General features: G+C 70.5%; 49 protein-coding genes and 2 riboswitches. Of the genes, 34 read left to right on the forward strand and 15 right to left on the reverse strand.

Annotated elements, in window-relative coordinates:
• Positions 1-59: 59 nt before the first annotated feature.
• Entirely contained in the window at positions 60-851 is a 792-nt protein-coding gene (locus tag HZZ10_RS11935) for an exodeoxyribonuclease III (protein ID WP_179913686.1), read from the reverse strand.
• A gap of 106 nt (positions 852-957) precedes the next feature.
• Here HZZ10_RS11935 and HZZ10_RS11940 point away from each other — a divergent pair, with 106 nt between their 5' ends.
• The 3 genes from HZZ10_RS11940 (at position 958) to HZZ10_RS11950 (ending at position 6426) form a co-directional block, all read left to right on the forward strand.
• On the forward strand, positions 958-1707 hold the full coding sequence (locus tag HZZ10_RS11940) for an SDR family NAD(P)-dependent oxidoreductase (RefSeq protein WP_056127252.1): 750 nt from the start codon (positions 958-960) through the stop codon (positions 1705-1707).
• Positions 1708-1948: 241 nt separating this feature from the next.
• A complete protein-coding gene (gene pyrE / locus HZZ10_RS11945; RefSeq protein ID WP_056127256.1) occupies positions 1949-2542 on the forward strand; it encodes an orotate phosphoribosyltransferase in 594 nt (197 codons plus the stop codon).
• Positions 2543-3039: 497 nt separating this feature from the next.
• Positions 3040-6426 (forward strand): HtaA domain-containing protein, encoded by a 3387-nt coding sequence (locus HZZ10_RS11950; RefSeq protein ID WP_179913687.1) that lies wholly within the window; start codon positions 3040-3042, stop codon positions 6424-6426.
• Between the two features lie 215 nt (positions 6427-6641).
• Here HZZ10_RS11950 and HZZ10_RS11955 read toward each other — a convergent pair whose 3' ends face one another.
• Together HZZ10_RS11955 and HZZ10_RS11960 are read right to left on the reverse strand one after the other, a co-directional pair.
• On the reverse strand, positions 6642-7415 hold the full coding sequence (locus tag HZZ10_RS11955) for an HAD-IIA family hydrolase (protein ID WP_056127267.1): 774 nt from the start codon (positions 7413-7415) through the stop codon (positions 6642-6644).
• Positions 7415-8323: a VTT domain-containing protein gene (locus HZZ10_RS11960; protein ID WP_179913688.1), complete on the reverse strand. Its 909-nt coding sequence runs from the start codon at positions 8321-8323 to the stop codon at positions 7415-7417. The genes HZZ10_RS11955 and HZZ10_RS11960 overlap by 1 nt, the downstream gene beginning before the upstream one ends.
• A gap of 170 nt (positions 8324-8493) precedes the next feature.
• Here HZZ10_RS11960 and purT point away from each other — a divergent pair, with 170 nt between their 5' ends.
• From purT to fbaA, 3 genes are all read left to right on the forward strand, one after another.
• Positions 8494-9822 (forward strand): formate-dependent phosphoribosylglycinamide formyltransferase, encoded by a 1329-nt coding sequence (gene purT / locus HZZ10_RS11965; RefSeq protein WP_082543692.1) that lies wholly within the window; start codon positions 8494-8496, stop codon positions 9820-9822.
• Positions 9819-10496 (forward strand): TrmH family RNA methyltransferase, encoded by a 678-nt coding sequence (locus HZZ10_RS11970; RefSeq protein WP_056127272.1) that lies wholly within the window; start codon positions 9819-9821, stop codon positions 10494-10496. The genes purT and HZZ10_RS11970 overlap by 4 nt, the downstream gene beginning before the upstream one ends.
• A 133-nt stretch (positions 10497-10629) precedes the next feature.
• On the forward strand, positions 10630-11652 hold the full coding sequence (gene fbaA, locus HZZ10_RS11975; RefSeq protein WP_056127275.1) for a class II fructose-bisphosphate aldolase: 1023 nt from the start codon (positions 10630-10632) through the stop codon (positions 11650-11652).
• 126 nt (positions 11653-11778) lie between these two features.
• On the opposite strand, the gene HZZ10_RS11980 is transcribed toward fbaA, so the two are convergent.
• Positions 11779-12207 (reverse strand): STAS domain-containing protein, encoded by a 429-nt coding sequence (locus HZZ10_RS11980; protein ID WP_308507567.1) that lies wholly within the window; start codon positions 12205-12207, stop codon positions 11779-11781.
• A 187-nt stretch (positions 12208-12394) separates the two neighbouring features.
• On the opposite strand from HZZ10_RS11980, the gene HZZ10_RS11985 reads away from it, so the two are divergent.
• Entirely contained in the window at positions 12395-14674 is a 2280-nt protein-coding gene (locus tag HZZ10_RS11985; protein WP_308507568.1) for a SpoIIE family protein phosphatase, read from the forward strand.
• A gap of 166 nt (positions 14675-14840) precedes the next feature.
• Here the strand turns inward: HZZ10_RS11985 and HZZ10_RS11990 are convergent, their stop codons facing one another.
• The 4 genes from HZZ10_RS11990 to HZZ10_RS12005 form a co-directional block, all read right to left on the reverse strand.
• Positions 14841-15584: an AIM24 family protein gene (locus HZZ10_RS11990; RefSeq protein WP_056127279.1), complete on the reverse strand. Its 744-nt coding sequence runs from the start codon at positions 15582-15584 to the stop codon at positions 14841-14843.
• Between the two features lie 14 nt (positions 15585-15598).
• Entirely contained in the window at positions 15599-16273 is a 675-nt protein-coding gene (locus HZZ10_RS11995; protein WP_056127282.1) for an AIM24 family protein, read from the reverse strand.
• Positions 16274-16275: 2 nt separating this feature from the next.
• Positions 16276-16899 (reverse strand): AIM24 family protein, encoded by a 624-nt coding sequence (locus HZZ10_RS12000; RefSeq protein WP_235533785.1) that lies wholly within the window; start codon positions 16897-16899, stop codon positions 16276-16278.
• A gap of 232 nt (positions 16900-17131) precedes the next feature.
• Positions 17132-17491, reverse strand: coding sequence for an STAS domain-containing protein (locus tag HZZ10_RS12005; RefSeq protein WP_056127286.1), 360 nt, complete (start codon positions 17489-17491; stop codon positions 17132-17134).
• A gap of 148 nt (positions 17492-17639) precedes the next feature.
• On the opposite strand from HZZ10_RS12005, the gene HZZ10_RS12010 reads away from it, so the two are divergent.
• The 12 genes from HZZ10_RS12010 to purQ all read left to right on the forward strand — a co-directional run bounded on the left by HZZ10_RS12010 (position 17640) and on the right by purQ (position 27633).
• Positions 17640-18080, forward strand: a complete 441-nt coding sequence (locus HZZ10_RS12010) for a DUF3151 domain-containing protein (RefSeq protein WP_056127289.1) — start codon at positions 17640-17642, stop codon at positions 18078-18080.
• A gap of 324 nt (positions 18081-18404) precedes the next feature.
• Complete coding sequence (locus HZZ10_RS12015) at positions 18405-19694, forward strand: adenylosuccinate synthase (protein ID WP_179913690.1); 1290 nt, start codon at positions 18405-18407, stop codon at positions 19692-19694.
• A 213-nt stretch (positions 19695-19907) separates the two neighbouring features.
• Positions 19908-21197: a phosphoribosylamine--glycine ligase gene (gene purD / locus HZZ10_RS12020; protein ID WP_179913691.1), complete on the forward strand. Its 1290-nt coding sequence runs from the start codon at positions 19908-19910 to the stop codon at positions 21195-21197.
• A complete protein-coding gene (locus HZZ10_RS12025) occupies positions 21194-22141 on the forward strand; it encodes a phosphoribosylaminoimidazolesuccinocarboxamide synthase (protein WP_179913692.1) in 948 nt (315 codons plus the stop codon). Before purD ends, HZZ10_RS12025 begins: the two co-directional genes overlap by 4 nt.
• Before the next feature lie 195 nt (positions 22142-22336).
• Positions 22337-23107 carry a DUF1206 domain-containing protein gene (locus HZZ10_RS12030; RefSeq protein WP_179913693.1) on the forward strand — a complete coding sequence of 257 codons (771 nt, stop codon included), beginning with the start codon at positions 22337-22339 and terminating at the stop codon, positions 23105-23107.
• Positions 23108-23164: 57 nt separating this feature from the next.
• Positions 23165-23518, forward strand: a complete 354-nt coding sequence (locus HZZ10_RS12035) for a PadR family transcriptional regulator (protein ID WP_228087506.1) — start codon at positions 23165-23167, stop codon at positions 23516-23518.
• Positions 23519-23545: 27 nt separating this feature from the next.
• Positions 23546-24157 (forward strand): hypothetical protein, encoded by a 612-nt coding sequence (locus tag HZZ10_RS12040; protein ID WP_179913694.1) that lies wholly within the window; start codon positions 23546-23548, stop codon positions 24155-24157.
• Entirely contained in the window at positions 24150-24767 is a 618-nt protein-coding gene (locus HZZ10_RS12045; protein WP_179913695.1) for a hypothetical protein, read from the forward strand. The genes HZZ10_RS12040 and HZZ10_RS12045 overlap by 8 nt, the downstream gene beginning before the upstream one ends.
• Positions 24768-24853: 86 nt before the next feature.
• Positions 24854-25891: a siderophore-interacting protein gene (locus tag HZZ10_RS12050; protein WP_179913696.1), complete on the forward strand. Its 1038-nt coding sequence runs from the start codon at positions 24854-24856 to the stop codon at positions 25889-25891.
• A gap of 11 nt (positions 25892-25902) precedes the next feature.
• Positions 25903-26433, forward strand: a complete 531-nt coding sequence (locus HZZ10_RS12055; RefSeq protein ID WP_179913697.1) for a DUF4303 domain-containing protein — start codon at positions 25903-25905, stop codon at positions 26431-26433.
• A gap of 208 nt (positions 26434-26641) precedes the next feature.
• Positions 26642-26920, forward strand: a complete 279-nt coding sequence (gene purS / locus HZZ10_RS12060) for a phosphoribosylformylglycinamidine synthase subunit PurS (RefSeq protein ID WP_179913698.1) — start codon at positions 26642-26644, stop codon at positions 26918-26920.
• A complete protein-coding gene (gene purQ, locus HZZ10_RS12065) occupies positions 26917-27633 on the forward strand; it encodes a phosphoribosylformylglycinamidine synthase subunit PurQ (RefSeq protein ID WP_056127322.1) in 717 nt (238 codons plus the stop codon). Before purS ends, purQ begins: the two co-directional genes overlap by 4 nt.
• A gap of 126 nt (positions 27634-27759) precedes the next feature.
• Here purQ and HZZ10_RS12070 read toward each other — a convergent pair whose 3' ends face one another.
• Together HZZ10_RS12070 and HZZ10_RS12075 are read right to left on the reverse strand one after the other, a co-directional pair.
• On the reverse strand, positions 27760-29037 hold the full coding sequence (locus HZZ10_RS12070; RefSeq protein WP_179913699.1) for an O-succinylhomoserine sulfhydrylase: 1278 nt from the start codon (positions 29035-29037) through the stop codon (positions 27760-27762).
• Between the two features lie 6 nt (positions 29038-29043).
• Positions 29044-29475 carry a rhodanese-like domain-containing protein gene (locus HZZ10_RS12075; protein WP_179913700.1) on the reverse strand — a complete coding sequence of 144 codons (432 nt, stop codon included), beginning with the start codon at positions 29473-29475 and terminating at the stop codon, positions 29044-29046.
• Positions 29476-29481: 6 nt separating this feature from the next.
• Positions 29482-29586: riboswitch (SAM riboswitch) on the reverse strand.
• 110 nt (positions 29587-29696) lie between these two features.
• A riboswitch (SAM riboswitch) is annotated at positions 29697-29810 on the forward strand.
• 47 nt (positions 29811-29857) lie between these two features.
• Between HZZ10_RS12075 and HZZ10_RS12080 the strand changes: the two genes are divergently transcribed.
• From HZZ10_RS12080 to HZZ10_RS12090, 3 genes are all read left to right on the forward strand, one after another.
• Positions 29858-31288: an aminotransferase class V-fold PLP-dependent enzyme gene (locus HZZ10_RS12080; protein WP_179913701.1), complete on the forward strand. Its 1431-nt coding sequence runs from the start codon at positions 29858-29860 to the stop codon at positions 31286-31288.
• Positions 31289-31637: 349 nt separating this feature from the next.
• A complete protein-coding gene (locus tag HZZ10_RS12085; RefSeq protein ID WP_056127341.1) occupies positions 31638-32033 on the forward strand; it encodes a hypothetical protein in 396 nt (131 codons plus the stop codon).
• Positions 32021-32242, forward strand: a complete 222-nt coding sequence (locus HZZ10_RS12090; RefSeq protein ID WP_179913702.1) for a hypothetical protein — start codon at positions 32021-32023, stop codon at positions 32240-32242. The genes HZZ10_RS12085 and HZZ10_RS12090 overlap by 13 nt, the downstream gene beginning before the upstream one ends.
• Positions 32243-32372: 130 nt before the next feature.
• On the opposite strand, the gene HZZ10_RS12095 is transcribed toward HZZ10_RS12090, so the two are convergent.
• Complete coding sequence (locus tag HZZ10_RS12095) at positions 32373-32987, reverse strand: pentapeptide repeat-containing protein (RefSeq protein WP_179913703.1); 615 nt, start codon at positions 32985-32987, stop codon at positions 32373-32375.
• Between the two features lie 99 nt (positions 32988-33086).
• Positions 33087-33971 carry a hypothetical protein gene (locus tag HZZ10_RS12100; RefSeq protein ID WP_179913704.1) on the reverse strand — a complete coding sequence of 295 codons (885 nt, stop codon included), beginning with the start codon at positions 33969-33971 and terminating at the stop codon, positions 33087-33089.
• A gap of 513 nt (positions 33972-34484) precedes the next feature.
• On the opposite strand from HZZ10_RS12100, the gene HZZ10_RS12105 reads away from it, so the two are divergent.
• The 5 genes from HZZ10_RS12105 (at position 34485) to HZZ10_RS20065 (ending at position 39302) form a co-directional block, all read left to right on the forward strand.
• Positions 34485-35594, forward strand: a complete 1110-nt coding sequence (locus HZZ10_RS12105) for an FAD-dependent oxidoreductase (protein ID WP_179913705.1) — start codon at positions 34485-34487, stop codon at positions 35592-35594.
• Between the two features lie 276 nt (positions 35595-35870).
• On the forward strand, positions 35871-36407 hold the full coding sequence (locus HZZ10_RS12110) for a hypothetical protein (protein WP_179913706.1): 537 nt from the start codon (positions 35871-35873) through the stop codon (positions 36405-36407).
• Positions 36404-37495, forward strand: a complete 1092-nt coding sequence (locus tag HZZ10_RS20060; RefSeq protein ID WP_179913707.1) for a peptidoglycan-binding protein — start codon at positions 36404-36406, stop codon at positions 37493-37495. Before HZZ10_RS12110 ends, HZZ10_RS20060 begins: the two co-directional genes overlap by 4 nt.
• Entirely contained in the window at positions 37492-38133 is a 642-nt protein-coding gene (locus tag HZZ10_RS12120; protein ID WP_179913708.1) for an ABC transporter ATP-binding protein, read from the forward strand. The genes HZZ10_RS20060 and HZZ10_RS12120 overlap by 4 nt, the downstream gene beginning before the upstream one ends.
• On the forward strand, positions 38130-39302 hold the full coding sequence (locus HZZ10_RS20065) for an FtsX-like permease family protein (RefSeq protein WP_179913709.1): 1173 nt from the start codon (positions 38130-38132) through the stop codon (positions 39300-39302). Before HZZ10_RS12120 ends, HZZ10_RS20065 begins: the two co-directional genes overlap by 4 nt.
• Positions 39303-39523: 221 nt before the next feature.
• Here the strand turns inward: HZZ10_RS20065 and HZZ10_RS12130 are convergent, their stop codons facing one another.
• The 3 genes from HZZ10_RS12130 to HZZ10_RS12140 are packed head-to-tail and all read right to left on the reverse strand — an operon-like array spanning position 39524 to position 43349.
• Positions 39524-40585, reverse strand: a complete 1062-nt coding sequence (locus HZZ10_RS12130; protein ID WP_179913710.1) for a MaoC/PaaZ C-terminal domain-containing protein — start codon at positions 40583-40585, stop codon at positions 39524-39526.
• Positions 40582-41952: a 3-oxoacyl-ACP reductase gene (locus HZZ10_RS12135; protein WP_179913711.1), complete on the reverse strand. Its 1371-nt coding sequence runs from the start codon at positions 41950-41952 to the stop codon at positions 40582-40584. The genes HZZ10_RS12130 and HZZ10_RS12135 overlap by 4 nt, the downstream gene beginning before the upstream one ends.
• Positions 41949-43349 (reverse strand): acetyl-CoA C-acetyltransferase, encoded by a 1401-nt coding sequence (locus HZZ10_RS12140; RefSeq protein WP_179913712.1) that lies wholly within the window; start codon positions 43347-43349, stop codon positions 41949-41951. The genes HZZ10_RS12135 and HZZ10_RS12140 overlap by 4 nt, the downstream gene beginning before the upstream one ends.
• Positions 43350-43702: 353 nt before the next feature.
• On the opposite strand from HZZ10_RS12140, the gene HZZ10_RS12145 reads away from it, so the two are divergent.
• The 7 genes from HZZ10_RS12145 to HZZ10_RS12175 all read left to right on the forward strand — a co-directional run bounded on the left by HZZ10_RS12145 (position 43703) and on the right by HZZ10_RS12175 (position 51244).
• Entirely contained in the window at positions 43703-44464 is a 762-nt protein-coding gene (locus HZZ10_RS12145) for a copper homeostasis protein CutC (protein WP_179913713.1), read from the forward strand.
• A 207-nt stretch (positions 44465-44671) separates the two neighbouring features.
• On the forward strand, positions 44672-46357 hold the full coding sequence (locus HZZ10_RS12150; RefSeq protein WP_179913714.1) for an ABC transporter substrate-binding protein: 1686 nt from the start codon (positions 44672-44674) through the stop codon (positions 46355-46357).
• A 47-nt stretch (positions 46358-46404) separates the two neighbouring features.
• On the forward strand, positions 46405-47400 hold the full coding sequence (locus HZZ10_RS12155; RefSeq protein WP_056127394.1) for an ABC transporter permease: 996 nt from the start codon (positions 46405-46407) through the stop codon (positions 47398-47400).
• Positions 47393-48457: an ABC transporter permease gene (locus tag HZZ10_RS12160; RefSeq protein WP_179913715.1), complete on the forward strand. Its 1065-nt coding sequence runs from the start codon at positions 47393-47395 to the stop codon at positions 48455-48457. Before HZZ10_RS12155 ends, HZZ10_RS12160 begins: the two co-directional genes overlap by 8 nt.
• On the forward strand, positions 48454-49347 hold the full coding sequence (locus HZZ10_RS12165; protein ID WP_179913716.1) for an ABC transporter ATP-binding protein: 894 nt from the start codon (positions 48454-48456) through the stop codon (positions 49345-49347). The genes HZZ10_RS12160 and HZZ10_RS12165 overlap by 4 nt, the downstream gene beginning before the upstream one ends.
• Before the next feature lie 2 nt (positions 49348-49349).
• Positions 49350-50219 carry an ABC transporter ATP-binding protein gene (locus HZZ10_RS12170; protein ID WP_056127402.1) on the forward strand — a complete coding sequence of 290 codons (870 nt, stop codon included), beginning with the start codon at positions 49350-49352 and terminating at the stop codon, positions 50217-50219.
• Between the two features lie 308 nt (positions 50220-50527).
• The gene (locus tag HZZ10_RS12175; RefSeq protein ID WP_308507569.1) at positions 50528-51244 is read left to right on the forward strand and encodes a TetR/AcrR family transcriptional regulator; all 717 of its coding nucleotides are present in this window, start codon (positions 50528-50530) and stop codon (positions 51242-51244) included.
• Positions 51245-51332 lie beyond the last annotated feature (88 nt).

Consider the following 51332-nt stretch of genomic DNA (forward strand, 5'->3'; position numbering starts at 1 on the left):
CGGACGAGACGACGAGGGGCGGGGTGCGCGCTCGCACCCCGCCCCTCGTCCCGGTCGCGCTAGTCCGCGATGTCGACGATCACCGGGACGTGGTCGGACGCGCCCTTGCCCTTGCGCTCGTCACGGTCGATCTCGACAGCGGTGACCGCAGAGGTCAGCGCGGGGGAGGTGTAGGCGAAGTCGATCCGCAGGCCCTGGTTCTTGGGGAACCGCAGCTGCTGGTAGTCCCAGTACGTGTACTTGCGGTCTTCGGGGACGAACTCGCGGCTCACCTCGGTGAAGCCCGCGGTCTCGAAGGCCCCGAAGGCGTCGCGCTCGGGCTGGCTCACGTGGGTCTGACCCTCGAAGACCGCCATGTCCCACACGTCGGTGTCGCGCGGGGCGACGTTCCAGTCGCCCACGAGCGCGATCTTCGCCGCAGGGTCTGCCTCGACCCAGCCCGCAGCGTGCGATCGCAGCGTCGACAACCAGTCGAGCTTGTAGGCGTAGTGCGGGTTGTCGAGCGCCCGACCGTGCGGCACGTACAGGCTCCACACGCGGACGCCGCCGCAGGTCGCGCCGATCGCACGGGCCTCGACCACGGGCTCCTCGCCGAACTGCGGCTGGTCCGGGAAGCCGAGCGAGACGTCCTCGAGCCCCACCCGGCTGATGATCGCGACGCCGTTCCACTGCGAGAGGCCGAAGTGCGCCACCTCGTAGCCGGCGGCCTCGAAGGCCGCGAAGGGGAACTGCGTGTCCTTGCACTTGGTCTCCTGGAGCGCGAGCACGTCGGTGCCGCTGCGCTCCAAGAAGGCGACCGCACGGTCGACGCGGGCGCGGATCGAGTTGATGTTCCAGGTGGCGAGGCGCATGAGGTCCAGGCTAGCCGTCTGGGCCGACACAGGGGCAAGGGGCGAGCTGCTCGAGCGGGGTCGGCGGTCGCGACGCCCTCGGGGCACCCTCGGTAGGCTGGCGCTCATGGCTACTGCACTCATCACCGGCGCGAGCGCCGGTCTCGGCGTCGAGTTCGCCTGGCAGCTCGCGACAGGGCACCACGACCTCGTCCTCGTCGCCCGCGACACCGACCGCCTCGAGACGCTCGCGCACCAGATCCGGTCGGCTGCCGGGGTGAGTGTCGAGGTCCTCGGGGCCGACCTCTCCGACCGGGACCAGACCGAGGTGGTCGCCGAGCGGCTGCGCAGCACCACCAGCCCGGTCAGCCTGCTCGTCAACAACGCGGGGTACGCGGTCCACGACTCCTTCGTCGGCGGGGACGTCGCTGCCCAGGAGGCGTCGCTCGACGTCATGGTCCGTGCTGTGCTCGTCCTGTCGCAGGCCGCGGCAGGGTCCATGCGCTCGCGCGGCCGCGGGGCCATCCTCAACGTCTCGTCCGTCGCGGCGCTCACGGCCTCCGGCACCTACTCGGCGCACAAGGCGTGGGTGCGGACCTTCACCGAGGGGCTCGCGGTCGACCTGCGCGGGACCGGCGTCACGGCGACGGCGCTGTGCCCTGGGCTCACGCGGACCGAGTTCCACGAGCGCGCCCAGCTCGACTACTCGGCCTTCCCGGAGGTCGCCTGGCTCGACGCCGGCGCCGTGGTGAGCGCCGCGCTGCGCGACGTGCGGCGCGGGGCCGTGATCTCGACGCCGTCGATCAGGTACCGGGTGGCTGCGGGCCTGCTCCGCCTCGCACCACGGTCGGTCGTCCGAGCCGCCGAGGGCCGCTGAGCGGACCCGGGAGCCCCAGCTGACGCTGCGGCAGCCCGACCCGGCCCGGCCCGGCGTCCGTCGACCACCTAGGCACCCCAGCCGTCGAGATCGATCCTTCGGAGCGAGATCGACCCTCCTGCGGCACGATCTCGCTCCGAAGGATCGATCTCGCCTCCTTGGTGCCCTGATCACCGGCCCCCGGCCCCCGGAGGTGCTCGGCTGCACGGGCTGAGCGACCGGGTCTGGGGCTGGCGATAGGGTGGCGGGCGTGACGACCACCGACTCTTTCAGCGCCCCCACCCCCCGCGAGCAGCTCCGCGACCTCATCACGTCCCTCGCGGTCGTGCACGGCAAGGTCACGCTGTCCTCAGGCAAGGAGGCTGACTACTACGTCGACCTCCGCCGGGTGACGCTGCACCACCGCGCCGCGCCGCTCATCGGGCACGTGATGCTCGACGCCCTCGAAGAGGCCGGGCTCGGCACGTCCGAGGTCGACGCCGTCGGCGGGCTCACGCTCGGGGCCGACCCGATCGCGACAGCCCTGCTGCACGCCGCGGCGTCGCGCGGGCTCGACCTCGACGCCTTCGTCGTCCGCAAGGCCGCGAAGGCCCACGGCATGCAGCGCCAGATCGAGGGACCGGACATCAGCGGCCGTCGTGTGGTCGTCGTCGAGGACACGACCACGACGGGCGGCTCGCCCATCGCCGCGATCGAGGCGGCTCGTGCAGCGGGGGCCGAGGTCGTCGGCGTGGCGACGATCGTCGACCGCGCGACGGGCGCCCGCGAGAAGATCGAGGCGCTCGGGGTGCCCTACCACTCGCTCTTCGGTCTGGCTGACCTCGGTCTCGCCTAGGGCGGACGCGACCGCGGGCCGCGCCGTGCGCTGAGGGGCGCAGCCTGGCCTAGCCGATCACACTCACCGAGCCGAGCCGAGCCGAGCCGAGCCGAGCCGAGCCGAGCCGAGCCGAGCCGAGCCGAGCCGAGCCGAGCCGAGCCGAGCCGAGCCGACCCCGGCCGCTCGTGGACCTGGACCATCTGCCCCGCGCCGCGACGGGTCAAATGATGACGTTTCGTCATCTTCAAGGTATCTGACAGTGCTTGAGAGTTTTTCATATCTCTGCGAGGGTCGTGCTGTCCGGTACCGCTCTCTCTTGCGACCGCACTTGTCGGCACTCGTCGGCGTCGCCCCTGGTGAGGGGTGGCGTCCGGGACCTTTGACTTAGGCATGCCTCTGCTTGCTTTGGTAAGGCTCTCCTTATAAGGTGCGGACCACACGGGTGCACACGTCGCTGTCGAGCGACCTTGCCGGTACCCCCGCGCCGCGAGGCGCCGACCCCAGGAGGCTCCACGGTGCCCACCGTCCTCGAGCAGCGCGTCAGACGCGTACTCGCCACCCTGACAGCGCTCGCGCTCACCGCCGGGCTGTCTCTCGTCGGCGTCCTCGCGCCGGCCCAGGCAGATCCCGCCGCCGGCACCCTCTCGTGGGGGGTCAAGGAGAGCTTCCGCTCGTACATCGCCAGTCCCATCGCCAAGGGCTCCGTGACTGTGGGCGGAGGGGCGACGAACAACGGCACCAGCTACGGCTTCGCCCAGACGGCGACGACCTTCGACGGCTCGACAGGACTGACCACCTTCGCCGGATCGGTGAACTTCACAGGGCACGACGGAGCCCTCGACACGACCTTCGAGAACCTCCGGGTCCGGGTCGACTCCCCGACCGCCGGTGTCCTCGTCGCTGACGCCCGGGGCAAGAGCTTCGACACAGGTGGGGCCTATGAGCTGCTGGATGTCGAGCTGGCCACGCTCGCACTCCCTGCTCCGCAGGTCGACGGTGACGTCTCGACGTGGGTTTCCGCACCGGCGGCCCTGACCGCGGCTGGCGCGCAGGCCTTCGCCGGGTTCTATGCTGCCGGCAGCGCGCTCGACCCCGTGACCTTCTCGGTCGTCACGGAGGCTCCGGCCGAGCCGGAGCCCGAGCCGACGACGCCAGACCCTGAGCCGACGACGCCTGAGCCCTCGCCCGAGCCCACCGAAGAGCCGAGCCCGGAGCCGACCACCGAGCCCACGCCCGAGCCGACCGACCCTCCGGTCGCGACCTTCGAGCCTGCGGTGAGCCTGTTCGCTGCTGACGGCACGACGCCGCTCGCGTCGTCGTCGGTCAAGCTCGGTGACACGATCGTGGTGAAGGGTTCGGGCTTCGACCCGGCTGGGAACCTCGCTCCTGCGGGTGCGCGTCCGCCGATCTCGGCGGGCAACCCCGCGGGGACCTACGTGGTGTTCGGCAAGTTCGCCGACACGTGGAAGCCCTCTGCTGGTGCTGCGTCGAGCACGCGTGTCGCGGGTGACCAGAAGTGGGCGCTGAGCGATGCTGCCTTCGCGCTGGTCAACCCGGCCTACCAGCCGGCCATCGCCGGTCAGCGTGCGGTGATCGCGCCGGACGGGACGTTCACCACGACGCTGACGGTCAAGGAGAAGGCGACCGGGTGGCCCGAGTCGGGCAACCTCGGTGTCTACACCTACGCAGCCGGTGGCACGACCAACGCTGAGCAGGAGCTCTACGCACCCGTCACCCTCGCCCCTCCTGCTCCGGTCTTCGAGCCTGCTGTGAGCCTGTTCGCTGCTGACGGCACGACGCCGCTCGCGTCGTCGTCGGTGAAGCTGGGCGACACGATCGTGGTCAAGGGTTCGGGCTTCGACCCGGCTGGGAACCTGGCTCCTGCGGGTGCGCGTCCGCCGATCTCGGCGGGCAACCCTGCGGGGACCTACGTGGTGTTCGGCAAGTTCGCCGACACGTGGAAGCCCTCTGCTGGTGCTGCGTCGAGCACGCGGGTGGCTGGCGACCAGAAGTGGGCGCTGAGCGATGCTGCTTTCGCGCTGGTCAACCCGGCCTACCAGCCGGCCATCGCCGGGCAGCGTGCGGTGATCGCCCCGGACGGGACCTTCACCACGACGCTGACGGTCAAGGAGAAGGCGACCGGGTGGCCCGAGTCGGGCAACCTCGGTGTCTACACCTACGCGGCCGGTGGCACGACCAACGCCGACCAGGAGCTCTACGCACCCGTCACCCTCGCGACCGCTCCGACGGACCCTGAGGTGCCGACCGACCCCGAGGTCCCCACAGACCCGACGGACCCTGAGGTCCCCACGGTGCCGACCGACCCCGAGGTGCCGACCACGCCGGAGACCCCGGTCGTCCTGGGCTCGCTCAGCTGGGGCGTCAAGGAGTCCTTCCGCAGCTACATCACCGGCCCGATCGCCAAGGGCGGCATCTCGGTCCTCGCGCCGGCCACGGCTGACGGCTCGCGCTACGTCTTCCCGCAGTCGTCGTCGGCACTCGCCGGGACGACAGGGTCCGCGAGCTACGCGGGTGCTGTGCTCTTCACGGGCCACGCTGGTGCGCTCGAGCTCACGCTGAGCAACCCCACGGTCCGGGTCACCGGCCCGACGTCGGGTGTCCTGGTCGTCGACGCGAAGGGCAAGAAGATCAGCGGCGAGGTCCTCGACCTCCAGGCCGTCGACTTCGCGACCCTCACGCTCCCGACGCCCACCACTGCGGGCGGAGCGACCACCTGGACCGACGCCCAGGCGACACTGACCGCAGCCGGCGCCACGGCCTTCTCCGACTTCTACCCGGCCGGTGCCGCCATCGACCCGGTGACCTTCACCGTCGGCTCGGACGTCGGCAGCACCCCCGGTGGGCAGAACCCTGGTACCGGGCCCGGCACCGACCCCGGCACTCCCGTGGTCGTCACCCCGCTCGCTCCCGGCACCTACGCCAACGCGATCGCCAGCGTCACGACCGTCGTCCCCGGCGGCGAGGTCACCTTCACGGGTCAGGGCTTCGGCTCCGGCACCGAGAACATCGAGGCCGCGGTCTACTCCGAGCGCCAGCTGCTCGCGTCGGGCATCACGGCCGACGCCTCGGGTGCCGCCACGGCGACCGTCACCCTCCCGAAGAACCTCGCACCGGGCGTCCACACGCTCTCGCTCGAGTCGCCCTCGGGTGTGAGGTCGCAGGTGCAGATCACCGTCGAGGCGCCTGTCGTCCCGACGGCCGCGCAGCAGTGCGTCGCCCGCTCGGTCTCGGGCGCGACGCTCAGCTGGGGCGTCAAGGAGTCCTTCCGCACCTACATCACCGGTCCGATCGCCAAGGGCTCCATCACGCCCTCCGGCGTGACCAGCAGCGGCAGCAGCTTCGGCTGGGGCGGCGGCAGCGGCAAGTTCAACACCGAGGTGAACCAGGGACGCGTCGCCTTCCCCGGGTCGGTGAACTTCTCCGGTCACGGCGGGATCCTCGACCTGACCATCTCCAACGTCCGCGTCCAGGTGAGCAGCGCCTCGACGGGCTCGCTCGTCGCCGATGTCTCGTCGACGGACATGAACGGCACCGCCTCCGAGCAGAAGGGCGTGACCATCGCGTCCCTCGGCCTCGCGGGGAAGAAGTCGACCACCGGCAGCACGGTCTCGTGGTCTGGCGTGAGCGCGACGCTCACCTCGGCCGGTGCGAGCGCCTTCGGCGGCTTCTACGTCGCCGGTGACGCCATGGACCCCGTGAGCTTCAGCTTCCCGCTGGGCTCCGAGGTCGACTGCGACGCCTCGTCCGGCGCCAACGGTGCCGGGTCGCTCGCCACCACCGGAGCCGACGGGTCGGTCTCGGCCGCCCTCGCCGCGCTCCTCGCCCTCACCGTGGGTGTCGGGGCCGTCGGCCTCGCACGCCGCCGACGGACGGTCGGCTGAGCCGAGGCCTGAGCGGCCGAGCACTCACCATGAGCAGGACCTGTCGTCGCTGACGACCAGGGGCCCGGGACGCGCAGCAGCGCGGACCGGGCCCCTCTGGCGTCCAGGGCAGTGCCGCCCAGGGCTCACCACCAGCCGGGGCAGGCCCGTCACGAGGCAGGCCCGCCACCGACGGTCGTCGGTGGCGGGTCTTCGTCGTTCTGGACTCTGGGCGGTCAGACCCTCTCGATGAGGTTCGCGACGGAGTCCACGACTGTGCTCGGGCGGAACGGGTACCTGTCGACGTCCTTGACCGAGGTCGACCCCGTCAGCACGAGGAAGGTGTGCAGGCCGGCCTCGATCCCGGCGACGACGTCCGTGTCCATGCGGTCGCCGACCATCGCTGTCGACTCCGAGTGCGCGTCGATCCGGTTGAGGGCCGAGCGGAACATCATCGGGTTCGGCTTGCCGACGAAGTACGGCTCGCGCCCCGTGGCGCGGGTGATCATCGCGGCGACAGCACCTGTCGCAGGCAGCGGACCCTCGGCACTCGGGCCCGTCGCGTCGGGGTTCGTGCAGATGAAGCGCGCCCCGCCGAGGATCAGCCTGACGGCCTTGGTGATCGCCTCGAAGGAGTACGTGCGGGTCTCGCCGAGGACCACGTAGTCGGGGTCGGACTCGGTGAGCGTGTAGCCGGCCTCGTAGAGGGCCGTCGTCAGCCCGGCCTCGCCGATCGCGTACGCGCTGCCGCCAGGGATCTGGTCGGACAAGAACTGCGCCGTCGCGAGCGCAGAGGTCCAGATCGCCGTCTCGGGCACGTCGATGCCCGACGCGTACAGACGTGCACGGAGGTCGCGCGCCGTGAAGATCGAGTTGTTGGTGAGGATGAGGAACGGACGTTCTTTGTCGCGCAGGGTCTTGATGAACTCCGCGGCGCCGGGGATCGCGTGGCCCTCGTGGACCAGGACCCCGTCCATGTCGGTCAGCCAGGACTCGATGGTGCGGGTCATCAGCGGTCCTTGTCGTCGTGGGGTGCGCCCTCGACGACGTCGGAGGCTGCTGCCTCAGATCGTACGACCCCGCTGCTGGGACCTGCTGCTGCGTCTGCGGCGGGGTCGGTGACAGAGCCTGCGACGGGGTCGATCACCGGGCTGGCGAAGGGCCGCGCAGCGGGGTCTGCGGTCGGCTCGGCGGCCGCAGCGGTGAGGCCGTCAGGAGCCGTCGCCGGGCCCGTCGCCGCAGCAGCCGCGGCGGCCTTGCGGTTGCCCAGCCACCCACGGCCGAGCTCGACGACTATCGGCAGGACCGACACGAAGACGATGGCCACGAGGATGAGCTCGATGTTGTCGTGCACAAAGCTGATCTGCCCGAGGAAGTACCCGAGGACCGTGATCCCGACGCCCCACAGGAAGGCGCCGATGACGTTGTAGCTGACGAAGTGGCGGTACGGCATCCGGCCGACGCCTGCGGCGACGGGGGCGTAGGTGCGCACGAAGGGCGCGAAGCGCGCGAGGATCAGCGCGCGGCCGCCGTACTTGTCGAAGAACGCGTTCGTCTGCTCGATGTACGACTGCTTGAAGAACCTCGAGTCGGGCTTGTTGAAGATCTTCGGCCCGACCTTCCGGCCGATGAGGTACGAGCACTGGTCACCGGCGAAGGCAGCGAGGAACAGCATGATGCAGAGCAGCCACAGCGGGAAGTCGAGCTGCTCCTGCGCCACGAGCATGCCTGCCGTGAACAGCAGAGAGTCGCCGGGGAGGAACGGGAACAAGAGCCCGGTCTCGACGAAGATCACCAGGCAGATCCCGACGAGGGCATAGCCCCCGAAGGAGGCGATGAGGCTGTCGGCGTTGAGCCAGTCGGGGCCGAGGGCCACGACCTGCTCGCCGGCGGACGCGAGGATGTCTGCTGAGATCACGGGAACCAGAGTACGGGGTGGACCTCTCGAGAGGTCTGGCTGCCGCAGACCCGCACGCGATGGTCACATCGTGCTGCTGGGTGGCAGGCGCGCAGAGGTGTCGTCGTCAGGGTGTCGTCGTCACCGGTGCGGGCGCGACCCGTCGCACCGGGTGCGACAAGATAGGCGGCATGTCGACACCTCAGACACCGCAGAGCCCGCTGTCCCCGCAGTCCTCGCCGAGCCCGCAGTCCGCTCAGCCCCTCACGGCCCCGACAGAGCAGCAGGCTCCCGGCGGGCGCTCCGCCCCGAGCATCGCCCCGGCCGGGCACCCCGACGCCACCCGGGTCCTGCTCCTCGGGTCGGGTGAGCTCGGCAAGGAGGTCGCGATCGAGCTGGCGCGCCTCGGGGTCGAGGTCGTCGCGGCCGACCGTTACGCCGGTGCCCCGGCGATGCAGGTCGCGCACAGCAGCAGGGTCGTCGACATGCTCGACCCCCAGGCGCTCCGCGACCTCGTCGCCGAGGTCCGCCCGCACGTGGTGATCCCGGAGATCGAGGCCATCGCGACCGAGGTGCTGCTCGAGGTCGAGGCAGCCGGCACGGTCGTGGTCCCGACGGCCCGCGCGACGCGGCTGACGATGGACCGCGAGGGCATCAGGCGGCTCGCGGCAGAGGCCTTGGGGCTGCCCACCTCGCCCTACAGGTTCGTCGACACGCTCGACGACCTCCGTGACGCGACGCAGACGCTCGGGCTGCCGTGCGTCGTCAAGCCGGTGATGAGCTCGTCGGGCAAGGGGCAGTCCGTCATCCGCACGGCCGACGACGTCGACGCCGCCTGGGCCTACGCGCAGACCGGTGGTCGGGCGACGGGCGTCGAGGGGGCTGCCGCCCGCGTGATCGTCGAGGGCTTCGTCGACTTCGACTACGAGCTGACGCTGCTCACGGTCCGCCACGTCGCCGGCACCACCTTCCTCGAGCCTGTGGGCCACACCCAGGTCGACGGCGACTACCGCGAGTCCTGGCAGGGGCAGGACGTCCCCGCGGTCGTCCTCGAACGGGCCCAGGCCGTCGCACGCGCGGTGACCGACGACCTCGGCGGCTACGGGGTCTTCGGGGTCGAGCTCTTCGTGGTCGGTGACGAGGTGGTGTTCTCCGAGGTGTCCCCGAGGCCCCACGACACAGGTCTGGTCACCCTCGTCTCGCAAGACCTCAGCGAGTTCGCCCTGCACGCCCGCGCGGTCCTCGGGCTGCCTGTCGGGGACGTCCTGCGAACCGGTGGCCCTACCGAGAGGGCCGCGGCCTCGTGCGCGGTGCTCGCCGAGGGGGAGGGTGTGCCTGTCGTCGGAGGGCTCGCCGAGGCTCTTGCCGTGCCCACGGCCCAGGTGCGCGTCTTCGGCAAGCCCAGCGTCTCGGGGCGTCGTCGTGTCGCTGTCACGCTCGCCCGCGGGGCTGACGTGGCGGAGGCCAGGGCGCGCGCTCGCGCTGCTGCGGCTGCGCTGCAGGTCGAGGTCCGCCCGTGACCGGTGCGGCGTCGGACGGCGCGGCTGAGCCGCAGGCCGTCGCCGAGCACGAGATCGGGGTCGGACCGTGGCCCGGCGGGCCGGAGACCTGGCCGCGCACCGCCGACGGCGGGCTCGACCCCCGGTACGACCCCGAGCTGCTCGCCGAGGGCGACCGCCGTAACGTCGTCGACGAGTTCCGCTACTGGACCGTCGAGGCCGTCGTGGCCGAGCTCGACACCCGGCGCCACCCGCTGCACGTGGCGATCGAGAACTGGGGGCACGACCTCAACATCGGGTCGGTGGTCCGCACGGCGAACGCCTTCGGGGCCGCGGAGGTGCACATCGTCGGGCGCCGCCGGTGGAACCGCCGGGGTGCGATGGTCACCGACCGCTACCAGCACGTGCGCCACCACCCCGACGTCGAGAGCTTCCTCGCGTGGGCCCGCAGCGAGGACCTGCCCGTGGTCGGGATCGACAACGTGCCCGGCTCCGTCCCGATCGAGCGGTACGCGATCCCCGAGCGGTGCGTCATGCTCTTCGGCCAGGAGAGCACCGGGCTCACGCCCGAGGCGCGGGCGGCGAGCGTGGACATCTTGCACATCACGCAGTTCGGCTCCACGCGCTCGATCAACGCCGGGGCGGCTGCCGCGGTCGCGATGCACGCCTGGGTCCAGCAGCACGCCGTGGTCTGAGCGGGCCCGGTCCTCCAGCCCCGCTGGGACCCCCGCGACCACAGGCCGAACGGCCCAGGCACGCACCCCCGGTTTCGTGACAGACTTGGCACGAAAGTCGTTCAGAATCCCCCCTCTCTCACAGGAGCTATCGATGGCCATCGCAACCCCCGAGGTCTACGCCGAGATGATCGACCGCGCGAAGGCAGGCAAGTTCGCCTACCCGGCCGTGAACATCACGTCGTCCTCGACCGTCACCGCGGCCCTCCAGGGCTTCGCTGAGGCAGAGAGCGACGGCATCATCCAGGTGTCGGTCGGCGGCGCCGAGTACGCCTCCGGCTCGACCGTCAAGGACCGCGTCGCGGGCTCGCTCGCCCTCGCCGCCTACGCGCACGAGGTCGCCAAGGGCTACGGCATCACCGTCGCGATCCACACTGACCACTGCGCCAAGCAGAACCTCGACTCCTGGGTCCGCCCGCTCCTCGCCCTCGAGGCCGAGCAGGTCAAGGCCGGCAAGCTCCCCACGTTCCAGTCGCACATGTGGGACGGCTCGACCGTGCCGCTCGAGGAGAACCTCATCATCGCCGAGGAGCTCCTCGAGCTCTCCGTCGCGGCCCGCACGATCCTCGAGATCGAGGTCGGCGTCGTCGGTGGCGAGGAAGACGGCCACGAGGCCGAGATCAACGAGAAGCTCTACACGACCGTCGAAGACGGCCTCGCGACCGTCCGTGCCCTCGGCACCGGCGAGAAGGGCCGCTACCTCACGGCCCTCACCTTCGGCAACGTGCACGGCGTCTACAAGCCCGGTGCCGTCAAGCTGCGCCCGTCGCTCCTCAAGGAGATCCAGGAGGGTGTCGGCTCGGTCATCGGCAAGGAGAACCCCTTCGACCTCGTCTTCCACGGTGGCTCCGGCTCGACCGCCGAGGAGATCTCCGAGGCTGTCGACAACGGCGTCATCAAGATGAACGTCGACACCGACACCCAGTACGCGTACTCGCGTCCTGTCGCGGACCACTTCTTCCGCAACTACGACGGCGTCCTCAAGGTCGACGGCGAGGTGGGCAACAAGAAGGCCTACGACCCGCGCGCCTGGGGCAAGGCTGCTGAGGCCGGCATGGCTCAGCGCATCGTCGAGGCTGCCCAGCAGCTCCGCTCGGCGGGCCAGTCGATCGGCTGACCTGGCTGACCGCACGTGAGAAGGGCCCCGGTGGACATCCACCGGGGCCCTTCTTCATCATGCTGCGGCTGCTGTGGGCGCCCGCTGCTCTCGGCACCCGCAGGTTGCAGAGGCCGTCCCTCAGGCTCAGCCTTCGGCCGGCTCCGCAGAGGTCGTCTCGTCCTCGACGATGTCGAGCATCGTCCCGATGCTGGTCACCTCGAGCAAGAACTTCACGGTCGGCGGGACGTTGTGCAGCCGGACCCGGCCGGGTGTCACAGAGGTGAGGCGCGCGAGGAACGCGACGCCCGAGGAGTCCATGAAGGTCACGTGGTGCACGTCGACGTCGACCGGCAGGCCGGACTCGCGGACGTCTTCGGTCGCCTGCTGGAGGTCGGCCGACAGGTCGGCGTCGATCTCTCCCGAGAGGACCACGCGCGCGTGGGTCTCGTCCACGATGACGTGCACGGACCCAGGCTCGATCTCGTTCGTGCTCGCCAGCGCGACGTCGTCGCGTCCTGGCGATGCCGCCGGTCCGGTGGAACCGGCAGCGTGCGGGGTGTTGGCTTCGCCCACGATGCTCCCTTCGACAGGTGACCATTGTGACCTGAGAGCGCCTCGATGACTAGTTGCGTGCGATCTGGCCCCTCATGAGGGCAGTGCGGAGGAAGTCTGCGTGCCGTCGCCGGCCGCCGGTGAGGGTCCGCCGTCGCTCGAGTCCCACCCTCTATGCTGTCCTCACCGAGGACCTGGAGGGGTACGAGTGGATTCCGCGACGCCACGTCACGGTGCGCAGAGGGGCGCGCCAGACCACGCCACGGGCGTCGTCGCGGGCCTGCGCGACCGTGCGCTCGAGCACGCAGGGGTCGCAGCAGCGCTGCTCGACCCGAGCGTCGACGTCCCCACCATCCTCTGGGCCAACGCCTCCTTCGAGAGGCTCACCGGCCACGACCCGGCGGCTGTGGTCGGGCTGCCGCTGAGCGTCCTGGAGGCCGAGGGCGGGACCCCGCTCGACGTCGAGGCCCTGCACGCGGCGATGTCGCCGACGGCGGCAGGGACACCGGTGACCTGGCGGATGCTCAACGTCCGCGCCGACGGCGGTCAGATCTGGTGCGAGTACACGCTCTCCCAGGTGCGTGACGAGGACGGCGCCGTCGAGGCCTGGCTCGTGCTGCTCAGTGACGTGTCGGGTCAGGTGCGCGACGTCGCGAGCCGTGCCCAGACCTCTCGTCGTCTCGGCACCGCAGAGATCGTGCTCGAGGTCGTCAGCGGCGTGTCGAGGCTCCTCAACGACATGGAGTACCCCTTCGTCCTGCGAGACATCTCGGCGGCCTACAGCCGTGGGGTCGTCGCGTGGGGCGGGTTCTTCCTCGACGAGAACGGGCTCCGGTACTCCGAGGGGGTCCCGGCCGCCGTGCTCTCGCGCCCTCGGCGGGGACAGCCTGCGACCGACGCGCTCGGCGACGCGCAGGTGGAGGGGGAGTCGGCGGCGGCACCGACAGGGCCGACCACCTTCATCGACCCGCTGCGCGAGCTCGTCGAGGGCTTCGTCGACGGCCCTCTCGACTTCCCGCTGTCGACCGGCTACCCGGCCGGGAGCGACGCCGCCTACGTCGCGGAGCAGGTGCGCGAGCGTGCAGGGCTGACCGAGGCCGACGGTGACGGTCCGCTCGTGCCTGTGGCGCGCGTCGTAGGGATCCCGGGGCGACGGTCGGTCCTCGGGCTCTTCGTCTCGCTGCCGGCGGTCGACAGCATCGAGCCGGCCACGTCGGCGAAGCTCGTGAGGGCTCTCGTCGACAGGGTCGCCGTCGGGATCGACACCCTCCGGCTGCACACCCGCGAGCACCAGCTCGCCGAGACGCTCCAGCGGTCCATGCTCCCCGAGCAGGTCGAGGTCACCGGTCTCGACGTCTGGACGTACTACGCGCCGACGTCGGACGACGCGCAGATCGGCGGCGACTGGTACGACATCGTGCAGATCGACGACGAGGTCGTGGGCCTCGTGATCGGCGACGTCGCGGGTCACGACATCGAGGCTGCGGCGACCATGGGGCAGCTGCGCTCGGTGGTCCGCTCCTACGCCTTCGAGCTCGCGACCCCGGGACCTGTCCTCGAGCGGGTCGACCACCTCGTGGCAGGGATGCGCGTGCAGCGCTCGGCCAGCCTCGTCTACGCGACGCTGCGCCGGACGACCGGTGCGCTGACAGCGCGCGACGGGCGAGAGCGGACAGACGGTGAGCGCCCCCTGCGCTGGCGGCTCGAGTACACCCGGGCCGGGCACCTCCCGCCGCTGCTGGTGCGGCGGGGTGCCGTCACGCCCCTCGACGGTGCGGCGGGTGCGCTCGTCGGCTTCGGCTCCCGCGCCAGGTCGACGGCGGCGACCACGCTCGAGCCGGGCGACACCCTGCTCTTCTACACGGACGGGCTCATCGAGCGCCGCGACCGACCGCTGCGGGCGGGCCTGGCGGCGCTGACCGAGGTGGCCTCGAGCATCACCGCGACCGACGCTGCGGGCATCGGCGAAGACCTCCTCGCCCGGCTGGCCGAGGCTGCCGAGGACGACGTGGCCGTCGTCGTGGTCCGGGTCCCCGACCCTGAGCGTGACGCCCTCGCGCCCGCTGTCAGCCCGCGGTCGCGCCGATGGCTGCTGCCGAGCGAGCCCGCGTCGATCGGGCGGGCCCGGCACGCCGTGCTGCGCACCTGCCAGGCGTGGGAGCTCGCTGACGTCTCGAGCGCCGAGCTGGTCGTCTCCGAGCTCGTCGCCAACGGCGTCCTGCACGGCTGGGGGCACATCGCGCTGCGCCTGTTCGACACCGGCGACGGTCTGCGCATCGAGGTCGAGGACTCCAACCCGTCGCCGCCCGTGACGACCGACGGCCACGCCAACAGGCTCGGGGGCTACGGCATGCAGATCGTCGAGCGGCTCGCCGACTGGGGCTGGCGCCCGAGCGGCACGGGCAAGCTCGTGTGGGCGAAGGTGCGACCTGTCCCCGTGCGGCGGCCGCAGACCACGCAGACCACGCAGACCACTCAGACCACCTGAGCGCGTCTCGTCCGAGAGCAGGTCGTCCGCCGGGCGGATGGGCCGCCGGGCAGGTAGGCCGTCGAGGCTGGTGCGGTGTGTGCGTGCGCCGGAGGACGGTGAAGCGTGTGCGTGCGCCTGAGGGCGGCGCCGGCCGGGGGCGTACCCCAGGCCGGCACCGCCGGTGTCACTGCTGCAGGCGTGCGCCGATCGACCTGTGCAGCTGCTGCAGGCTCACCTGGCTCAGGCTCGCGGTCTGCGACTCCACGTGGCGGAACATGTGCGTGTCGTCGAGGACCTTCTCGCTCGACTGGATGAGCACCGTGCCGGTCCCTGTGAAGTCGAACTGGCGCTCCTCGCCCGAGTCCATGCCGAAGAACCCTGCCGCGGCGCTGAGGAACGAGCTCATCCACTCGGCGTCGAAGTGGTGCGAGGGCGCCGGGGTGTCAGCCCACCCGACGAGGGCCTGCGGGTCGACGCGCAGCGGTGGCTCCGCGAACATCACGGGGCCGTTCGAGGAGGCGAGGAACTTGCCCGTGCCGAGCAGCGTGAGGAAGCCGGGGACGATCGACTGCTTGAGGCTCAGCCCAGGCTCGAAGGCCAGCAGGCTCGAGGCGCGGATCGTCAGGTTGCCCTCGTCGAGGTCGAAGGAGTTGATGTCGAAGCCGCGGTCGCCGAGGATCAGCTTGCCGCGGCCCTGGGCGATCACCCAGTCGTCGGCGTAGAGCGGCGAGGAGAACTGCGAGGCGACCATGCCTGTCACGCTCGTCCGGCTCAGCGGCTCGAACTGGACGGTGCCGTAGTACGCGATCATCGCGCCCTTGGACGTGAACCACGGCGTGCCGTCGAGGTCGACGCAGAAGGCGTAGGAGTTGCCCGGCAGGTTGTCGTTCGTCGGCAGGGTCGACGGGTCGAGGATCTGGATGCTCATGTCGTGTCTCCTGCTCAGAACTTCTGCTCGGACGCCTGGACCCACACGGTGCCCTGGCCGGTGAACTTCAGCTGCGTGGCCTCGCCGGACCCCTTGCCGACCACGTCGCGGAAGCCGACCTTGGCCGTGAGGTCCACGGTGATCGGGCCGCGGTGGCCGACGTAGGCCTGCGGGTCGACGACGACCTCGGGGTGACCGGGGCCGACCTCGAGCGAGAAGGTCCCGCCGTGCGAGAGGACCGCGACCGAGCCCTGGCCGCTGAGCTGCGTGGTGAACATGCCCTGCCCTGTCACGGCGCCGCGGACCGCGCCGCGCATGCCGCCCTGCTGCGTGAGCGGGACGATCGCCGTCTGCAGGTAGCCCTCGTAGGCGAGCAGCCGGCTCGCCTCGACGGTCAGCTGGTTGGCGCCGTCGAGCTGGACGATGTCGATGTACAGGCCGTCGTGCCCGAAGTACGACTCGCCCTGACCCTCGACCGTCATCAGGGCGACGTGCTCACCCTGCATCATGCGGCCGGCCGCGCCGGCCATCGCACCGAAGCCGGGCATGGCGCCGCCACCGCCCATCGAGTGCGGGACGAAGCGCACGTCGCCGCGGTAGTACAGCATGCTGCCCTTGCGGGCCGTGAGCTGAGCACCGGGGGTGATCGTCGTCTTGAGGACCTTGCCGTTCTCGATCTCCATGACCATCTCTACCGCTCCTCGGGCTGGATGTAGACGACGCCGTGGCCGTCGAAGCGCAACGAGAACGCCTCGCCGCTGCCGCCGCCGACGGCGGACCGCCACGTCACGTCGGTGACGAAGCTCTGGTTGAGCTGGCCCTGGAACGCGACGAAGGCGTCGGGGTCGGCGACCAGCGGGGTCTGCGGGGTGACCCCGAGAGCGATGAGCGGACCACCCGCGGACAGCAGCGCGATCGTGCCCGTGCCCGACACGGTCGTGGTGAACAAGCCCTGGCCCGACGTCGCACCGCGCAGGCCCGAGAACTTCACGTCCATGCGGACCTGGCCGTCGATCGCGAGCAGCTGGGAGGCCTCGACGCTCATCGTGTCGTTCTCGAGCTGCACCAGCGTGATGTGCTGGGCGTCGACCGCGAAGTGCACGCTGCCGTGGCCCGTCACCTCCATGAAGGACAACGACTCGCCCGTCATCTTGCGCTTGAACGCGGCCTTGAAGCCGTCACCCCCGCCCATGCCGGCGTTCTTGAAGGTCACGTCCCCCTCGTAGGCGACCATCGAGCCTGTGACGGCTCGGATGGTCTCGCCCCTGAGGTCTGCGACCAGCACCCTGTGCCCGGTCATGCGTAGCTGTGCCACGTGCTCTCCATCGTCTGGTTCCTGCGTCCGTGCCTGGTGGACGTCGCTGCTGCGCGTCCCTGCTCGTTCATCATGGAGACCCTAGAGGCTCGGCGCGCGTCGAGGACATGGGGAGTGCTCCACACCGGGTGAGCTTCACCCTGGCGGTGGGCGCAGGGCGCGGGCCTGCGGCGACGCGACGCTCACGGAGGAGCCGGGCGAGCGTGGGTGCGGCGCGAGCGGGGCTCGCGCGTCAGCGGTGCTCGACGACAGGGACGCCCGTGGCCGGGGTCTCGGGGGCGCAGGAGTGGTCTGGGTCGATGCGGAACAGCTCGAGCGCGCCGCAGACCTCGAGCACGAAGAGGTCGCGGTCGTCGCAGCCGCGCAGCACCGTCGCACCACCACGCTTGCGGCCGGAGTCGGCGAGCGAGATGAGGAAGGCCGCGCCCGTGGAGTCCATGAAGGTCACCCGGCACATGTCGATGACCAGCAGCTGACGCCGCAGACCGACCACACGCGCGGCGATCTCGGGGAACTGGTCACGTTCGGCGAGGTCGAGGTCGCCGGCGATCACGAGCGTGGTGGTCGCCGGGGATGTTGCGATCTCGATCATGAGGCCCGACTCTATCGACGCCCTCCCAGGGTCGCACCCTGGTCCGGTCACGACTCGGCAACGGCTCCGTCGAGGCCCTGTGCGGTTCTGTCCACAGGGGCCACAGCGACCGGCGCCCTGACGCCTCCGCCGGGGCACAATGGGACCCATGAGCCACGCACCCCTCGACCCGTCCTCGAACCTCCTCGGCCCGGCACCCACGCTGCTCGGCGCCGACCACCCCGACGTCGCGGCACGCGCCGAGATCGACGGCGGACGCAGCGCGCAGGACGTCGCGCGGGACGTCCCGTCCTCCTCCTACGCCTGGGCGCTCCTCGCTGAGGCCGCGCTCGACCGCGGGGACGACGTCACCGCCTACGCCTTCGCCCGCACCGGCTACCACCGCGGCCTCGACTCCCTGCGCCGCGCAGGCTGGCGCGGCCAGGGCCCGATCCCCGTCACGCACGCGCCGAACCAGGGATTCCTGCGGGCGCTGCTCGCGCTCGCGGAGGCAGCTGCCGCGATCGGCGAGGACGACGAGGCAGCACGCTGCCAGACCTTCCTCGTCGACTCCGGGGTCTCGGCCGACGCCGTCGCCGCGCTGCGCTGACGGATGGGCCAGCCGTGCTGAGGGACGCGCCTCTGCTTGGCTGACCTGCCTGCGCCCGGTGCCCTGACAGCGCCGGGTCGCACTGCACCGACAGCACCGTGCCGCCCCGCCCGCGCGACGTCCGCCGGCCGTCCTCGAGGAGAGGCGGCCGGCGGTCTCGTCTCACCGCGGGCCTGCAGTCGTGGGACGACCCGTGCGTCCGGGGGTTCCGGACGGTAAACTCGCCGGGGAGATCGGGTCACTGCCGCCCGAGAGTCCTGAGCACCAGCGCGAAGTCGAGCCGCTGCGGCTGCCACAGACAGGCAGGTTGAAGGTGGGGATTCCATGCCAGCCGTGATCGTCGTCGGTGCCCAGTGGGGCGACGAAGGCAAGGGCAAGGCGACGGACCAGCTCGGCTCTCGGGTCGACTACGTCGTGAAGTTCAACGGCGGGAACAACGCCGGGCACACCGTGGTCATCAACGGTGACAAGTACGCCCTGCACCTGCTGCCCTCCGGGATCCTCTCACCAGGCGTCACCCCCGTCATCGGCAACGGTGTCGTCATCGACATCGAGGTCCTCTACCAAGAGCTCGACGCGCTCATCGCGCGCGGCGTCGACGTCTCCCGCCTGCTCGTCTCGGGCAGCGCGCACGTCATCGCGCCGTACAACCGCATCATGGACAAGGTCACCGAGCGCTTCCTCGGCAAGCGGAAGATCGGCACGACCGGCCGCGGCATCGGCCCGACCTACTCCGACAAGATCAACCGCGTCGGCATCCGCGTGTGGGACCTCTTCGACGAGAAGATCCTGCGCGCCAAGGTCGAGGGCGCCCTCGAGCAGAAGAACCACCTGCTCGTGAAGGTCTACAACCGCCGCGCGATCACCGTCGACGAGACCGTCGAAGAGCTCATGCAGTACGCCGAGCGCCTGCGCCTGATGGTCGCCGACACCTCGCTCGTGCTCAACACGGCTCTCGACGAGGGCAAGACAGTCCTCTTCGAGGGTGGCCAGGCGACGATGCTCGACATCGACCACGGCACGTACCCCTTCGTCACGTCCTCGAACGCGACCGCCGGTGGTGTCATCACGGGTGCGGGCGTCGGCCCGACCCGGATCGACCGCGTGGTCGGCGTCATCAAGGCGTACACGACCCGTGTGGGCGAGGGGCCCTTCCCGACCGAGCTCTTCGACGAGTGGGGCGAGTTCCTCGCCCGCGTCGGCGGCGAGGTCGGCGTGACCACTGGTCGCGCCCGTCGCTGCGGCTGGTACGACGCCGTGATCGCCCGCTACGCCTCGCGCGTCAACGGCCTCACGGACCTCGTCATGACCAAGCTCGACGTGCTCACCGGCATCGAGAAGATCCCGGTCTGCGTCGCGTACGACGTCGACGGTGTCCGCCACGACGAGATGCCGACAGACCAGAGCGCCTTCCACCACGCGACCCCGATCTACGAAGAGTTCCCCGGCTGGACCGAGGACATCTCCGGCGTCCGCGCCTTCGACGAGCTCCCCGAGAACGCGAAGGCCTACGTCCTCGCCCTCGAGGCGATGTCGGGCGCACGGATCTCCTCGATCGGCGTCGGCCCCGGCCGCGAGGCCACCATCCAGCGCCACGACCTCATCGACGACTGAGGTCTGCTTCCAGCCCCCGCCTGGCCCAGCTGGATCGGGGCTCCTAGCCCCGAGATCGTGACTTCGGAGCGAGCTCGGCCTCCCGGGGCATCGATCTCGCTCCGGAGTCACGATCTCGCTGCCAGGGCTGCCAGGCACCGCACGGGTGGGACCTGTCTCAGGACGGGTCCCACCCGCTGTCGTCTGCGGGCTCGGTCAGTAGACTCCCGTCTCGTGAAGATTCTCGTCGTCGGGTCCGGTGCTCGTGAGCACGCCATCGTCCACTCGCTCGCGCAGGAGGCCCCCGCCGGGGGACGGCACGAGCTGCACGCGGCGCCCGGGAACCCGGGGATCGCCGCCCTCGCCACGCTGCACGAGGTCGACGCCCTCGACGGTCGCGCCGTCGCCGAGCTGACGCAGCAGATCGGCGCCGACCTCGTGGTCGTCGGACCCGAGGCTCCGCTCGTCGCCGGCGTCGCCGACACCGTCCGGGCGACCGGGACCCCGGTCTTCGGCCCGAGCGCCGACGCCGCGCGGCTCGAGGGCTCGAAGGCCTTCGCCAAGGACGTCATGGCCGCAGCCCACGTGCCGACCGCGAAGGCTCACGTCTGCTCGACGGTCGACCAGGTGGGTGACGCCCTCGACGACTTCGGTCCGCCCTTCGTCGTCAAGGACGACGGCCTCGCCGCTGGCAAGGGTGTCGTGGTGACGAGCGACCGGCTCGAGGCGCTGCGCCACGCGCAGGAGTGCTTCGCCAACCCGGACCGCGGGGGAGACCCGCGCGTCGTCGTCGAAGAGTTCCTCGACGGACCCGAGGTGTCGCTCTTCTGCATCAGCGACGGCCAGACCGTCGTGCCGCTCGCCCCCGCGCAGGACTTCAAGCGCGCTTTCGACGGCGACGCCGGCCCCAACACCGGCGGCATGGGCGCGTACAGCCCGCTCCCGTGGGCGCCCGAGGGGCTGACCGCCGAGGTGGTCGAGGCGATCGCGCAGCCGACCGTCGACGAGATGCGCTCGCGCGGGATCCCCTTCGTCGGGGTCCTCTACGTCGGGCTCGCGCTCACCAGCCGCGGCACCCGCGTCATCGAGTTCAACGCGCGCTTCGGCGACCCGGAGACCCAGGTGGTGCTCTCGCGCCTCGAGACCCCGCTGTCCGAGCTGCTGCTGTCGGCCTCGACGGGTCGGCTCGCCGACCTCCCGGAGCTCCGCTGGCGCGACGACGCCGCGGTGACCGTGGTGGTGGCCTCGGACGGCTACCCGGCCGCCCCACGGACCGGCGGTCCGGTCACAGGTGTCGGCGAGGCCGAGAACCTCCCGGGCGTGCACGTGCTGCACGCCGGCACGACGACCGACGACGAGGGTGTGCTGCGCAGCGCCGGTGGGCGTGTGCTCTCCGTCGTGGGAGTCGGCGAGACCCTCTCCGAGGCGCGGCGGCTCGCCTACTCGGGTGTCGACCGCATCGTGCTGCCCGGCTCGCACCACCGCACGGACATCGCCGAGCAGGCTGCGGCGGACGCCCGATGAGCGCGCAGACGCAGGGCGACGCGCCCCTCGAGCTCTCGGGGTGGCGGCACGTCTACTCCGGCAAGGTCCGTGACCTCTACGAGCCCGACCTCTCGCACTACGGCGGCGTGCACCCGCTCGGCGACGTCGTCCTCGTCGTCGCATCGGACCGCGTGAGCGCCTACGACGCCGTGCTCAGCCCCGGGATCCCCGACAAGGGGACCGTCCTGACGCAGCTGAGCCTGTGGTGGTTCGAGCAGCTGACCGACATCGTCGGGAACCACGTGGTGAGCACCGAGGCGTCGGCGATGCCCGGTGACGGTCTGGTCCCCGACGCCGTCGCGGGGCGCGCCATGGTGTGCCGCCGTCTCGAGATGTTCCCCGTCGAGTGCGTCGTCCGCGGGTACCTCACAGGGTCTGGGCTGGTCGAGTACCGGCAGAGCCGGTCGGTGTGCGAGGTCCCGCTGCCCGAGGGCCTCGTGGACGGGTCACGGCTGCCCGAGCCCATCTTCACGCCGGCCACCAAGGCCGAGGTCGGGGAGCACGACGAGAACGTCAGCTTCGAGGTCGTGGCCTCGACCATCGGGCTGGAGGACGCGACCAGGCTTCGCGACCTGACCCTGGCCGTCTACGCGCGGGCCGAGAGCATCGCGCGAGAGCGCGGCATCATCCTGGCCGACACCAAGCTCGAGTTCGGGGTCGACCCGGCGACGGGCGAGATCATCCTCGGCGACGAGGTGCTCACGCCGGACTCCTCCCGCTTCTGGGCAGCAGACCGCTGGGTGCCCGGGCAGGCGCAGCCGAGCTTCGACAAGCAGCCGATCCGTGACTGGCTCGTCTCGGCAGAGTCCGGGTGGGACAAGGACGCGGGCACCCCGCCGCCCGCGCTGTCGGACGAGGTCGTCGAGGCGACCCGTGACCGGTACCTCGACGCGTACAGGCGGCTGACCGGGGCTGAGCTCTAGGAGCTGGGCTGACGTGCGTGGCTCGCTCAGGCGGAGCGGGCTGCGCACGAGCGACGCCTGGCCCTGTCACGTGACGTGGGGCCTCGTCTGAGGTGTCCCGGCGGGCGCCTGCGACGAGCCTGCAGCGACGTGGCGGTCGTCACGTCGGCCGCGGCTGGGCGTGCGCTGTGAGTCACCCGGTGCCAGTCTCGACCCATGACTGGAAACGTTCAGAGTGCAGCCTCCCGCGCCGGGGACCACCCTCTCGTCGAGAAGGGCGCACGGCTCGGCTACGGCGCGAGCGGTGTCCTGCACCTGCTCCTCGCCTGGGTGACCGTGCAGCTCGCGTGGACCTCGGGCGGCGAGCAGGCCGACCAGGAGGGTGCCCTGCAGAAGCTCGCCGGCGACGGAGCCGGCCAGGTGCTGCTGTGGGTGCTGTTCGTCGGCTTCGTGCTCCTCGCGCTGTGGCAGATCACCGAGGCTGTCGCCTGGGGCGAGGCGAAGGACCGCATCAAGGCGGCCGCGAAGGCCGTGACCTACGGAGTGCTGGCCTTCACCACGGTGTCTGTGCTCACGAGCGGGTCGAGCGGCGGTTCGGGTGGGGCGACCTCCAGCCTCATGTCGTCGGGTGCCGGCCGCGCCCTCGTCGGTGTCGTCGGCCTCGGTGTGGTGGCTGTCGGGGTCTACCACGTGGTGAAGGGTTGGAAGGAGAAGTTCCTCGAGGACCTCGAGTCGAGCCCCAGCCGCTGGGTCCGCCGGGCCGGACGCATCGGCTACATCGGCAAGGGCGCGGCGCTCGGCGTCGTCGGTGTGCTGCTCGTCGTCGCCGCCGTGCAGAGCGACCCGGAGCAGGCTGAAGGGCTCGACTCCGCGCTCCACGCGCTCGCCGGGCTGCCCTACGGTCCTGTCCTGCTGACGCTCGTCGCGATCGGGTTCGCCGCGTACGGGGTGTACTCCTTCGGGCGCGCGAAGCACGCGAAGGTCTGAGCTGCTCGGCGCCACGTATCGCTTGACGATATATATCGGGATCGCTAGCGTCGTGGCATGACCCCGTTCCGGATGACGCAGCAGGCGTACCTCATCCTGCTCACGCTCGTCGACGAGCGCCAGCACGGCTACGGGGTCATCAAGCAGGTGGCCGAGCTGTCCGGGGGTGACGTCACGCTCGCCGCGGGGACGCTCTACGGCAACCTCGACAGGCTGCTCGCCGCCGGGATGGTTGCCGCCGACGGCGAAGAGATCGTCGACGGCCGGTTGCGCAGGTACTACCGCGCGACCGACCTCGGCGCGCAGGCCGCGCAGGCCGAGACCGAGAACCTCGCGCGCCTCGCGGCCCGCGCCCAGCGGCTGCTCGACCGACCCCGAGGGCTCAACCGCCCGGTGCTCGGGGGTGCGTGAACCATGACTGGCAGGGGGACTTCCAGGATGACGACGGCTGAACGGACTGCCCGGCTGTGGCTGCGGGCGTACCCGCGCCGGTGGCGCTACGACTACGGCGAGGACCTCGTGGGGACGCTGCTCGACCTCGCCGGGCCTGACGCACGGACAGTGCGGGTGCGCGACGGCGTGTCGGTCGTCAGAGCCGGGTGGTCACTCCGCTGGCGGGAGCACCCGCCGCTGCTGCCGTGGTTGGGGTACAGGTTCTTCGAGATGAGGTTGCCTGCCCGTTACCGGTACTGGGTGATGGACGACCTGCTCGACAGGTTCTACACGGCGCGCATGGCAGCGGTCGGCTTCGTCACCGTGGCGGCACTCTTCCTCATCCTCAGTGCCGCCATACCGTCCCTCAGGTCCGTGCTGATCCCAGACTCGTGGGATCTCCCGATCATGTTCGGTCTGACAGTCGTCCTGCTCGCGGTGCTGCAGCCCCGCGTGGCCCCGCGCCGAGTCTGGCGGCGTCAGATCAGCACCTGGCTCCCGCGTGACCTTCGTCCGCGCTCTGAGCGCTGGAAGGCGGACGTCGAGCTGGCCCAGTACCGGGCGGCGCTGCGTGCCGACGGCGAGGCTGGTCCTGCTGGTGGTGAGGCACATGGCTGACGTCGACCGTCGCGCGTCGCGGCGCGAGCTCTCCGCGCGGCTGTGGCTGCGGGCGTATCCGCGCCGGTGGCGCTACGCCTACGGCGAGGACCTCGTGGGGACGCTGCTCGACCTCGCGGGGCCAGACGCACGAGTGGTCAGGCTCCGGGATGGGCTCTCGGTGCTCCGCGCCGGCTGGTCGCTGCGCCTGCGTGAGCACCCGCCCCTGGTGCCGTGGCTGCGGTACAGGGTCTTCGAGAGCGATCTCCCAGGCCAGTACAGAGTCTGGATGATCGACGATCTCTTGGGACGCCTGCACGGGGCCCGGTGGTACGCGGGATACATGGTGATCCTGGCTCTGATCTTCTCCATCATCTCGCTCGTGTCGAGGGATACGCAGGTCGTCCTGTCTGCGCTGAGCGCGTGGCCCGCCTACCTCGTCCTGGGAGTCGTGAGCACCGTCGCGTGGCCTCGGGCGAAGGCGCGACAGGTGTGGCGCAAGCACGTGAGCGGCTGGGTCCCACCCGAGCTCTTACCTCGAGCAGAGCGTGCTGCGGCAGTCCAAGAGCTGGTCGAGTTCCGTGCCGCGACCGGGTACGTGAGCGCACCGCACCGCCTCCACAGCACCTGACGAGCGTCGGTCGTGTGGGATCTTCCACAGGACGAGAGGCCAGCGAAGCCTTACCTGCCGAAGGTTAGGCATGCCATACTCGAAGCATGACGACGACAGCGACGACCGAGACCGTCACGAGCGCCGAGCCCGCGTACCGCGTCTTCGACGTCACGGTCTCCCGGGTGCAGCAGCTGAGCCCGTCCTTCGTCCGCATCACGTTCACGGGGCCTGACGCCGCTGCCTTCGGCACCGACGGTCTCGACCAGCGCATCAAGCTCGTGCTCCCGAACGAGGCCGGCCACCGCCCGGACGCCGCAGACTTCGAGGGTGACAGCTGGTACGCCGCGTGGCGCGAGCTTTCCGACGAGCTCCGCTGCCCGCTGCGCACCTACACGGTCCGTGCCGTCCGCCCGCACGTCGGGCTCGGTGAGATCGACATCGACCTCGTCGTCCACGTCTCCGAGGACGGCCACGACGGACCGGCCGCCCGCTGGCTGAAGACCGCCGAGGTCGGCACGCCCTGCGTCCTCATCGGTCCGAACGCACGCTACGACGGACCGCCGTCCGGCATCGAGTGGGCTCCGCCCGCCTCCGCGAGCACGCTGCTGCTCGCCGGTGACGAGACTGCCGCCCCCGCCATCTGCTCTATCCTCGAGTCGCTCGCCCCCGGCACGCAGGCGCACGCCTTCGTCGAGGTCCCGCTCGAGGGCGACGCGCTGCCGCTCGACCTGGCCGAGGGCGTCTCGATCACGTGGTTGCCGCGCAGCCGGGGCGGCGCGACACCGGTCGAGCACGGCAGTCTCCTCGACCGCGCCGTCCGGTCCCACATGCAGCTCTGCGCCGCCAAGCAGGCTGCCGGGCTGTGCGACATGTCGTGCCACGAGGTGCCGATCGAGCGCATCACCCTTCCGGCCCGCCCCGCCGCGGCCGAGCTGGACGATGTGGACGTCGACCAGAACATCCTGTGGGAGGTGCCGACGGTCGAAGACTCCGCGCGCCCCCTGACCGACTGCTACGCCTGGATCGCCGGCGAAGCCGGCGTCATCAAGCTGCTCCGCCGCCACCTGGTGAGCGACCTGGGCATCGACCGCCGCTCGGTCGCCTTCATGGGCTACTGGCGCCGCGGCAAGGCCGAGGGCTGACCCGAGCGGTCGTGACCGCTCCTGACGTCTCGGCGGCCTCGGTTCCCGATCCTGCCCTGACGGCCGAGATCGTCCACGGGACGCGGCTCGCAGTCCAGCAGCTCCACGACGAGCACCCCGGACCGTTCTGTGTCTACGCGCTCGCCACCAGCGGTGAGGCGCTCCGGCCGTATCTCATCGTCACCCCGGACGACGCGACCCGGTGGGACCTGCCGGACAGCCCTTTCGCCGTCTATGGAGACGAGCACCTCGCTGGGCTCGAGGAGCTCTTCACGGCGCGTGGCGATCTCTTCGACATGTCTGCAGAGCAGGCCCAGGCAGAGTACGACCTCCGACTGGCATCGATGGAGGCGGCCCTCCGAGCCCTAGACGCCGACGGTCTCTTCGCGGCGGGGGACGCCCGGGCAGATGTTCTGCTCCTCGTGACGACGATGCCGCCGGACGAGACCGGTGTGGAGAGCGCGCGACGTCTCAACCCGGCCAGCCCGCTCCTGGCATCTTGGCTAGACGAGGCCGCGGAGGTCGGGTCGGCCGAGCGCTGACCCCGAGGGGCAGCAGCCTCGGAGATCAGCGGGGTGCCGGTGATGCCACGCCGAGGCGTACCGCGAGACGCGCGCACGCCCGCGCGCAGCCTCGCGATAAACTGTCCGCGAAGCACTCAGAGGACCGCCTGGCCGTCTCTCGGCCGGGGCCTCGCGCGCTTCCGCCCTCACGCCCTCGCGTGACCAGAACCGAGCACTAGGAGCCCCCGTGGGACGCGTAGTCGTCGACGTCATGCCCAAGCCCGAGATCCTCGACCCGCAGGGGAAGGCCGTCGCCAACGCCCTGCCGCGCCTCGGTCTCACAGGCTTCACCAGCGTGCGCCAGGGCAAGCGCTTCGAGCTCGAGGTCGACGGGCCGGTGACGGACGAGGTCCTGGCCGCCGCCCGCGAGGCCGCAGCGACGGTGCTCTCCAACCCGATCATCGAAGACGTCGTGGCCGTCGTCGACGCCGCGAGCCTCGACGCCGTCCAGGGCGCCCAGGCATGAGCGACGTCCTCACCGGCGCGCGCATCGGCGTCATCACCTTCCCCGGCACGCTCGACGACCGCGACGCGGCCCGCGCCGTCCGCATCGCCGGTGGCACCGCGGTCCCGCTGTGGCACGCCGACGCCGACCTCCACGGGGTCGACGCCGTGGTCCTGCCGGGTGGGTTCTCCTACGGCGACTACCTGCGCGCCGGGGCGATCTCCCGCTTCGCACCTGTCATGGACGTCCTCGTCGACGCCGCGAAGGGCGGGCTCCCCGTCCTCGGCATCTGCAACGGCTTCCAGATCCTCACCGAGTCGCACCTGCTGCCCGGCTCGATGATCAAGAACGAGTCGCTGTCCTTCCTGTGCCGCGAGCAGCGCCTCACGGTCGAGAACGCCGACACCGCCTGGACGCGCGGCTTCCGTGCCGGCCAGGAGATCACCATCCCGCTCAAGAACCAGGACGGGCAGTTCGTCGCCGACGAGCGCACCCTCGACGAGCTCGAGGGCGAGGGCCGCGTCGTGTTCCGCTACGCGGGCGAGAACCCCAACGGCTCGCGCCGCGGGATCGCCGGCATCACGAACGCCGCCGGCAACGTCGTCGGCCTCATGCCGCACCCCGAGCACGCTGTCGAGGTCGGGTTCGGGACGGCCGCCGAGGCCGGACCCCGCGCCGGGACCGACGGGCTGACCTTCTTCACCTCGGTGCTCGGCACGCTCGTCACCGCCTGACGCAGCGGCACGGCCAGCACGACAGCACCTCAGCACTACCAGTACGACGCACGAGGCCCCAGCCGGATCCCGGCTGGGGCCTCGTGCGTCGTGGCGGTCCGTCCGCGAGGGCCGGACCGCCGCCTCTCAGGCCTGGAGCGCGATCTCCAGGTCTTCGATGAGGTCCTGCACGTCCTCGAGCCCTACGCTCAGGCGCACCGTCGTCTCGGCGATGCCGACAGCGGCGCGGCCCTCGGGGCCGATCCTGCGGTGCGTGGTCGTCGCGGGGTGCGTGATGAGCGACTTCGCGTCGCCGAGGTTGTTCGAGATGTCGATGACCTCGAGGGCGTCGAGGAAGGCGAAGGTGCGCTTCTTGGCCGACTCCGGGTCGGTGCCCTCGGGGACAGCGAGGTCGAAGGTGACGACGGTCCCGCCGCCGGTCTGCTGCTTGCGGGCGAGCTCGTGCTGCGGGTGCGACGGCAGGAACGGATAGCGGACCCGGGTGATCCCCGGCAGCGTCTCGAGGTGCTCGGCGACCCGCAGCGCTGCGGCGGTCTGCGCCGCGACACGGATCGGCAAGGTCTCGAGTCCCTTGAGCAGCACCCAGGCGTTGAAGGGGCTGAGCGAGGGTCCGGTGTTCCTGATGAACTTCTGGACGGGCCCCTCGATGTACTCCTTCGACCCGAGGATGGCCCCGCCGAGCACGCGGCCCTGCCCGTCGATGTGCTTGGTGGCCGAGTACACCACGACGTCGGCGCCGAGCTCGAAGGGCTTCTGCAGGATCGGCGTCGCGAAGACGTTGTCGAGGACCACGACGGCGCCGGCGGCGTGCGCGAGCTCGCAGACGCGCTCGACGTCGACGATGTCCTGCATCGGGTTGGACGGGGTCTCGAAGAAGACGACGTCGGCCGGGGTGGCCAGGGCCGCCTCCCACTGCTCGGTCTCGTGGCCGTCGACGTAGTCCACGGTGACGCCCCAGTCGGCGAAGATCTCGTCGAAGATCACCACGGTCGAGCCGAAGAGCGCTCGGGCCGAGACGATGCGGGACCCGGACTTCACGAGGGCCGCGAGGGAGGTGAAGACTGCAGACATGCCTGTCGCCGTCGCGTAGCAGGCCTCGGCGCCGTCGAGGAGCCGCAGGCGCTCCTCGAACATGTGGACCGTCGGGTTGCCGTAGCGGGAGTAGATGAAGCGGTCGGTCTCGCCCTTGAAGGCGGCCTCGGCGTCGGCGGCCTGCGCGTAGACGTAGCCCTGGGTGAGGTAGATCGGCTCTGAGGTCTCCTGGAACTCGGAGCGGACCTGGCCGCCGCGGACAGCGGCGGTCGCGGCACGGACCGTGCGCGGAGGGCGAGCCGGGTCGGACGACGGGACGTTCGGTGCGGTCGCGGCCGAAGCGCCGGCCGGGGCGTCAGGGGTGGTCGACATCCTCGTTCACTCCCCAGCGGTGTAGGAGGTGCTCGGCAGCCCGCGCAGGCGCCAGCCGTTGACGGTCCGCCCGCCGGAGAGGTCCGTGTCGCCCTCGAAACCCTCGAGCACGTTGTACGACGGACCGAAACCGGCTGCCGTCGCGTCCACAGCCGCGCCGATCGAGCGGTTGCCCGAGCGGCACAGGAAGATCACCGGGCGGCCGTCGCCAGGTGTGAGGCCGGCCTCGGCCAGCTGGTCGAGGAAGCGCGGGTTGGGGCCGAAGGCCGTCGCCCACTCGGTGAAGACGACCTCGCGGTCGCCGTCGAGCGGGGAGAGGTCGGGGACGCCGATCTGCTGCCACTCACCGACCGTGCGTACGTCCACGAGGACGGCGTCGGGGGTGGTCTCGAGCAGGTCCCAGGCCTGCTGCGGGGTGAGGTCGCCTGCGTAGCTCATGTCATGCCTCCATCGGTCCGTGGCGGTAGCACCCTCGCCCCGACGTCGAGCTCGTCGGAGGGGTTGCTGCGGCGTCGTCGTGCCAGGTCACTCAGCCGCTCTGGATGGTTGTCCCTCTGAGCATCGCCCTCGACCCCCAGAATGAGACAGCCCGTCCAGCATGCAAGACAGACTGCGCTCGCTGATTGACACCCCCGGAAACCTCGCCAATCCTTGACGCAGGTCATGAGTGCCAGCGTGTAACCCCGGTTTGCTGGCCGGCAACCCTCCTCCGCGGTGGGGTGCCCCGGGTGACGACCTGGCCGGAACCAGATGGTCTCCGGCAAGCGCGGGAATCGGTCGAACCCATGTGCGTCGATCCCCACCACGTCCTGGAGGATCTATGTCTGCCACCCCTGAAGCCCAGTCCTGCCTGCCTGTCGTCGGCTCGGACACCCTCGTCCCGCTCGTCGACGGCCGGACGGTCACCTACGCCAACCTCGACTGCGCAGCGAGCGCCCCTGCGCTCCAGGCCGTCGCCGACCGCGTCACCCAGGTGCTGCCGCTCTACGCCTCCGTGCACCGCGGCGCGGGCTACCTCTCGCAGGTCTCGACTGCCCTCTACGAGGCCTCGCGCCAGACCATCGGCGCCTTCGTGGGTGCCCGGCCCGACGACGTCACGGTCGTCACGCGCAACACGACAGACTCGCTCAACCTGCTCGCCGGCTGCGTCCCGGCCGACGCGGACGGCACCCCCGGCCGGGTGCTCGTCCTCGACGTCGAGCACCACGCCAACCTCCTCCCGTGGCAGCGGTCGACCGGCGGTGCGACCGTGCTGCACGGTGCGGAGACCGTGGCCGAGACCCTCGAGGCGATCCGGGCCGAGCTCGCCCGGGCGCCCTACGCGCTGCTCGCGCTCACCGGGGCGTCGAACGTCACCGGCGAGCTGTTGCCTGTCGCCGACGTGGTCGCGATCGCCCACGAGGCGGGGACGCGTGTCGCGATCGACGGTGCTCAGCTGGTGCCGCACCGCCGCTTCTCGCTCGCCGAGACCGGGGTCGACTACATCTCCTACTCGGGCCACAAGACGTACGCGCCCTTCGGGTCGGGGGCCCTCGTGGGCCGTCGCGACTGGCTCGACGCCGGGACGCCCTACCTCGCCGGTGGTGGGGCTGTCCGCCAGGTCGACCTCGACCAGGTGCAGTGGACGAACGCCCCGGCGCGGCACGAGGCCGGCTCGCCGAACGTCATCGGCGCCGTGGCCCTGGCCGCTGCCTGCGAGACCCTCGCGTCGCTGTCCGCGGGCACGCTCGAGGCGCACGAGGCCTACCTGCGCGAGCGACTGGTGAGCGGCCTCGAGTCCATCCCGGGCGTCCAGGTGGTCCGGGCCTGGGCCGACGCGTCCGACCCTGTCGGCGTTGTGACCTTCTCGGTCGTCGGGCACGACCCGGGCCTCGTCGCTGCCTACCTCTCGGCCGAGCACGGGATCGGCGTGCGCGACGGTCGCTTCTGCGCCCACCCGCTCCTCGCCCGGCTCGGCTACGCCTCGGGTGCCGTGCGGGCCAGCGTGGGCGTCGGGACCACCCAGGAGGAGGTCGACCGTCTGGTCGCCGCCCTCGAGACTTACGTGACTGACGGCCCGACTGCTCGTTACGAGATCGTCGACGCCTGCTGGACCGTCGCCGACGACCCGCGTCCGCTGCCTGAGGGATCGGGTCTCTCGGGGCTCATCGCCACTGCCGCGGCCGGGTTCATCGCGGGGGCTGCCGGCTGCGGCCCTGTCCCGGAGCCGCAGGCCTCGGCTGCGCGTGCAGGATCGCTCGTCGACGCCTGAGCGCTGCCTGTCTGACCGTCACGATCTCACGGCTGTGTGCCGTGCTCGCCGCCGCGGGCGCTCCTGGAGCCCGCTCGGCACTCCGCCCCGGCTGGTCCACCCGGCCGGGGCGGAGCCGTGCCGGCGGGTCCACCCGGCAGGCTTCGTCGCGTGCGCTTAATACCCGGTGGAGCCGCCCGTGCGCTTGAAAGTCCTTTTTAGGTGTAGTGTCACTTATAGCAGGTCAATGATGACTTGCGTATATTGGAGGCACAAGATGCGTAATATCAAGAAGTCCATAGCCGGTTTGGTCGTCGCGGGTTTGATGACAGTTGGCCTTGTGTCGCCTGCGACGGCAACCGAGTCACCAGTGTTCGATGAGCTTCCTGTCGCGGAGTTCGCGGCGACGGAGGCGGGAGGTGGCGGAGCCCAGCTCGTTCCTTTCGGATCCGGGAGCCTCATCGTCTCGGTCCCGGACGACGTCGATCAGGCGCCCCTCATCGAAGGGCAGCGGACCTCTAGGCTCTCGGTCGGGCTCGGATGGACGTTCTACGTCTATCTCAACCGGACTGACCAGGCCGTGCTCGCCGGCGGGGGTGCCACGAGCCTGGGCATCTTGGTTTGCGCGATCCCGGGTGTCGGAATTCCTGCGTGCGCAGCTGTTGCGGGACTCCTCGTCGCAGGCGCTACATACATCGCGCTCAACGGTCTGTGCCCGTCCCGTCTCGAGCTTGCCGTGGGGAAGGGGTCCAAGTGCGTCAGCTAGGGCGCGAGGTCGCCGCCCTCGTGGCCGGGCGCCGCCAGAGCCTCGTCGCTGGGGTCGTGATCCTGCTTGTCGTCCCGGGCGCCGCTGCGGCTGGCTCGGCCAGCCCGGTCGTGACCTACCTCCAGGTCCTCTCCGGTGCGGTGGTGGTCGCGTCGGCCCTCTTGATCGCGTGGGTGCTCGTTCGACGACATCTCGGTGGCAGGCGCTGAGCCTCAGACTTCCGAGGGGCTGGACAGCTCTGGCTGTGGTTCGCGGAGACGGGACTCGGCTCTGCGTCTGATGCCCTCAGTGAGTGTCGAGAGCGCGCTCCAGCGGTCGGGGCGACCTGGCGTTCCGGTCTCACTGGATCGAGATGCCCAGGTGTGCCGCGAGCAGCGGAGCGAGGTCGAGGAACTGGTCGGTGCTGACCGTCGTGCCCTTGAGGCCCGTGATGCCTGTCAGCTGACCGAGCTCGGCGCCGCGCAGGTCGGTCCGGGTCAGGGTCGCCCGGCTCAGGGTGAGCTGGGCGATGCGCGTCCCGACAAAGCTCATGCGGGTGCCGCGCGCCGAGGAGAGGTCGAGCTCTCCGATCACGCAGTCGGTGAAGGTGACGTCCGCGAGGCGGGCCTCGCGCAGGTTGAGGTAGTCGATCTTGGTGCTGTGGAAGGCGACACGTGACCACTGCGAGCCGTAGGCCTGGACGCCGCCGAGGCGGCTCGCGCGGACCTGGGTGTCCTGCCAGTCGCCGCTCGAGATGTCGAGGGTCGCTGCGTTGACCGTGTCGAAGGAGCAGTCGCTCACGCGTGACGAGGCGAGCTCGGCGCCCGACAGGTCCGTCCCGGTGAAGCTGCACTCGATGATGCGGGAGTCGACGGCGTCGATGCCGTTCAGGTCGGTCCCGTCGAAGGTCAGGACCTCCACGTAGGCCTCTGGGCTGAAGGCTGCGGCGGTGCCGAGGGTGTCCGGTTCAGGCATGCGACCAGCCTCTCACGAGCGCCTGACAGCCGATGTGTCCGCGCGTCGGGGCCCTGGGACGCTCGGTGATGCTGCGCCATCGAGACGCGCCGCGCTGGCCTAGTTCGGAGCCGGAGCCGGAGCCGGTGTCGCAGGAAGCAGGGCGTCGATCCTCTCGTTGATCCAGGCGAATGCACTCGTCAACCAGTCGAATCCCAGTCCGCTGGTCATGATCAAGGACAAAGAGGCAAGGATGAATAGTGTCCACCACGTCAATGCGTGCATCGCCCACCGATTGGTCCAGAAAGCAAACTTCCAGAGCCAGCGCGGTCGACTGCTGGAGTGCACGTACACCGCGGCGACCGAGCCTAGGCCAAGTGCGATGCAGGCTATGAGCAGGCCGAACGTGAATAGGGCTGCGAACATCTGGGTCACGATGACTCCGACGTGCACGCCATCGGCATCGAAGATGGAGCCACCATCGCGTAGAGCTGTCGCCAGGGCGTCCAGAGCGTCCGCGTGGAGCGGAGGCTCGACGAGCCAGAGTGCTGAGAGGACTCCGGCGATCACTGCAATATAGACGGCTGCGAGGCGCGCGGCGATGCCTCTGCCGTCCACTGCGCCGCGGCACCACAGCACGGTGAAGGTGATAGTGACTACGACCGTGGCCAGGATTGAGAGTCCTGCCATCAGCCCCGCGATGAGGACTGCGTTTCTCACGTACGCGGTCACGATAGTCACGAGGACGACGAGGGCGACGAAGGCTGCCGCGAGTTCTTCATCGTTCGTCCTCGTCTTGGTGCTGCCGCCTGAAGGGAACTGTGCTCGAATTCTTGCGAAGACGTGCCAATCGGTCGTCGCGAGGGAGTGCGCCACTGCGCTGTTGAGGGAGACTCGACCGTGTCCGTGCCCCCCGAGCAACGGCGAGAATGCTAGGGCGATAGGGGTGCCGAGGAGGATGCCGAGAATGGTAAAAGCCAGGCTCGTGCCGTCAAAGTTCTGCATCGGGACCCGCCCTGTCTGCCGGAGGTTTCTGGAGCCTGCCGACCAGGGCACCGAATGCGGCCGTCAGGGACGTGGATCCTAAGAGGAAAACGATGTCCCAGAGGTGTTCGCGAAAGAAGGTAAGTAGCAACTTTCCTCTTCTGGGTCATGGGTGGCGGCTCGAGGGGTGGGGCTGGCCTCGGTCGTCGCGCTCTGGACGGAGAGATGGCGGATGGTGCGGTAAAACCGTAATCGGGATAGAGGTCACGAAGCGGGACGAAGGTCATGGGTGAGAGATGAGACGAGGGCTGTCTGGACCGGCTCGCCAACCCGGCTCGGTGACGGTGCGGGTCGCTCCTCTACGCCCTTGTTCGTCGAGGCCGGCGGCGCCTGCAGTGTCTTCGCACTCGTTCAGAGGTATGGCTAGATCGCAGGCGACTGTCTGTCGGCGCCGTGTGTTCTCCAGCTGGCCGGGAACATCCGGCGGACCGACGCGGTTACCGTAGTGCTTGAACCTTCAACCAAGGAGTGCACGTGTACGACGTCGTCGTGATCGGGGCTGGTCAGGCAGGGCTGTCGGCCGCCCACCACCTGCGACGGCGCGGGCTGGTGCCCGGCGTCGACATGGTCGTGCTCGACTCGGGCGACGGGCCCGGGGGAGCGTGGCGCGAGCGCTGGGACTCCCTCACGCTCGGTGCTGCGCACGGTATCCACGACCTGCCTGGCCTCCCGCTCGGCGACCCTGACCCGGCCGAGCCCGCGTCCGCCGTCGTCTCCAGGTACTACGGGGCGTACGAAGAGCGCTTCGGGCTCGACGTGGTCCGCCCTGTGCGGGTGCGCGACGTCAGGCCGCTCGTCGGAGAGGCAGGTGATGAGGTCGTCGAGGGCGGGACTGGCGAGGTCGTCGACCGCGGTGTCGACAGGACGTCACCTCTCGTCGTGAGCTCCGACGCCGGCTCGTGGACCACCCGCACCGTCGTCAGTGCGACGGGCACGTGGACGCGTCCGCACTGGCCCGCCTACCCGGGGCGCGAGACCTTCCTCGGCAGGCAGCTGCACACCCACGACTTCGTCTCGGCCGAGGAGTTCCGCGGCAAGCACGTCGTGGTGGTCGGGGGAGGGGCCTCCGCAGTCCAGTTCTTGCTGCAGATCGCCGAGGTCACCACGACCACCTGGGTCACCCGGCGCCCGCCGGTCTTCGACGTCCGCAGCTTCGACCAGGAGTGGGGTCGCGATGTCGAGCGGCGGGTCGTCGAGCGGACCTCCGCCGGCCTGCAGACCCTGAGTGTCGTCGGCGCGACTGGGCTCGCTCTCACGCCCGTGTACCAGCAGGGCATCGACGACGGCGTGCTCGTCTCCCGGGGTATGTTCACGCGGATCACGCCGGCAGGTGTCGTGTTCGAGGACGGCGAGGTCCAGGCCGACGTCATCCTCTGGGCCACCGGCTTCAAGCCGGCCGTCGACCACCTCGCGCCGCTTCGCCTGCGCGAGCCGAGCGGCGGCATCGCGACGGACGGCGTGCACGTCCCCCGTGACCCCCGGGTGTTCTTGGCCGGGTACGGCGCCGGGGCCTCGACCATCGGTGCGACCCGGACGGGGCGGGCTGCTGCGCTCGCGGCGCTGGAGCGGGTGGGGCGGCGGTGAGTCGGGCGAAGGTGTGGGGCTGTCGATCCAGCACTTCTGTAGTGCAATATGCCGCAAACCTATACAGAAGCCCCTGGTGCCCATATCGTCGCAGGACGAGTTATTCGGGCACATGACTGCCTTGCGGCGCACAGGTGCGCTGCTAGGCGCGGACGGAGCGATGATGAAGAGACGACTTCTGACGATGCTGACTGTCTCGTCGGCGACGACCCCCTCAGGCAGCTACGGCTGCTTGTGAGACTGCGGTCCGCGACCGTCGCAGCAGCAGGGCTCCTGATGCTCAGCGCGTGCAGCCCAGCCCCGATCGAGGGTGAGGACGTCTCGTACTCCCCACCAGCCTGGATGGCAGACGTGGTGGCGCAGGACGAGGAGTACATGAGTGCCATGACGACCTGCCTCGAAGACCGCGGGCAGACCGTCATGGCCCACGGGGGCAAGGTGGGGATCGAGACTCTCTCGGACGAGGACGGCCAGATTCTTCCCGGTGTCTCTGAGCTCGCTGACGAGGCGTGGGGCGAGTGCTCTGCGCTCGTCCCTGAGCAGGCGTACATCTCTGACGACCGCGACCTCGAGTACGACAGGATGTTCGACACCGTCGAGTGCCTGGCGCACGAGGGCTATCCACTCGCCGCGCCTCCCAGCAGAGAGGCGTGGGTCTCGGGGAGCGTGGAGTACTCGCCCTACGCAGAGCTGACCGAGACCGGGGACGGTGGCTCCTGGGCGGTCGAGACTGACGAGGTGCTCAGGCTGCTGGAGGTCTGCCCGGCCAGCAGCCAGAAGCTGATCCTGCTCGACCCCAGGGAGCCGGGGTGAGGGGTCCTCGACGGGACAGGCCGAGGGACGCCCGGGAGTCGGTCCACGCACGGCGGGTGCTCTGGGGCCTCGCGCTCGTGGGCGCGGCCGGAGTCGGGTTCGTGTGTGCGCGTGCGACCCTCCAGCCACCCGCAGTCGACGTGGTCGCCTCGGGTGACCTCACCGTCACCGTCGTCGAGGCGACTGTCGGGCGATCCGTCCCTTACGTCGTGCGGGGAGAGTGGACGCAGACCCCCGCCGGCGCAGGAGCGAGCGAGGGGGTCGTGACGACGCAGCACGTCGATGGCGCAGAGGCAGTCATTCCGGGGTCCGTCGTCTACACGGTCGACCTCCGCCCGGTGGTCGTCGGGCTCGGCGAGGTCCCGTCCTTCCGCGATCTCTCCCAGAGCATGCAGGGGCGCGACGTCAGCCAGGTCCAGGCTCTCCTGCGCGAGACCGGACACCTCACGGCTGCTGCGGGTGATGGGATCTTCGACGAGGTGACCGCGAGCGCCGTCCGAGAGTGGCAGCGCTCGCTGGGCGTCGAGGCCGACGGGATCGTCCGCGCCGGCGACGTCGTCTACCTCCCGTCGCTCCCGGCCCGCATCGTCCTGGACGACGAGGTCGGCGTCGGATCGCGGGTGAGTGTCGGGCAGCCAGTCCTGGACATCGTGTCCGACGTGCCCGAGCTCAGCATCACCGTCTCCCTCGACGAGGTCGAGCAGGTCACCTCTGGTCCGCTCACAGTCGCTCTCGACTCCGGGCCTGTCGAGGCCGTCGTCGCCAGCACACGGACCAACGAGAGCGGAGACGCGCTCCTCGTCCTGGCGGCGCCTGACGGGAGCGCGCTGTGCGGCGACAGGTGCGCGGACGTGCCGCGTGATCCTGCGGCCGCGACGTACCGCGCCGAGAGGGTCGTCGTCCCTGAGGCCACAGGTTCAGCTGTCCCGACATCCGCGGTCCGCACCTCGGGGGACGGGACCACCTTCGTCACCACTCCCGCTGGGGAGCGTCGAGCCGTCGAGGTCCGAGCGCAAGGGGACGGGCTGACGGTCGTGGAGGGGGTCGACGTCGGTGACGAGGTCAGGCTGATCGGGAGCGAGCCGTGACGGTCGTCGTCGAAGGGCTCGGTCTCCGGTACCCGCGCGCCGCGGCACCTGTCTTCTCCGGCTTGTCCGCAGCCTTCGCACCTGGGGCGCTCACGGCGGTCACGGGCCCCTCGGGATCGGGGAAGTCGACGTTGCTGTACGTGCTCGGACTGCTGGTGCGGCCTACTGCTGGTGACGTGCTCTGGGACGGTGTGCCGACCCAGGGTCTGACCGACCTCGAGCGGTCGAGGATCCGGGCGCGAGACATCGGCTTCGTGTTCCAGGACGCTCTGCTCGACCCCGCACGGAGCATCCTGGAGAACGTGTGCGATGCGGGGCTCTTCGCCGGGATGGACCGTGCCGTGCAGGTCGAGCTCGCGCAGGTGCTCCTCGGGAGGTTCGGGGTCGAGCACAGGGCGTCGCACAAGCCCGGTGAGATCTCCGGCGGACAGGCGCAGCGCGTCGCGCTCTGCCGCGCGCTGCTCACGTCACCGCGGGTCGTCCTGGGAGACGAACCGACGGGCAACCTCGATGCCGAGTCGGCCCGGGTGGTGTGGGATGCCCTCCGGGACCATGCACGCACCGGCGCGACTGTCGTGGTCGCCACCCATGACGAGAGGCTCGCCGACACCGCAGACCACCGCCTGGTGCTCCCGTGAGAGATCGTCCTCGTGAGCAGGGCGACCCGACCGCGAAGCGCCCAGGAGGGCTCTCTCCCGGCCGACCACGTCTCGTCGCGCTGCTCGTCGACAGTGTCGTGGGGGCTCTCGCGCAGCCTCTCGCGACGTCGACCATGGCCTTCGTGGTGCTCGTCGTGTGCGCGTCCGCCCTGGTCACGACAGGGCAGGCGGCGGTCGCCGAGCAGCAGGTGGTGGCGCGCATCGACGGGACGGGTGCCAGGCTCCTCACCGTCGTGGACGAGTCGGGGAGCGGGCAGATCGTCGCGGCAGGACTCTCGGTCGTCGGGGCGGTCGACGCTGTCGAGTGGGTGCTCGGTCTCGGGGTGGTGACCGACGTCCGTAACGCGGCCTACCCCACGGACGAGCGTGCCGTCGCCAGCAGACCTGTCTACGGTCGCCTCCCGACCGACCTCGCGATCGTCGCCGGACGGGCGCCGGAGGTCGGCGAGGCTGTCGCCGGGAGAGCGGCCGCAGCGGCGCTCCACCTCGCCGACGGTGTCGGGTCCGTCGTGGCAGCCGACGGCACCAGCACCGTCCCGGTGGTCGGCGTCGTCGCCGGGACCGGTCCGCTGGCCAGGCTCGACGAGACCGTCCTCGTCGCGTCCGAGGAATCTGCTGACGCCGTGGTGCGCACCGTCTACCTCATGGCGCGTGACGCCGCCGACGTCTCGACCCTCGGTGCGGCGCTCCCTGATGCGCTCTCGGCCGCCGACCCTGCCGCGCTCGTGGTGGATGCTCCGGAGGGGACGGTCGCTCTGCAGGCCGTGGTCTCAGGTGATCTGGGGGCGAGTGCCCGCCGGACCATGCTGCTCGTCCTGGGTGTCGGGCTGGTCGTCGTCGTGGTGACGACCTACAGCTCGACCTCCTCACGACGACGCGAGCTCGGGCGACGGCGTGCTCTGGGGGCCACCCGCAGTGCACTGGTCGTCGCCGTCCTCACGCAGGTGGCTGTCGCAGGTGTGGCTGGAGCGCTGCTCGGCGTGGTCGCAGGGCTCGTCGTCGTCCACAGGCTGTCGGGAGCCCTGCCGCCGGCATCCTTCGTCGGTGGGGTCGCAGGTCTGGCGGTCCTCGTCGCAGTCGTCGGGGGGATCGTGCCGGCTGTGCTGGCCGCCCGACGAGACCCCCTGAAGATCCTCCGCGTCCCGTGAGCCCGCGTCCCCTGAGCCTGCGGCTCTGGACCGTGACGCACCGAGCACCGAGCACCGAGCACCAAGCACCGGCGCCTCGGCATCGGGTGCCCGGCAGACCGAGCGGCTCGCGTGCTTGTGTGCTGGGCCGACTGGGCAGCTCACGTTCTCGTGTGCTCGGCCGACCGAGCAGCTCACGTCTTTGCGTGCCCGCCGACCGAGCAGCGTGCGTTCTCGTGTGCTCAGCCGAGCGGGACGACGGTCCCGGTGAGGTGGAGCCTCGTCCGGCGGGCGTCCCAGCCGACGACGTCGTATCCCGGAGAGCTCGACGCGCGGGGATGCGGGATTGCTGCTGAGGGAGATGACGTCGACCGGTGTGGTCGTGGCAAGACGGCCACGTCGACAGTCCCGGGCAGCAGGACCGGGGAGGCGAACTCGACGGTCCAGTCGAAGGCCTCGCCGCGGGACGGGCCGACCTGGGCGAGGGCGCGGCTGGCCGTGTACATGCCGTGGGCGATCGCGCGGGGGAAGCCGAAGGCCGTGGCCGTGAGCGCGGAGAGGTGGATGGGGTTGCGGTCGCCCGAGACGGCCGCATAGCGGCGGCCGGTCGCGGCGTCGAGGTGCCACTGGGCAGTCGGAGTCGGTGGGGCGAACGACGGGCGGCCGGAGGCGGAGTCAGCGTTGCCGCCGACAGCGCTGGGGTCGCCGTCGGCCGAGTCCTCGCCCAGCATCGTGCCCTTGGCGAGATAGGTCGAGACACCGCGCCATACGACCTCGGTGCTGTCACCCGCGCCGTAGCGCGCCGACACCTCGGTGACGAGGTCGACCTGGGTGCCCTTGCGGTGCGGGCGGAGGTTCTCTGCGTGGGCGTGGACGAGCAGGCGCTCGTCGGACGAGATCGTGCGGTGGACGGTGACGGCGTTGGACAGGTGCACCATCCCGGCGAGCCGGAGCGGGAAGTCGTCACGCACCATGAGCGCCGTCGCGACGGGGAAGGCGAGCACGTGCACGAAGCCCGCAGGCAGTGTCCCGTCGACGGGTTCACCGAGGAGTCGCTGGTAGGCGACGAGCTGCGCCTCGTCTGCGACGACGTCGGCCACCCTGTACGTCACGTCGGGCAGTGTCGCGTGCGCGAGGTCTGGCGAGCGCCGTGGGCGCAGGGCCCGTGCGTACAGGCCGCCGAGGGGCGGGACCGTCGCGAGGGTGGTGGTGGTACGGGGGCTCCGGGCCGAGCTCGACGGACTAGCAGCGCCCGACAGACCGCTCGCCTGCGCCGGGGCAGCCTCGTCGCGGTCGTCGCTCATGCGCCGACCATGCTCTGGCCGCAGACGCGGAGCACCGTGCCGTTGATCCCGCCGGCGGCTGGGCTCGCGAGGAAGGCCACGGCCTCGGCGACGTCGATCGGCAGGCCGCCCTGCTGCACGGAGCTGAGTCGCCGTGCGACCTCGCGGGTCGCGAAGGGCATCCGTGCGGTCATCTCGGTCTCGATGAACCCCGGCGCGACGGCGTTCGCCGTGCCGTCGACCTTCGCCATGAGCTTCCCCGTCGGACGCACCATGCCGATCACCCCGGCCTTGGACGCCGCGTAGTTCGTCTGCCCCCGGTTCCCCGCGATGCCGCTCGTCGACGCGAGCGAGATGATCCGCGGTGCGTCCACGAAGGCGGGAGAGCGCATGAGGGTGTCGTTGATGCGCAGCTGCGCGGCGATGTTCACCGCGAGGACCGCGTCCCACTTCTCGGGGGTCATGTTGGCCAGCAGCTTGTCGCGCGTGATCCCCGCGTTGTGGACCACGATGTCGATGCTCCCGTGCCGCGAGACGGCGTGCTCGATGATCTTCTCACCCGCGTCCGGCGCGGTGATGTCGAGCTGGAGCGCCGTGCCCTTGATCCGGTTGGCGACCCCTGCGAGGGCCTCACCGGCGGCAGGGACATCGACCACCACGACCCGTGCGCCGTCACGGGCAAGGGTCTCGGCGATCGCTGCACCGATGCCTTGCGCGGCACCCGTGACCACGGCGACGCGGCCGTCGAGCGGACGGTCCCAGTCGGAGGAGGAACCAGCCGTCGAGCCGACGGTGAGGGACTGCCCGTCGACGTACGCCGAACGGGCGGACATCAAGAACCGCAGGGCCGCGCCGACCGACGGCGCGCTGAGGTCGACGTCGTCGGTCAGCACGATGCCGTTGGCTGTCGAGCCGCCGCGGAGCTCCTTCGCGACAGAGCGGAGCAGCCCGTCGACGCCCTGGCGGGCTGCGGCCACCGCCGGCGCGTCGTCGTCGGTCGCTGCCCGGGAGATCGTCACGACGCGTCCGCCGGGAGCGAGGGAGCGCAGGGTCGAGGCGAGGTCGAGGGCGGGGCCCGACAGGTCGTCAGGGTGCTCGACCTCGGTCAGCACGAGGACCACAGCACCCCAGCTGACGTGCTCGGTGCCTAGGACAGCGCGGTGCACCTCGAGGTCGGGTGCTGCGAAGCCCGTCGACAGCAGCAGCTGCGCGACGATGTCGGAGTCTTCACCGGTCCCTGTGGTCGACCCGAGCACCAGGACGGGGCCGGCGGTCAGCGTCGCGCCCTCGGTGTACCTGCGCAGGACCGAGGGGCGAGGCAGCCCGAGGGTCTTGGCGACCTTGCCGCCGATGCCGCCGTTGACGAGGGAGATGTAGCCGTCGCTCACTGGTCTGCTCCGTCCGTCGTGCCTGTGGTGCTGTCGCCCGGGACCGACTCGAGCAGTGCTGCGACACCCAGACCGCCCGCCGCGCACACCGAGATGAGCGCGCGGGACACCTGCCCTGTCTCGGCAGCGCGTGCTGCGAGCAGCTTGGCGGCCGTCGCGACGATGCGTCCGCCTGTCGCGGCGAAGGGGTGGCCTGCGGCGAGCGACGAGCCCGCGACGTTGAGCCGGGTGCGGTCGACGGAGCCGAGCGCACCGTCGAGGCCGAGCTCGGTCCGGCAGTACTCCTCGTCCTCCCACGCGGCGAGGGTGGTGAGCACGGTCGAGGCGAAGGCCTCGTGGATCTCGACGAGGTCGATGTCGCCGAGGGTCAGCCCGTTGCGGGCGAGCAAGCGGGGGACAGCGTGCGCTGGGGCCATGAGCAGGCCGTCGTGGCCGTGCACGAAGTCGACCGCGGCGGTCTCGGCGTCGACCACCCGGGCGAGGATCGGCAGGTCGTGCTCGTCGGCCCAGTCGCGCGAGGCCACGAGGACCACGGAGGCGCCGTCGGTCAGGGGTGTCGAGTTGCCCGCGGTCATGGTGGCAGGTGTCGACAGCGAGGTGCCGAAGGCGGGCTTGAGGGAGCCGAGCTTCTCGGCCGACGTGTCGGGCCGCAGGTTCTGGTCGCGGGTCAGCCCGCGGAACGGGGTGACGAGGTCGTCGAAGAACCCGCCGTCGTAGGCGGCAGCGAGGTTGTGGTGGCTCGCGAGGGCCACCTCGTCCTGCGCCTCACGGGTGATGCCCCAGCGGGCTGTCGTCAGTGCCTGGTGCTCGCCCATCGACAGGCCTGTGCGTGGCTCGTCGGTGCGCGGGGGAGCGGGTGCGAGGTCGGAGGGACGGACGGCGGCGAAGGCCTTGAGGCGGGCGCCGAGGGTCTTGGCGTGGGAGGCCTTGAGCAGCGCGTGGCGGAGGCCCTCGCTCACGGCGATCGGTGCGTCGGAGATCGTGTCCGTGCCACCCACGATCGCCGAGTCGATCTGACCGAGGCGGATCTTGTTGCTCACCGACACGACGGCCTCGAGGCCCGTCGCGCAGGCCTGCTGGAGGTCGTAGGCCGGGGTCGTGGGCGCGAGGGCCGAACCCAGGACGCACTCCCGGGTGAGGTTGAAGTCCTTCGGGTGCTTGAGCACAGAGCCTGCGACGACCTCCCCGATCCGTTCGCCCTGGAGGCCGAAGCGGGCGACCAGGCCGTCGATCGCGGCGGTCAGCATGTCCTTGTTCCCGACGTCCGCGTACGCCCCGCCCGCTCGTGCGAAGGGGATGCGGTTCCCCCCGACGATCACGGCGTCCGTGAGCGCGCGACGCGCCTCGGCCTGGGCTGTCGGGCTCTCGCCCTGTCCTGCTGCGGTCCTTCGGGGCACGTCAGTCTCCTCGCGTCGTCGCTCGGGTCTCGCTCTGGTGCGGCTGGTCTCCGGCGCCTCGGAGGAGCACCTCGGAGGGCGAAGACTTACCGACACCCACGGTACCTGGTACCGGCTCGGTCGACCCGGCGAGAGCGCGGCCTGTGGACGGACGCCCTACGCTGACCAGCGGGGACGACCTGGGGTGCGCGCCGGGCTGGGCTGGGAGGGTGCACCTGTGGGTGACCACATCCGCGTCCGGCATCGCGAGTCCGCCTGCTGGGTCCACAGCCCACAGCCCACAGCCCACAGCGCGTCGTCCCCCGGGCCCGCTGTCCGGTCCTGCCGCCCCACCACCCGAGAAGGAGCGCCACATGCCACGCACGCCCGTGCTGGAGATCGCCGTGCAGGACGTCGCCGGCGTCAGGGTCGCCGCCGAGGTCGGCGCTGCCCGCGTCGAGCTGTGCGTCGCGCTCGGCGCGACAGGCGGGCTCACCCCGAGCGTCGGCCTGGTCGAGGCCGTGGTCGACGCGGCCCGATCGGCTACGCATGCCGACGGCCGCGACCTCCCTCTCGAGGTCCACACCCTCGTCCGCGCCCGCGCGGGCGGCTTCGTCTACGACGCCGACGAGCTCGGTGTCCACCTGCGCGACGTCCGTGCGCTGGTCGCCGCAGGAGCGTCGGGGGTCGTCGTCGGTGCGCTCACCCCCGAGGGAGAGGTCGACGCCGAGCAGGTCGCGCGGCTCGTCGAGGCGGCGAGCGGCGCAGAGGTGACCTTCCACCGGGCGATCGACACCCTCGTCGACCCGCTCGAGGCCGTCGAGACGCTCTGCGGGCTGGATGTCACGAGGATCCTGACCTCGGGCGGCGCCGAGCGCAGCGTCGACGGTGCTGAGCAGCTGCGTCACATGGTCGACGTCGCGGCGGGCCGCCTGCAGGTGATGGCGGGCGGAGGTGTACGCCCTGTCGACGTCGCCACCCTGGTGGCCGTCGGCGTCGATGCCGTGCACCTCTCGGCCAAGGGCATCGTGGCGGCGGACGGCGGTGTCGGGGGCGGCGCAGGTGCTGGCGTCGAGGTGACGGACCCTGCAGTGGCCCGCGCCGCGGCCGACGCGCTCCGCGTCGCGACAGCCTGAGCCCGACGGCTGGTCAGAGGCTCGGCGGACTCCGACCGGGCGGGTGAAGGTCCTAGGCCAGGAGTGTGGCGTGGGTCTCGATTGCGTAACAGTCGGTGAGAGGGTTAGTGTTTTCAGAGTCTGTTCGTTAGGTTCCCTTACTAAAGCCTCGCAGCAGTTGAGGGGCGAGCGGCGTCGCGGCGTCGCACACGACCGAAGGGATTAACGATGATCCGAACTGAGGGCCTCAGGAGACTGCTCCCGGCAGTCGCGCTGGCCTCGAGTGTCGCCCTGATCGCCTCGGGGTGCAGCAGCGACTCGGACGGCGGCTCCGGCGGGAGCAGCGGCGAGGAGTCTGTCCTCAACGTCTGGGCCGGGTCGCAGACCCCGCTCGTGGCGAACTTCAACCCGTACTCCACGGGCATCCAGAACGGGACGCTCGGACCGATCTACGAGCCCCTCTTCTACTTCAACCGTGCTGCCGCGGGCGACCCGGTCCCGATGCTCGGCATGAGCTACGAGTTCAACGAGGACGGCACCGAGATCACCGTGAAGACCCGCGAGGGTGTCACGTGGAACGACGGCACCCCCTTCACGGCGAAGGACGTCGCCTTCACCTGGAACTACGAGCCGGCCAAGCCGCTCGGCCTGATCTCGGCCGAGGCGACCGACGACACGACGGTCGTCGCGAAGTTCGAGACCGCGCAGTACACCACCGTCGCCGGACTGTTCATGGCCGCTGTCGTCCCTGAGCACATCTGGAAGGACAAGACCGTCGAAGAGGCGGGCTCCTGGGCCAACGAAGAGGCTGTCGGCACCGGCCCCTACATGGTCGACTCGACCTCGTCGCAGGCCTTCACCCTGAAGAAGAACCCTGAGTACTGGCAGGAGGGGAAGCCGACTGTCGAGAAGCTCCGCTACCTCGGCATCAACGACAACAACTCGGCGCAGAGCCTGCTCACCACCGGCAAGATCGACTGGACCGCGATGTTCATCGCGGACACCGAGCCCGTCACCGCCGACGGTCGCATCTCCATGGTCAACACCCCGCAGGACCCCACGGTCATCTACACCTGCTCGAACGCCGAGCTCGGGTGCACGGGCCCGCAGACGGACGTCGCCGTCCGCCAGGCGATCAACCTCGTGCTCGACCGCACGGAGATCAACTCGAAGGCGTTCTCGGAGAAGGCCGGCATCATCTCGCCGACCTTCGCCCTCATGCCCCGTGACGAGAAGTGGCTCGCCGAGGGGATGCCCGAGGAGAGCCCGCAGACGGCCGACGCCGCTGCCGCTGAGAAGGTCCTCACCGACGCCGGCTACGCCAAGGGCGGCGACGGCATCTACGCCAAGGACGGCGAGCGCGTCGCGATGACCCTCGTGTCGATCGACGGCTGGACCGACTACAACAACGCCGCCAAGCTCATCGCCGAGCAGGCTGCTGCCGCAGGTATCGAGATCACGGCGTCGACGGCCTCGCAGGCCGAGGTCGACGAGCAGAAGACCTCGGGCAGCTTCCAGCTCATGGTGCACGGCATGAACGGCACCAACGTCGCGGACCCGTACCAGATCTACCTGGACTGGTTCACGACCGACAAGACCCAGCCCGTGGGGACCACGGTCCCGCAGGGTGACTGGAACTTCTCGAGGTTCAGCAACCCCGACGTCGACGCGGCTGTCGTGGCCGCTGCGGCCACGGACGACGACGCCACTCGCCTGGAGCAGTACACGATCATCCAGGACGCGATCGTCACCGACCTGCCGTACATCCCGCTGGTCATCAACTCGACCATGACCTTCCAGAACGTGAAGGACTTCGCGGGCTGGCCGACGGACGAGGACCTCTACGCCTTCCCGCCGTCCTGGGGAGCGATGGCCTCGGGTCTCGTCGTCACGAACCTGACGCCGACAGACTGACCTGAACGACCGAGGAGGAGCTCCGACAGCATGGGAAGTGTTGAGCAATGAAATTCTACGTCCGGCGGTTCGCCTTCTACCTAGCAACGCTGTGGTTCGCCGTCACACTCAACTTCGTCCTTCCCAGGCTCTTGCCGGGGGACCCCGCGACCATCCTGCTGCAGAAGCTTGCACGGCAGGGCGGCGAGGTCACCCCGGCGATGATCCGGAGCGTGGAGCTCCTCCTCGGCACCTCGGACGGTGCGTCGCTGTGGTCCCAGTACTGGAGCTACCTCGGCAGCATCCTCCGCGGAGACCTCGGTGTCTCCATCTCGAACTACCCGGAGCAGGTCACCACGCTCATCGGCCAGGCGCTGCCCTGGACGCTGGCCCTGGTCGGTCTCGCGACGCTCATCTCCTTCCTCATCGGGATCTTCGTCGGCGCCTACGTCGGCTGGAAGCGCGGGACGTGGGCCGACCACATCATCCCGGCGACGACCTTCATGCAGTCCGTGCCGTACTTCTGGCTCGCGCTGCTGCTCATCTACATCTTCTCGGTCACCCTCGGCTGGTTCCCGATCATCGGCGGCTGGGACACCTGGACCTTCGACAACCCTGAGGTGAGCTTCGCCTTCCTCAAGGACGCGATCTGGCACGGGACGCTCCCGGCGCTGACGATCATCCTCAGCTCGGTCGGCGGCTGGCTGCTCGGCATGCGCAACATGACGGTGTCGACGCTGTCGGAGGACTACATCACCACCGCGGAGGCCAAGGGGCTGCGCCCGTCGCGCATCTTCATGACCTACGCCGTCCGCAACGCCTCCCTCCCCTCGATCGCCGGGTTCACGATCTCCCTCGGGTTCGTGGTCGCCGGGTCGATCGTCATGGAGCAGGTGTTCACCTATCCAGGGCTCGGGCGGCTCATGATCCAGGCTGTCCAGGGCAACGACTACGCGCTCATGCAGGGCGTGTTCCTCGTGATCACGCTCACCGTGCTCGCGGCGAACTTCATCATGGACATGTTCTACGGACTCATCGACCCGAGGGCGCGCAACAATGGCTGACGACATCCGCGAGCAGCAGCTCGCAGCACAGGCGAGCGGTGGCGGGATCGCGCCCGCCCAGATCATCGAAGAGACGCCGACGGCGGTGACCGCTGGGCGGGTCGAGAAGGTTGGGGCCTGGCGGCGGTTCGGGCAGCTGCTCCGGCGTTCCCCAAAGCTCGCTATCGGTCTCGCGATGGTGATCGCCATCGTGCTCTTCACCGTGATCGTCCCGTTCTTCACGGAGTCACCGACGGCACTCGACAACGCCTCGCTCCTGAGGCCAGGCGAGGGCGGTCACCTGCTCGGGACCACGCAGCTCGGAGCCGACGTCCTGGCCCAGCTCGCGCACGGAGGCCGGAGCTCGTTGCTGATCGGCCTCGGAGCGGGTTTCATCACCGTCGTCCTCTCCGTCTTCTTCGGTGTCGTGGGTGGTTACCTCGGTGGCTGGACGGACGAGGTCCTCTTCTTCATCAGCAGCATCATGCTCGTGATCCCCGGGCTTCCGCTCCTCATCGTCGTCTCGTCGTACATCCCTGGACGCAGCATCTGGCTCTTCGCGGTGCTGCTCGGAGTGACGTCTTGGGCCGGTTCTGCCATCGTGCTGAGGAGCCAGGCGCGCTCCCTTCGCAACCGGGACTATGTCGCTGCAGCCCGGGTGGCTGGCGAGAACCCCTGGCGGATCATCTTCGTCGAGATCATCCCGAACCTCTTGCCGCTCGCAGCCGCGCAGTTCCTCTTCGCCGTGGTCGCCGCGATCCTCGGTGAGGCAGGCCTGTCCTTCCTCGGTCTCGGCCCGACCGGTGGCGTCACCTGGGGCACCATGCTCAACGACGCCCAGCAGGGCGCCGCGCTCACCCGCGGTGCGTGGTGGTGGTTCATCCCGCCGGGCATCCTCATCGCCCTGCTCGGTGGTGCGCTGTCCCTCGTCAACTTCAGCATCGACGAGATCATCAACCCGAAGCTGCGCACGGGCTCCGCCCAGGCCAAGAGCGTCCGCGAGGCACGCCGCAAGCACAAGGAGTCGCGCCGTGCGGTTAAGTCCGCCCGCGCCGAGCAGAAGAAGGTGACCTCGTGAACCCGCCCGTCGCTGCCCAGGGCAGCCACCGTGCCGACGGCGCGGTCCGTGCCGCCGACCCCGTCCTCACCGCACGCAACGTCTCGATCGACTACGAGGTCGAGCCCGCGGTCCACGCAGTCCGCGACGTCTCGCTCACGCTCCACCGCGGAGAGATCCTCGGTCTCGCGGGGGAGAGCGGCTGCGGCAAGACGACGCTCGCCTACGGCATCAACCAGCTGCTGCGTCCCCCGGCCGCCCTCAAGGCCGGCACCGTCACCTTCCACGACCACGACGGCACGGACATCGACCTCGGCGGGCTGCACGGCGAGTCGTTGCGCGCCTTCCGCTGGGACAAGATCTCGATGGTGTTCCAGGGCGCGATGAACTCGCTCAACCCGGTGATCTCCATCCGGGCCCAGCTCTTCGACGTGTTCACCACGCACCGCCCGGGCATGAGCAAGAAGGAGAAGGAAGAGCGCTCGCAAGAGCTGCTCCGCAAGGTCGGGGTCGACCCGAACCGTCTCGACAGCTTCGCCCACCAGCTCTCGGGCGGTATGCGCCAGCGCGTGATGATCGCGATGGCCCTCGCCCTCAACCCGCAGGTCATGATCATGGACGAGCCCACGACGGCCCTCGACGTGGTGGTCCAGCGCGGGATCCTGCGCGAGATCATGCGGCTGCGTGAAGAGTTCAACTTCGCGGTCATCTTCATCACCCACGACCTGCCGCTGCTCCTCGAGATCAGCGACCGGATCGCGGTGATGCTCCAGGGGGAGATCGTCGAGCTCGACACCGCCGAGAACATCTACGAGAACGCCCAGCACCCGTACACGCAGCGCCTGCTCAGCTCCTTCCCGAGCCTGACCGGCGAGCGCGGCTCGTTCATCCGCACCGGAGAGGGGGCGTGACCATGGCATCGCTCGAGGTCAAGCACCTGGTCAAGGACTTCCGTCTGCAGGGCGGACGCGGCAAGCGCTTCCGCGCCGTCGACGACGTCTCGTTCACGCTCGAGCCCGGCAAGACCATCGCCCTCGTGGGCGAGAGCGGCTCGGGCAAGTCGACCATCGCCCGCATGATCGCCAAGCTCGAGACCCCCTCGAGCGGGGAGATCCTGCTCGACGGGAAGGTCAGTGCGACCCGTGGGCGGGGGCTGGCCAGCTACAGGCACGACGTGCAGATGGTGTTCCAGGACCCCTTCGCGTCGCTCAACCCCTTCCACACGATCCAGCACCACCTCGAGCGGCCGCTGCGCCTGCACGGGCGGGTCAAGGGGCAAGCCGAGGCCGACGCCGAGGTCGAGAGGCTGCTCGAGCGCGTGAGCCTCACGCCGGCGTCGGGCTATGCACGCCGCAGCCCGCACGAGCTGTCGGGCGGTCAGCGTCAGCGCGTGGCCATCGCCCGGGCGCTCGCACCCGGGGCGCGGTTCCTCGTGGCCGACGAGCCCGTCTCGATGCTCGACGTGTCGATCCGCCTCTCGGTCCTCAACCTGCTGGCCCGCCTGCAGCGCGAGGACAACCTCGGGGTCCTGTACATCACGCACGACCTCGCGACGGCGCGGCACTTCTCGGACGAGATCATCGTGCTGTTCAAGGGCAAGATCGTCGAGCGAGGCCCGGCCGACGACGTGATCATGAACCCCCAGCACGAGTACACGAAGCTGCTGCTCTCGGCGGCGCCGAACCCCGAGAACCACGGCCGGCTGCGCGCCGAGGTGCTCGCGGAGATGTCGCTCGGGCCGCAGGACGCCGGGCGGGACCGCTTCGGCACGCGCGGGATGTGAGCCGGCCTCGGCGTCCCGCCTGCTGACGCAGCGCGAGGCCCAAGGCACGAGAGACCTCTGACCGCAGGTCCGCACACCTCGGTCAGGTCGCGCCGGACAGACCGGCGGGGCGACGACGGCGCGACGGGACACCCGTCGCGCCGTCGTCGTGCCCGGGGTGGGGTGCGCTGGGTTCTCGGGGCTCGGGGCTACGGGTTCAGAGCTCTGGGTCGAGAGCCCTGGGTGCGACGGGTGCGAGGACCGCGTGCTGCGTGCACAGCCCGCCGTCCCACTGTCCGCGACCGGAGGTACCTGATACCGTCGGTCTCGTGAGCCACGCCACCGAAGAAGCCGCGACAGCTGACGCCACCGAGCCCGCCACGAGCACCGGTGCCGCTGGTGCAGGGGAGCGCGTGGACCGCGCCGTGGCCGCCGTCCACGGGGCGCCCGACGGACGGTCGACCCGCTGGGACGACCACCGCGCCGCGCGCCGCGTCGAGCTGGTCCACGCCGCCCGACGTGCCGTCCACAAGGTCGGCCCCGAGGTGTCGATGGACGAGATCGCGACGCGCGCCGGCACGTCGAAGTCGATCGTCTACAGGTACTTCGTCGACAAGCCGGGTCTGCAGCAGGCCGTCGGAGAAGCCGTGGTGGCGCAGATGCGCGAGGCGCTCACCTCCGCTGCCCGCACGGCCTCGACGCCGCGTGACGCCCTGCGGTCCATGGTCGCCGTCTACCTCGAGATGATCGAGCACTCGCCGAACGTCTACTACTTCGTGACACGGACAGCCCCCGGGCTGCCCTTCCTGGACTCGGTCATCGAGATCGTCGCGCTGCCCTTCGCCCAGGAGATGGACGCAGACCCCGTCGATGCCGCCGCCTGGGGTGCCGGGGCCGTGGGCTTCATCCGGGGGACGGGCGAGTGGTGGATGTCGGCCCGCGACGCCCCCGACGCGCTGAGCCGCGACGAGGTGACCGACAGGGTGACTGCCTGGCTCTGGGGAGGCCCTGTCGGGGTCCTCGCCCGGGGACGCCGCGCGCCCTGACGGCCCGGGCGGGACGTCCGCCCCGTCCGTCGTCACGGGCCCCGTCGCCGGGCCGCCGACGACCCCGTGAGCCCTCAGCCCTTCATCC

This window comes from Sanguibacter inulinus, from assembly GCF_013415325.1.
Taxonomy (GTDB): domain Bacteria; phylum Actinomycetota; class Actinomycetes; order Actinomycetales; family Cellulomonadaceae; genus Sanguibacter; species Sanguibacter inulinus.

Bases quoted from the DNA above. Each gene is read 5' to 3' on its own strand.
- HZZ10_RS11935 (WP_179913686.1), bottom strand. From the start codon at position 851: ATGCGCCTCGCCACCTGGAACATCAACTCGATCCGCGCCCGCGTCGAC.
- HZZ10_RS11940 (WP_056127252.1), top strand. From the start codon at position 958: ATGGCTACTGCACTCATCACCGGCGCGAGCGCCGGTCTCGGCGTCGAG.
- HZZ10_RS11955 (WP_056127267.1), bottom strand. From the start codon at position 7,415: ATGACCCGCACCATCGAGTCCTGGCTGACCGACATGGACGGGGTCCTG.
- purT (WP_082543692.1), top strand. From the start codon at position 8,494: ATGTCGACACCTCAGACACCGCAGAGCCCGCTGTCCCCGCAGTCCTCG.
- fbaA (WP_056127275.1), top strand. From the start codon at position 10,630: ATGGCCATCGCAACCCCCGAGGTCTACGCCGAGATGATCGACCGCGCG.
- HZZ10_RS11990 (WP_056127279.1), bottom strand. From the start codon at position 15,584: ATGAGCATCCAGATCCTCGACCCGTCGACCCTGCCGACGAACGACAAC.
- HZZ10_RS11995 (WP_056127282.1), bottom strand. From the start codon at position 16,273: ATGGTCATGGAGATCGAGAACGGCAAGGTCCTCAAGACGACGATCACC.
- HZZ10_RS12005 (WP_056127286.1), bottom strand. From the start codon at position 17,491: ATGATCGAGATCGCAACATCCCCGGCGACCACCACGCTCGTGATCGCC.
- HZZ10_RS12010 (WP_056127289.1), top strand. From the start codon at position 17,640: ATGAGCCACGCACCCCTCGACCCGTCCTCGAACCTCCTCGGCCCGGCA.
- HZZ10_RS12015 (WP_179913690.1), top strand. From the start codon at position 18,405: ATGCCAGCCGTGATCGTCGTCGGTGCCCAGTGGGGCGACGAAGGCAAG.
- HZZ10_RS12025 (WP_179913692.1), top strand. From the start codon at position 21,194: ATGAGCGCGCAGACGCAGGGCGACGCGCCCCTCGAGCTCTCGGGGTGG.
- HZZ10_RS12030 (WP_179913693.1), top strand. From the start codon at position 22,337: ATGACTGGAAACGTTCAGAGTGCAGCCTCCCGCGCCGGGGACCACCCT.
- HZZ10_RS12035 (WP_228087506.1), top strand. From the start codon at position 23,165: ATGACCCCGTTCCGGATGACGCAGCAGGCGTACCTCATCCTGCTCACG.
- HZZ10_RS12040 (WP_179913694.1), top strand. From the start codon at position 23,546: ATGACGACGGCTGAACGGACTGCCCGGCTGTGGCTGCGGGCGTACCCG.
- HZZ10_RS12045 (WP_179913695.1), top strand. From the start codon at position 24,150: ATGGCTGACGTCGACCGTCGCGCGTCGCGGCGCGAGCTCTCCGCGCGG.
- HZZ10_RS12050 (WP_179913696.1), top strand. From the start codon at position 24,854: ATGACGACGACAGCGACGACCGAGACCGTCACGAGCGCCGAGCCCGCG.
- purQ (WP_056127322.1), top strand. From the start codon at position 26,917: ATGAGCGACGTCCTCACCGGCGCGCGCATCGGCGTCATCACCTTCCCC.
- HZZ10_RS12070 (WP_179913699.1), bottom strand. From the start codon at position 29,037: ATGTCGACCACCCCTGACGCCCCGGCCGGCGCTTCGGCCGCGACCGCA.
- HZZ10_RS12075 (WP_179913700.1), bottom strand. From the start codon at position 29,475: ATGAGCTACGCAGGCGACCTCACCCCGCAGCAGGCCTGGGACCTGCTC.
- HZZ10_RS12080 (WP_179913701.1), top strand. From the start codon at position 29,858: ATGTCTGCCACCCCTGAAGCCCAGTCCTGCCTGCCTGTCGTCGGCTCG.
- HZZ10_RS12095 (WP_179913703.1), bottom strand. From the start codon at position 32,987: ATGCCTGAACCGGACACCCTCGGCACCGCCGCAGCCTTCAGCCCAGAG.
- HZZ10_RS12100 (WP_179913704.1), bottom strand. From the start codon at position 33,971: ATGCAGAACTTTGACGGCACGAGCCTGGCTTTTACCATTCTCGGCATC.
- HZZ10_RS12110 (WP_179913706.1), top strand. From the start codon at position 35,871: ATGCTCAGCGCGTGCAGCCCAGCCCCGATCGAGGGTGAGGACGTCTCG.
- HZZ10_RS12130 (WP_179913710.1), bottom strand. From the start codon at position 40,585: ATGAGCGACGACCGCGACGAGGCTGCCCCGGCGCAGGCGAGCGGTCTG.
- HZZ10_RS12145 (WP_179913713.1), top strand. From the start codon at position 43,703: ATGCCACGCACGCCCGTGCTGGAGATCGCCGTGCAGGACGTCGCCGGC.
- HZZ10_RS12150 (WP_179913714.1), top strand. From the start codon at position 44,672: ATGATCCGAACTGAGGGCCTCAGGAGACTGCTCCCGGCAGTCGCGCTG.
- HZZ10_RS12155 (WP_056127394.1), top strand. From the start codon at position 46,405: ATGAAATTCTACGTCCGGCGGTTCGCCTTCTACCTAGCAACGCTGTGG.
- HZZ10_RS12160 (WP_179913715.1), top strand. From the start codon at position 47,393: ATGGCTGACGACATCCGCGAGCAGCAGCTCGCAGCACAGGCGAGCGGT.
- HZZ10_RS12170 (WP_056127402.1), top strand. From the start codon at position 49,350: ATGGCATCGCTCGAGGTCAAGCACCTGGTCAAGGACTTCCGTCTGCAG.